Origin of the sequence: Apibacter sp. B3706, from assembly GCF_011082725.1 — a bacterium.
In the GTDB taxonomy this organism is placed as follows: Bacteria; Bacteroidota; Bacteroidia; order Flavobacteriales; family Weeksellaceae; genus Apibacter.
In genome coordinates, this window is sequence record NZ_CP049715.1 from 1672470 (window position 1) to 1730140 (window position 57671).

Consider the following 57671-nt stretch of genomic DNA (forward strand, 5'->3'; position numbering starts at 1 on the left):
CGGATACGGACATGCTAAAAATGAATTATTTAAAGTTCTTCTACGTGAATTTAGTGAAGCCAGAGAAAAATATAATTACTATATGAATCATATTGATGAACTTGAGAATATTCTTAAAGAGGGAGCTGAAAAAACAAAAAGCATAGCATCTGAAACACTCAAAAGAGTTAGAAAGTCTTTACAATTTTAAAATTTTTCAAAAAAAATTGCAGCAAAAAGATCTTTTGCTACAATTTAAACTAAACTAATTAAACTAATATTTAAATTCTTGTGTAAAAGGATACAATTTTAGTTTAATTATTTTTTTCCTGCAATTCTTTATAATAGATTTTATCTATAGCTGTATTTAATATTTTTATATAAGCTATATTTAGTATATATTCACATAACCGCCCTCGATATCTTTTTTAACTACTTCCGCTCCTCCATAGACATTAATATCTCCCCCATCTTTTATTTTGGTTTCAACTAATCCATTAGAATAAACAGATGCTGTTCCTCCGGAAGTAACTGCTACTGCAATTTTATTTGAGCCCACTTCTTTTGCATCGTAGGTGCCCCCGGATGTAATTTTAATATTTTGATGGTTTGCCAATCCAGAAATTTTGATTTCTCCTCCGGATTTTAGCTTGGCATGTATTTTGTTTACTCCAACAAGAACGGTAATCTTCGAACCTTCAGTAGCTCCGATATTTAATAGATTTTCTTCTAATTTATCATGACCGGTTATGGTTGATCCTTCGTAAGCATGTATATTATTTAACTTTTTATAATATACCTTTACGTTTAACTCATCGTCGTTCTCTAATTTCAACGTATCCATTCTAACAATTAATTCTCCGCCTTTTTTAACGATTTTTACGTCATCTTTTTTTACTCCGCTGATCTCTACTTTTTCTTCCAGTGAGGAAAGTAACGTCACAGGAATTTTATCATAAACACGCAAAACGGTAAAACTTCTTAAATTTTTAACTATTGCCTGAGCAGAAACAATCTGTATAAAAATTATCGCAAATAAAACAAATAAAAATTTCTTCATATACTTTTTTGAGATAGAATTCAATAATTAAGCCATAACTTCATTATGATTACTATATTATCAATAAGTATATTCTTATAAGGGGTATTGATGATTAGTTTAGCCTAGTAGTGCTTTTTTCCATTCTTCTTCTTTAAATCCTACTAAAATAAGAGAATAACTTATCACTAAGGGACGTTTTACCAACATTCCGTCGGTAGATAGAAGTGATAAGAGCTCGTCTTCGCTGCTTTTTTTTACTTTTTCTTTAAGATTTAATTCTTTATACAGTTTGCCTGATGTATTAAAAAATTTGTTTATGGGCAATCCTGATCTTTGATACCATTCTTTTAATTCTTCTTTCGTTGGACATTCTTTTGCTATATTTCTTTCTTTAAATTCTATGGTATTATCTTGTAACCATTTGATTGCTTTTTTACATGTGCTGCATGTGGGATAGCATAAGATTGTTATTTTCATTTCTTATATTTTTATGAAGTCAAATTTACTTTTTTTATGTGTCTAAAGTCTATTAATAATAGTTTAAAAATTAGCAAAGGGGTAATTATTTAAATTTAACTGGATCATTAGCTTTCAATTAAACCGGCTTTAAATATTGCTGGATTGATCAAATTAAGTAAACCTTATTAAATGAGAATTACTACAATACATAATCGGTTTTTTGTAATGTGAACATTAATGATCCACGTTATAATTTTAAGGTAAAAAAGTTTATAAAAATTGAATGCAGGAACTTTCTTTTTAATTGAACATTTCAATAATTCACTTTTTTCTTATAACCTTTCTTCTTTTGAAAATGTTACTCAATTTACAATAGATAATTTATCAATATTTCCTTTACTTTGCCCAACTGCTCCTACATTCATTATCGTGGAATTCCAACTTATTTATTAAATTAATCTAATTCAACTACTTTCATTGATTTTACCCTTGTACTTCCTTCGTATAATTCTATTTTATATAAAAGATATTTAGGTTTTTCTAATAAATACAGTTTTTGTACGATTAATATAACAAATTACCTTATTTAAAAGAAATATTCAATAAATTCAGATATGTAGCATAAGTAGTGTTATGAATTTATTCTATATAGCCTTGCTTTAAAAGAATTGGATGGTTAAAGTTTCGTATTTATTTAATTGAGTTTATATTAAATACATTACAGAAAATATTTAGGCATTATTGTTCGTAAAAATGCAACTTTAATGTATAAAAAGAATAAGCAATATTTAAAATCTACTCTATCAATTATTCATCCATTCAGGAAATAGAATTAATCAAAAATAAATATTAAAAGCTAAAGAATATTTATATATCTTCATTATGTATTTTTAAAAAAAACTGAGTTTGCTTGCATAAGTTAAGTAAGAAAATATTAATTTTTAAAAATAAATTTTTTATTCAAACATAAACGAGTTATCTATATAACAAAAAAAGCCTCAACTTTTTATGATGAAGCTTTATATGTTAAAATATATAATTTAAATTTACCTACTAATTTTTTTTATTTCCATAAAGTATAATATCTGAAATTATATATCTAAGTTTATCTTTTAAATCAAATTCCATATCTAATTCTTCAGCTTTATTGCACATTTCTAATAATTTAGCAAAACTTGAAATCTCATTATCAATTTTCCTATCAAATATATCAGATAATTTTTTAATTCTGCTTAATGAACTTTTAGGATTACTAATCTTTGTTAAAATTTTCATTCGCAATTCATCCGGATGCTTAATTGTTTTTATTTCTTCTAATTCTTTAATTAAATTATCACTTGTGTTAAGTATTTTATCCATATCCTTTAGTATCGAAAATACTTTCTCAGGCTTTGTTATATGATTTATTCGCACTCCATTTTCTTGTATATATTTTTTGGGATAAAGAAAGAAACCTTTATTATTTAATTGACCAACACTCAAAATGTTTAAAAAAATCAATGATCCTTGTCCTAAATCATTAGTTGAAATATTAATTGCTGTTGATACTTTTCCAAATGAGCCTGCATCTTTTAAAAGTTTTTCTGAAACTATTATTTCTAATTTTGATTCATTAATATATGCACTTTTAATCATATATTCGATACCTTTATTTAATTTCATATTTGAATGAAGGATTAACATCGAAACAACAAAACTAAAATCCACTCCATACTCATTATATTTAGTTGCAGATGTTATTCCTCGTAAATACAATTGGTTGTCATATTCTACAAGTCTATAACTTCTAAGTTTATTATACTCCTTTTGAAATTTAGATTTAGTTTTAAAATGTTGAACATTATAATTGGCTAAATCCGATTCTCCAATTTTAAAAAGATTATTAGCGTATTTGGTCATATCATATTCATCTAAAAACGTATTTTTAGAATTGTAAATAGCAATTGCGCTCAAGTCATTTTTTACTTCATCACCATCAATATATTCTTCGAATTTAAAAATAATATCTTTTTGAATTTTTCCATCTACAACCTCAATTTTTTGATAAACATCTATATCTTTTGTTTCAGCGCAAATAGAATATCTATTATATTTGGTGTTATAATAGTGAATTTTTTCAAATAAAGTATCAATGAAATCTATACATATTATTTCATCTTTAATTTTTTCTATTTCAAAAGCTTCATAAATAGCATCTTTATGTGGATGTTCCGTTATTAACTTACATAATTTTTCTACTTTTAACATCCCAGAACTCTTTTCAGCGTTAAGTCCTACTTTTTTTTGTATAAAAATATTCTCCATAATTTATTTATTTTTTTATTTCTTTAATAATTGAATTTGACAACCAAGTCTTAAAATCAATAACCTTGTCCGTATTTATGTTTCGTTTAATACACAAACCTGTTTTTTACTTTTTTGAATTAGTGAGCAACTTATTGCAACCTTTAGACTTCCATATTTTGGAGGTTGAATTGCGATAATTTTAATTTTTTAAAATATTGCTAATTAATCAAATAAAGCATTTTAAAAAGAAAAGTTATTTAAATATTGAAAAAATACTTTTGTAAAAAGAAGAATTATTTATACATTTATGATATGAGTTTATTTGAAGTATAAATAATTTTTATTCTTCTTAATTAAAATAAAGCCTAATTCAATGATTTAGGCTTTTCTTTTTAAAGCCAATTTTATGTTAAATAATCATACGGTTAAGATAATTTATATATTCCTGGTCTATATTTATAATCTTTAGAGCCTTGTCTATATCATATACATGAACATTATTTTGTTCGGCAAAATTTTTCACAAATTTGCATTTAGTAACTACTGGTAAATTATTATTCATTGCGTAATATATTGATGAAATATCTGTAATTCCAATTTTTAAATTTTCATTATTATTTTTAAAGAAAAAATCATAAAAATCATTACTTAATTCAAAAATTTTTAATTCTTCTTTATTTTTTAAATCATTTATAAGCAATCTTTCATTGAGTTCAAGATAATTTTCAGATAAATATAAATTTGAAACATAAAAAATTCCATTTTTTATCATATTTAAACTATGCATCGGTCTAATTTGCTCTATATCATTCAATACCATCATCTCAAATCAAATTCTTTACTAAATGAATTTCTTCTTAATACCGATATTGGTATGCCCGACAATTGACTAGCAACACTATCACTAAAAAGTTCTTCTCTTAATCCTTTTGCTAACAAATAATTAAACCTACTTACTTTTTCATTACTATTATAAGAAATATCTTTATTTTTCCAAGTATCGTATAAATTTTTCCATTCATAATACTTTTCCCAATTAATAATTTCGAGGCTCACTATCCTTACTAAAATTGCAAAAACTGAAATTCCATATTTACTCTTAATTCTTTTTAATTCCTCTAAAGTTATACTTCGTTCTTCCCCTATATATTCCATTAGAACATCATAAGGTAATAGCATTGCTCCAGCAAAATGATCGCAAAATCTCTCTAAATCTTCTTTTAATATATTATCATCAAATTTTAAAAGAAGATGGGCTAATTCATGTAAAACAGTAAATCTCCTCCTAGGAATATCTATATTCTTAACATTTATGACTATAATAGGAGTATATCTTTCCCAACATGAGAACCCAGCAAAACTTTCATCTTCTTCTACCTCAAATATCTTCACCCCTAAGTCTTCTAAAAAACTAACAATATCATAAATAGGTGTAATATCAAATTTCCACTTTTTCCTTAAAATCTTTGTAGCTTCTTCTATCTGTTTTTTATTTGAAATAATATCAAAATTTTTTAATGGATTCTGAAATATAATTGATGCTCCAACTAACTTTTCTAATCGGCAATATGAATTATACTTTCTATGTAATTCTCCTAAAATTTTTTTCTCAAAAAATTCTTGATTAAAAACAATTTTAAAACCTTCTCTAAATTCTATATTCCTAAGTGTAAACTCATCTGAATTATAATTTGTTCCATCTAAAATTTCAGAAATACTTATGCCTAAAGCATTTGATATTTGTACTAATTGCGATGATTTAACTTCTCGCTTACCTTCTTCAAATTTCTGAATATATGATTTAGAAAAATTTGAACGAACAGCAAGTTCTTCTTGAGAAAATCCTTTTTTCATCCTAAGTTCTCTTATCTTATCACCAATTTCCATCTTAATATTTTTTACAAATATAACAAAAAACACACATATAATCCAAATTAATTATATTTTTTTATTTTTTGTGTGTTATGTTTTGCTAAAATTTAATTAACTAAGTAACCTTACCTTTTTGTAAAATTAAAGTAATGACCTACAATCAAATATAAATTTAGTTTTATCCAATATTTTAATATCTTATTAATCAACCAAATAGTTAATTTAAAATGTTAAAATTCTTCATTTTATATTAATATCCATGAATTAAAAGTTAAAGATAATTGTTCTAACTTTATATTCTTTATTCTGATAAATTACTCTTATATAAACTTTAGAATTCTTCCGATATAATAATCTATAATTTTTAGTATTTACCATATATAATTTTAGGAAGACTAAATTTTAAAATAGTATTTTGAATATAAATGTATATTGTTAACTACAATCACAAATCTTCTTATAACTTTAATTAAAAGATTATACGACATTTTATTCTCCTTTTGATAAAAATTCATCTATTATTTTAAAGTTGTTTTACTACCTTAAAAACACATCTACAATAAATTTATATCAGATAAGTTTATTAAATATAACCACAAACTCTTAACTAAAGTATATGCAACTTAACAATTATCCTAATTTTATTCATAGAGTAGAAGAACTAAAACAAAATAAATTATTATTTGATTTTACTTTTGTAGAATTAAAATTTAAGTGTATATTATTTACTGAAATTAATACTCTTTTAATATCAAATATCTCAAAAAATAAAGGATGTATAAAATCTATAAGTAACAATGGTTTCTTAAATGGTAGTCTTCCACGTGATTTTTTGAATTCAGTAATAGAAAATATAAAAGATCATACAGGAAAAAATAAAATTACCCCATTTTGGATAGAATTAGATAAATTATTCAATGAAATAGATATTTCTAAAATAGAAAAAATTGAAGATAATGAAATAATATCTTCATTTTCAACTATTAAAACTAGAGATAAAAAATATGATAGAGATGGAGATAAACCATTTTTCAAAACATGGAGGAGAAACAATATTAAAGGAGTATCTGAAGATAACCTTAATAAAACTAAAAACTATTTTGGATATAAGATTTATCAATTGTGTAAACAAAACAAAATTAGCTCTGTATGGCAAGATACTCCTACATTGAATTCTTTATCTATGTTAAAAATAGATGAAGTAGAAAAAGAAATAAATGAAATAATTATTTCAAAGTAAATCACACTTTCCTTTATAGTTAAATAAAGTTTACTTTGTAAAATCTCTTTAATTATAACAGGTTTGTCCTATGGAATAATTACAAAATTTTCTTTTATTTCAGCCTCCAATTACACTTATAACAAGTTTAAAATAATAGATACTTTTACTACTTTTTGTTATAAATTCTTTATTACAAATTACATATTTTCTTTTAATTTCTAAATGACTTATTAACTACATTTTTATTCATTTACCACATTGAAACTAAATAGTTAATGAGTAAATCAAAAATATAAGGTAATTTCACTTTACTCATAAGGTTTTTCTAACTTTGGTCGTATAAATTTCCTAAAAAATATCATTTTAGAAAACATAGTAAGCAAATTAGTAAACAAAAATCAATTAAAAAGAATAAACAAAACAATCTAAGAATGTATTGAAAACTCTTTATTAATCGTACTTTCTACATAGAAATAAGAGTTTTAAATCAGAGATTACTTTCCAATACAAAATTTACCAAAAATGTTTCCTAGCAGTTCATCATTAGAAACTTGTCCCACGATTTCCCCGAGCGCTTCCAACGCACGTCGCAAATCAATGGCAATCAATTCGCTGCTTAATCCGTTTTGTAAACCTTCTTTACATAAAAGTAAAGATTCTCGTGCTCGAATCAAAGCATTCACATGACGTACATTAGTTACAATTGTTTGAGAAGTGGACTTTTGAGATTCTATATACGAATACATGTTTTCTTTAAGTTCTAAAAGATCCGGATTTTGCTTAACAGAAACCATCAGTACTGTATATCTATGTAAAATTTCATCGGGAATTTCAGAAACATTGAATTCGCTATTCTTATCCAGCTTAGTTAAACATACAATGATAGATACATCTTCTCTCTGAAATTTAATAAGATCAGATTTTATCTCCTCCCAATTTAACTCTGTTACATCTGCCAAATATAATATAATGGAGGCTTCCTTAGCCTTTTCCAAAGCCTTGGCTACCCCGATAGCTTCTATTTGATCTTCCGTTTCCCGTAATCCCGCCGTATCTATAAATCGAAATTGAATACCATTAATAACTAACGATTCTTCAATGGTATCGCGAGTAGTTCCCGCAATATCGCTGACGATGGCCCTTTCCTCCTGTAATAAAGCATTTAATAAGGTTGATTTTCCCGCATTTGGCTTTCCTAGAATAGTAACCGGAACCCCGTTTTTAAGAGCATTTCCGTAAGAAAATGATTCTATTAATGGATTTATAACCCCTAAAATCTTATCCATCAATTGTACTAATTGAGAACGATCGGCAAATTCAACATCTTCCTCTGAAAAATCCAATTCCAGCTCTAGAAGTGAGGCTAAATCCAATAATTCAACTCGTAATTCCTTGAGAAGAGAGGAAAATCCCCCCCTCATTTGAGATAAAGCCATGTCGTGACTGGCTTTATTTTCGGCAGAAATTAAATCGGCAACTGCCTCGGCTTGACTTAAATCTATACGTCCATTAAGAAAAGCACGTTGTGTAAATTCACCGGCCAGAGCCAATCGACACCCTTTTTTAAGTAATAAGGAAAGAATTTGCTGTTCAATATATTGGGAACCGTGACATGTGATTTCCACCAAATTTTCTGCCGTAAAAGTTTTAGGAGCTAAAAAAACGGAAACCATCACTTCATCAATCGTTTCATTTTCATCTTTAATAAAACCATAATGAACCGTATGAGAAGGTACCTCATTTAGATTTTTACCCTTAAAAACAGAATTAACTAAAGAGATTGAATTTTTACCGGAAACCCTGATAATTCCTAATGCCCCTGTTCCCGGTGGAGTAGCTAATGCACAAATAGTATCTTCAAACAACATTAATATAGATAATAAAAAAACTAGTTAGGTTTACAAAGTTTATCAATATAAAGCTTTCCTTGCAGGTGATCGAATTCATGTTGGAAAATAGTACCGGTATAATCTTCGGCGCGACTTCCGCCTAAAAATTTATGAGTAACCTTTTTTTCATTTTGGTCCGTATATTCCACCTCAATCCAGGCATAACGTTGCGAAGCTCCATATCGGTTAGGTACGGATAAACATCCGTCATTCTGAAAACATAGTAATTCGGTAGAATGAGAAATAATTCGTGGATTAATAGCAACTTCTACCGTTTTTTCTTCCTTATCCAATCGATAAAATAAAAAAACATTTCGATTTACTCCTATTTGAGGTGCTGCAATTCCTACTCCGTTTTCTTCCAACATAGTTAAGTACAGCTTCTTTATCAGCTGCTCCAAGTCTTTATTATTGTGTATTTTTTTTATTCGTTTAGAAGGTTTTCTAACAATCAGTGAATCCTCCTTGTGATTTATCTTTAAAACTCTTGCCGGAGAGTCGGGAGACTGATAAATAATTGCTTTCTCTGAAGAGGTAAAACAACTTCCGCAAGATGTTAGTATGACAAACAATGTCAGATATGCTATTTTATACATTTTTTTAAGGTTTGAGTTTTTTTGGGTTGTTGATTTTTATCAGTATTTTATTTTTACTATCCAGAAGTGTAGAAAAAAACTCGTTCATTTTTTGGAACTCTTCTGAATCCTGAGAATTTATAAACGAATATTCCTTACCGGAACATAAGACTATCTTGTATTTAGTATCTTTCCCATCATACAAACGTTTACTTTCACCGCTTTTAATTTTTTCAAGTAAATGAATATCTAAAGTAGATTCTAATTTTTTCCAAACGTCTTCAGGCGTTTTTTCCAGTTCTTTTGCGATTGTGTTCGTTCTTCTGATAATTGAATGATACGAACTATTCTCTTGAGTAATCATAAAAGATTCTTCCCAACCATTCATTCCTCCATAATTAGAATACTCAACTTTGCAAAGCTTATCCTTGCTAACCGTTTTAGGTTGCTGAGATTTACAAGCAAAGCAAGTAACCAGCATGATAACTAAATAGATAATTCTTTTCACTTTAGAATGAAATGCTTAAACTTTTAATTTTTTTTGAAAAAGCTGTCTACAAACTCATATTTATTAAAGGGTTGGAGATCTTCCATTTTTTCGCCCACTCCAATATATTTTACCGGAATTTTAAACTGGTCGGATATACCGATCACTACTCCTCCTTTGGCTGTACCGTCTAATTTGGTAACCGCTAAAGCACTAACTTCGGTAGCTGCCGTGAATTGTTTGGCCTGTTCAAATGCATTTTGTCCGGTGGAACCGTCTAATACCAATAATATTTCATGAGGAGCATCGGGAATTACTTTTTGCATAACCCTTTTTATTTTACTAAGCTCATTCATTAAATTAACCTTATTATGCAAACGACCCGCAGTATCAATTAATACCACATCGGCACCTTGCGCTTTGGCAGATTGAACGGTATCAAAAGCCACAGAAGCAGGATCTGATCCCATGCTTTGTTTAATTATTGGAACCCCTACCCTTTCAGACCATATGACTAATTGATCTACGGCTGCCGCTCGGAACGTATCCGCCGCTCCTAATATAACTTTCTTTCCTTGTTGTTTAAATTGATAAGCAAGTTTTCCTATAGTCGTTGTTTTTCCAACTCCATTAACTCCCACTACCATGATAACGTACGGTTTTTTATCCTCCGGAATTTCAAATTCAGAATCAGAACTTTTATTTTCTGCCAATAAATTCATAATTTCTTCTTTTAGAATTTGATCTAATTCTGAAGTATTCATAAATTTATCTCTTGCAACCCGTTCTTCTATTTTTTTTATTATTTTAAGTGTGGTTTCAATTCCTACATCCGAAGAAATCAGCACTTCTTCCAATTCATCAAGAACCTCATCATCGACTTTACTTTTTCCTGCAATAGCTCTCCCAATTTTATCAAAAAAAGATCGGCTAGATTTTTCCAATCCCTTGTCTAATGTTTCTTTTTTCTCTTTTCCGAAAATTTTCTTAAACCAACTCATATAGGATATATAATATAACAAAAATAAAAAAAAAATCATTCACAATGAAGTGAATGATTTTTTTAAAACCTTAAAAACCTATGTTATGAAAACTATTTCTGTTTTAAAAATGTGTCTACGTTATCCGCATTCACAACTTTTTCTTCAAAAACGTAAGCTCCGGATTTAGGAGACTTAACCATTTTGATCACTTTGGTCATTTTTTTAGATTCTGTACGTAATGTTGCTACAACCTTCTTTGCCATGACTAAAATTTATTATTTAATTTCTTTGTGTATAGTATATTTTTTTAACACCGGATTGAATTTTTTCAATTCAATTCGTTCCGGAGTATTCTTTTTGTTCTTAGTTGTTATATAACGAGACACTCCCGGCATTCCACTCTCTTTATGCTCAGTACATTCTAAAATTACTTGTACTCTATTACCTTTCTTTGCCATTTTAATTTTAATTTTTAGTAATTGATAAGACCTTGTTTACGAGCTCTTGCTACAGCTTCTTCAATTCCTATTTTATCTATAATTCTTAAACCATGTGCAGATACTTTTAAAAATACCCAAGCATCTTCTGATGGTAAATAGAATTTTTTCTCCATCAAATTTATTTCAAAACGTCTTTTTGTTTTGTTATTGGCGTGCGACACATTATTTCCTACCATTGCACGCTTTCCTGTTATTTGACAAATTCTAGCCATTATCTTAAATCTAAATAATATTCTTTTTCCTTGAATCGGGTTGCAAATTAACAAATTATTTTTGACTCTACCAACTTTTTTACTTTTTATTTTTTGATATTGTGTTTCCTTTTTAGGGAATTCTTATTTATTTTATTTAAAACGGTTTTGGATATCGCATAAGCCAATAATATTCCCGCCAGCAGCAATGCCAATCTGGCAATTACATCGCCGTATTTTACATAAGTTGTAAGTGAAGTATTTAAATTAATATCCCCCTTTAAAGCCCCCCGTTTTCCATAATCTAATTTTTCCACGATATCTCCCCGTTGGTTTATAAATGCTGAAATTCCACTATTGGCTGAGCGCCCTATATCTCTTCTGGTTTCAATGGCTCGTAATCGCGCATAAGCCAACAACTGCTTATGTCCTTGCGAATCGCTCCACCAAGAGTCATTGGTCATTATAAATAATGCGTTAGCTCCTTTTTTCACAAATTCTCCGACATATTCCCCATATATGCTTTCATAGCATATTATGGGAGCGGCTTTTAATCGATTCTTCGAATTTGTGAATATAGTCGGATGGTCTTGTACTCCTAAACTTTCCATAGATCCGCCAAAATTCATCATATATTCTCCAAGTATAGGCTTTAATACGGATGCATAAGGGAAATGTTCTACTCCTACCACTAATTTTGACTTATTATAATATTCAACCGGATCATTCAAATTTACCTGTACGGCAGAATTATAAAGATCAATCCATTGGTTATACTGTTTGAGATAACGGGCTGTAGGAGTTTGTTGTTGGGTAAAATGTTCAGCTAACGATCCTCCCGACACCAAACTTAATTGAGGATAATTTTTCAGCCATTGCTTTATTTGAGTTATGTAGATATCGTTTTCAAGATTGTTTACCATTACGAATCCATTTCCCGGAAAAGCGGTTTCAGGAGCAACTACAAATTGTGTGGCAGGGGTTATTTCTTTATCTACTGTTTGTAATAATTCTTGAAGAATTACAGTCCCGTCCAAACGATACTTATCGGCATATGGGTCAAGTGCCGGTTGAGCTAAAACCACTTCTATTTTTTCAAAAGCTTTTTCATGATACGATTGATATCTAAGGAGGGAAATAGCCAGGGGAATCCCTATAATGGCCAGGTTATAGCATAGAGATTTCCATATATAGGTTTTATTATGCGTAACTTGATAAGCTCGTAGGTAATAAAAGAATATCAGGTTTGCTGTTAATACCCATAAAGTTCCGCCCAAAGTGCCGGTTACTTCATACCATTGAATGGTTTCAGGATAATTGGCAAAGGCATTTCCTAAATTCAGCCAGGGCCAAGACATTTCCCAAGTTAAATGAAATTTTTCAAAACAGATCCAAAGGGTTGGAAAGAAAATAATCCCGAAGCGAGTACCTGTTTTTCTTTTTACAAAATGAAAAAAAGTAAAAACGAAAGCCATTAACAAGCTGTTTACGAATAGAGGAAACAAAAATGCCATCCAAGAATGGGACCCGTCCGGATTTTGGGCGAAATGCAGCCATTGGGTTGCTCCCCAGTTCCAAAGGAAAAAGGCTAAATAGGAAAATCCAAAAACCTTCCAATCGGAGAATTTTTCTTTTTTTACAGTAATATCATGTTCAACCAATAAAAGGGGAACAAAAGCAATAAACAGCAAAAAGGGAAAGCCATATGCAGGCCAAGACAGAGCAAGAAGCAATCCGCTGACTATTGCCGGAATAAATCTTTTCATATACTTGTAAAAATAGTTATTTTTGAGTTTTTAAACGCTTCAAATCTATGAATAAATTATTTTTTATAGTTCTGTTCTCTTTGATTTTACTTTCGTGTAAAACTCATCACAGGGAATCAGTGAATACCTATACTACCCCACCCGAAGTAGGAATTCTTACTTCCGATTTACCCAGATATAGCAAACCTCCGGCATCCGTAAATCCTGTTAAATTAGATGAGTCTCTTTCTTCTTTAAAAAAAGACAGCATAGTTACTTCTAAGGATACCGTTTCTTCTGCCTACCACACAATTAATAGAGAAAATCCTTTAATTCAAACAGTTCCGGTATCCACCTTTTCATGGGAAATAGGAATACGCCAAACGCAGATTGTTGATGTACGAACACTGGTTGAATACAAAAGTGGCCATATATATGATGCTGTTAATATGAGCGTAGATGATCCCAGCTTTGAAAACCAAATTCAAGAATTAGATAAAAACAGTCCGGTAGCCGTTTATTGTAAATCCGGAATAAGAAGTTTTTATGCGGCTAATGTTTTAAAAGATCATGGGTTTCAAATCATTTATAATTTAGACGGAGGACTTAACAGCTGGTTGAAAAATGGAAAGGAACTTGTAAAGTAAAAAATAATTATAATCATTAATATATGAAGTCTATCTCAAAAATCTTAATTCTATGTTATTCAATTGTTTTACTAATAAGTTGTTCCATACGCGAGGAAATTACGTTCAATCCTGAAGGCAATCTTACGTATTCTTATTTGATCGATGCCGGTGAATTTATGAAAATTATGCCTGATAGTCTGAATAAAGGTATTTATAAAGACACTCTAATTTCATTCAACAACTTACTTACTCAAAAAAAGGATAGCATATCAAAATTATCTCTCGAGAATCAAAAAAAGTTAGAAGCACTTAAGCCTCTATTTATCAAAGTGCACCAAGATGAAAAGAAAGGGGAATTTTATGTATTGATTTACGGGGATTTTACCAATAGTGCGTCTTTAAATTCTGCTCTCGCCGCTTTAAATTCTATTGATAATTCAAAAAACAATCCTTCTAAAAACATGGAATTTCTCACCAACTCAACTTTTCATTGGAAGGGCAACGTATTTAGTAAAAAGTCCGTGAAATCCGAAAGTTTAAAAAATGATTCTGTGGCTCAAAGCATTCTCCCCTTATTTACCGGTGGTACTTTTAAAACCATTTATACGTTTCCGAAAGAAATAAAGAAAGTAAACAACTCTTCGGCCGTAATTTCTCAAGACAAAAAAAGTCTTTCTATGGTATTTGATGCTTCCGAGTATTTGGCTGCTCCTCAAAAAACGGATTTAAAAGTGGAGCTGGTAAAATAATTACATAAAATTAGTACTTAGTACAATTTTTATTTTATACTTCTTGCAATGAAGTAACATGAAGCCGGTTTCAGTTGTAAAATCTAAGACAGCCTCCTAATAACTCATTTACATTTATTTACATATTTTGTACCTTTGCGTTGTTAAATAGTAAATGTGTACTATGAATTCTCAAACTCAGATAAAATGCCCGAATTGTGGAAATGTAATCGATGTAAATGATATTCTTAAACATCAATTAGAGGAATCCATAAAGAAAGAATACCAAGAAAAATTTCTTTCATCTCAGAAAGAACTTCAAGAAAAAAACAATTTATTGGAGCGGCAAAAAGAAGAATTTGAGGCCAAGAAGAAGAAAGAGAATGAAATTTTTCAGGAAAGACTCTCTAAAATAACCAAAGAAAAGACTCTTGAAATTGAAAGTTATTTGAAAAAGAAAATTGAGGAAGAGAATCAAGAACGCATTTTTCTTTATGAAAAAGAATTAGCCGAAAAATCTGAAAAGCTTCAAGAGTTAAATAAGATGCAAGCGGAAATTTTCAAATTAAGTAGAGAAAAAGAAGAGTTGAAAGCCGTTTTTGAAGCAGAAGCTCAAAAAAAATTAAACGATGAACTTTTACGAGAAAGAGAAAAAATTCGCAAACAAGAAAATGAAAAAAATGAGTTAAAGTTTAAGGAATTACTTAAACAACTGGAAGATCAGAAAAGGCTCACCGAAGAAATGAAGCGAAAACAAGAACAAGGATCCATGCAATTGCAGGGAGAAGTTCAGGAATTAGCTATAGAAGAATGGTTAGCTCAAAATTTTCCTTTAGATACTATTAACGAAATAAAAAAAGGGGTCCGTGGTGCCGACTGCCTTCAAATTGTAAATACCCGTGAAATCCAAAATTGCGGTTCAATTTATTATGAAAGTAAAAGAACTAAAGATTTCCAAAACTCATGGATTGAAAAATTCAAAAATGATATCCGTGAGAAAAAAGCAAATACCGGGGTTCTTATTACTGAAGTAATGCCTTCAGACATGGACCGAATGGGAATGAAAGAGGGCATTTGGATTTGTACCTATAATGAATTTAAGGGGTTGAGTGCCGTTTTAAGACATTCCATCATTCAATTCAGTACCATTATCAAATCCCAAGAAAATAAAGGCGATAAGATGGAAATGCTCTATGATTTTCTTACCGGAAATGAATTCCGTTTACGAATAGAAGGTATTGTAGAAGGATTTACTCAAATGCAAGATGAGCTTAGTAAAGAAAAAAGGGCAATGATGAATATATGGTCCAAACGGGAAAAGCAAATCGAAAAGGTAATAGAAAATACAATTTCCATGTACGGCTCCATTAAAGGAATAGCAGGAAATGCAATTCAAAATATACAAGCTTTAGAATTAAATTCTGACGAAACCTTAGGCTTTGATGAATAAATAATATACACAATACTAAAAAATATGCTTCTTTATATATAATTTAGAATTATATTTGCAGTACTCTTCAATAACATAACCTAAAAAAAAAGTCTATGGAAAAAAATATCTTTGAAGGCACTCCTATTGAAGATCTTCACCCAAATGACATCGCAGAACAACTTGAAGAGCTTTCCGAAAAAGATCGGATTTTAAACTTTTTTCTGCTTCCTCGTAATCAAAAAACGGATGTTTTTACGTATTTAGATCCTAAAATTCAACAAGAATTGTTGCATGGTTTAGGTAAAAAAGACATTGCCGATTTGTTAAACGAAATGGCTCCGGATGACCGTACAGAATTTTTTGTGGATCTGCCGGACGATCTTATTAAAAACACCATAAATTTATTAGACGAAAACGAGAGAAAAATTGCTTTACAGCTTTTAGGATATCCGGAAGACAGCGTAGGACGTTTAATGACGCCCAATTATATACAAGCTAAAAAATACTGGACAGTAAAACATACCTTACAACATATTAAAAAATATGGAAGGAAAGCAGAAACTCTAAATTTCATTTACATTGTCGATGAGAATGACAAGTTACTGGATGACATCAAAATAGGAAAGTTATTACTTGCCGATGATGACAGTAAATTGGAAGAATTAGGAGATGACAATTTCATTGCTTTAAAAAGCATGATGAACCAGGAGGATGCCATTCGCGTTTTTGAAGATTATGACCGAAGCACCCTTCCAGTTATTTCCGAAACCGGGGTATTGGTTGGTATAGTTACCGTGGATGATATCTTGGATATTGTTAAGGAACGTGATACGGAAGATATACAAAAATTTGGTGGTGTGGAAGCTTTGGATATTCCTTATCGTGATACTCCACTCTTAACTTTATTTAGAAAACGGGCCGGATGGTTAATCATACTTTTTCTTGGAGAAATGCTTACCGCCAGTGCTATGGTCCATTTTGAAGAGGAAATTGAAAAGGCCGTGGTTTTAGCCCTTTTTGTGCCTCTAATTATATCCAGTGGGGGAAATTCCGGATCTCAAGCGGCTACCCTGATTATACGGGCTATGGCTTTGCATGAAATCAAATTGAAAGACTGGTGGTACGTTATGAAAAAAGAAATTTTTTCGGGTCTATTATTAGGGATCACTTTAGGAGTAATTGGTTTCATCAGAATACTTATATGGCAAAATCTTAATTTTTACGATTATGGTTCTCATTGGTTGCTCATCGGAATTACGGTTGCTACTTCACTTATCGGAATCGTATTGTGGGGAACCCTTTCCGGTTCTATGATTCCTTTTATTTTGCGTTTATTTAAATTGGACCCTGCTACCTCCTCTGCTCCTTTTGTGGCAACGATGGTGGACGTAACCGGATTAATTATTTATTTTACTATTGCTTCTCTAATTTTAAGCGGTGTGTTACTTTAATTTATTCTAATTTCCGTAAATACGTTAATTGGTATTCAGGAACTAGTTCGGGATGTATGATTTTAATAAGATCCGATAATACTTTATCCGCATAAATGCTTCCGTACTCGTAGTAGTCATTAGCGAATGATTGGTTTTCTTTATTATTTAATGCATATACATTTCCTGATTGATACGCTTTAAACCATGCATAGTTTGTATTGGAATTTAACAAATCTCTTTTGGATTTAAAATTACTGGTTCCTATCCATAAATCGGCATTTTTAGCTTTACTTAGGACTTCTTCAAAAGTCATGGGAACCGATCCTGAATTTGTATTATCCTGCCATAAATAATGAGCTCCTGCATCTCTGAAAAGAGTAGCTAGAAAGCTTTTTCCTCCTGCCATATACCAGGAATCTCCATACATAATTCCGGTAAAAACGGTGGGTTTCATACTAATATGAGCCGATTTTTCTTTTAAATTTAAATAGTTTTCTTTTACTATAGAAAAGATGCTGTCGGCCTTTGGGAGCTGTTTAAAAACTGTTCCGAATAATTTCAAATATTCTGTTTTTCCTAATGGATGTAATTCCATAAATTCTTCTACATAAAGAATTTTAATACCCTGCTTAGACAGTTGATTTAAAATTTTTTCATAATTGGGGTTATGTCCGGATATAATTAAATCCGGTTTTAAAGCTAAGATTTTTTCAAAATTTAACGTTCCGTCATTTCCTATATCTTCGATGGTTTTGTTTTTAATTTTTTCTTTGATTTTTGGATTATAGAAATAATGGGGTGAACAAACACCTACAATGGAGTTAATCTCTCCCAATGCATCAATATACGCCGAGGCGGAAGTAGTAGTAATTACACATCGTTTACTTTTGTAATGCTGCGGAAAAACTAAACTACGGCCCGCTGATGTTATAATTAGTTGATTATTTTCATTTTGAATTGAAAAATTAGTGGCGTATTCGTTTTTAGAAGCAACCATGTTTTCTATTGACTTGTTGCATGAAAATAAAACAATCGCAAATACACAAAAAATGAATATTTTCCTCATAAACAATTCATGATTTTCGTTACCAAAACTACATAAAGTAAACATTTTTTTAATTTATAAATACACATATTTTTATTTTAGCAGTATTTCGATTTAAATCTTAAATCTATTATCCCAAAATTAAGACTTCCTATTTTGAACTTTTTTTGAACTTTCTATTATAATCGTTTTTTTATTCATTACTATTTTAAAATTTAAAATCTTTAGTTATATATAATATAAGAATATAGATTTTAGGGATATATAAATATATCAATTATTATAAAATTTATAATTTTATTGTTTAACCTATATTTTTTTTGATATTTTTTTATTATATTTTAAATCTCGGGAAGAATTATCGCTCTCCCCGTGATATTTATTACTCATATTAAATTTAAAATATTTTTTGAACTATTTTTATCTATAAAGAGAAAGATATATAAAATATATAATATGACTTAAAATGGATAGTTAAAATTTATTGAAATAGCTACGTTAATTTTAAAATTAACTATAATAATTATTAAAAAACAAATGCCAAAAAAAGTATTTTTTTGGCATTTGAAATTTATTTACTCTTTTTGATTAAATAAATTATTACAAAATTTTAGTGTTAATAAACCCTGATTACGAATTTATTACATCAAATGTAAGAAATTTAACCTTTGGCTGTTACCGTAATTTAATAATTAAAATAATAATTTCAAAATAGATGAATTATTCACAATATATATCTTGTATTATATTTTATCTCTTAAAAAATAAGATGAAAAAATAATAATTATCAATAAGTATAAAATTGACATTATTTATATTAAATAAAAATTATGTTAAAAATTAATATTTTAAAAACAAACCCATTATTTTATCCATCATTTTATTGAAAATCATTGTTTTATATACCTAAACAAATTAAAATATGAGATATTGAGCTTAGTATTTCTTATATTTTTATGAAATTATATATTCATAAAATTTATAAAAACTAAAATTAATGTTTGATTCATTTTTATTTTTTATCTTAGATTAGCTATTATGTTTATAATTAATTATTTGTTTTCATTAAAAATTAATTTTATTGCTGTTTTAATAGAATGATAAAAGCAACAAAACAAGAAAAAGACATAGCTCTTGAAATATTACATTGTGCTTTCTTTAATGTACTTATTCCAAATTCAATTAACTTCACGATAAAAAAGATCATAAGAGGCATGAAAGATTAATAGCTCCAATGGATTATCAATTTAAAATGTCAATGAAATATGGAGAAGTTTTTATTTGTGATGACAAAAATGGCTATGTATTATATATCGATAAATATATTCCAGTTTACAAAAGATTAGTTGGGAAATTGAACTTCTTTTAAAATGTATAGGCATTGAGAATACTTTTAAAACCCTGAAAAAGAGAAAATATTTAAAAACTCCTACCCTTTTAACTTTTGATAAATTAAAGGAGTTTATTAATTATCATATGGTTAAGTATCTTAATATAATCGGCTCATTACTCAAATCCGTTATTTTCAATGCTATATTTGTCTAATAATCAATAAATCACAAAATAATGAAGAAAAATTTAGATTATTATTCATGACTATATTAAAAGGAGGATAAATATTTAAAATGATTGTGTGAGAGATAATTCCCAAATAAAAAAACCGCTAATCTTTTGAATTTCAAAATGATTAACGGTCTTTGAGTACCCCAGACGGGACTTGAACCCGTACAGCCTAATGGCCACAGGATTTTAAGTCCTGCGTGTCTACCAATTCCACCACCGGGGCATTAGTATTTTTAGTATTTTAATTATCAAACCTGAGCGAAAAACGGGACTCGAACCCGCGACCCCGACCTTGGCAAGGTCGTGCTCTACCAGCTGAGCTATTTTCGCGCTTCAATTAACGTCTTTCTTGTAAATTGGTTTGCAAATATAGAATTGATTTTTCTTATCTGCAAACTTTTTTTTCATTTTTTAAACTATTTTTACTCTTACATGATTTATACCATTAGTATTCAATCTATTAAAAAATTACTAATTTAGTAACGCTTAGGCTAAAAAGGTTTCAAAACTTCTATTTATATCTGATTTATGCATCTTCAACTTAAAAAAAAGAATAGAATTTTTATTAATTGTTTATATTTGTCGAAAAGTTATTCAAAATTTAAAAGTGAAAGCAAGAAAGGAATTTACAGCGGGTATAATAGTAATTGTAACTTTATTAGCCTTTTGGTGGTTGTTTAAATTTTTAAAAGCGCAAAACGTTTTTACAAATCAAAACACCTATTATGTAAAATATAATAAAGTAGAAGGCTTATCTAAATCTAAAAATGTAAATATAAACGGCTTAAAAGTCGGAATGGTGGAATCTATCATTCCTGTACCAACCAAAACTAAAAATATAAGCTTTATTGTAGCAATAAATGTTGATAAAGATTATAAATTTTCTAAAAATTCTGTAGCTCAAATAGTTACCAGTTTTATGAATGGTGCAGAAATTAATTTGGTTTTAGCTGAAGATCAAGCAGAAATAGCAAAAACAGGAGATACTTTGAAAGGAAGTTTATTGCCGGGCCTAATGGATTTAGCCGAAGAAAAGATAAAACCAATTAGTGATAATGCCAATAAAGTTTTATTAAGACTGGATTCTACTCTAGCTTCAACTAATAAACTTCTTAATGAAAAAAATCGACAAAATATAGAATCTTCCTTAGCAAATTTAAATCAAGCTATTGCAGAATTCAATAAGTTAGGTAAAGGAGCGAACCAATTACTGGCTAATAATTCTTCAAAAATTAATTTAGCTATAGATAATGCCAATAAAATGATGGTAACAACCAATACTACGGTTGAAAAATATGGAATGATGGCTGATAAGATCAATAAAGCAGATTTAGATGTTGCCGTTAAAAAATTAGAATCAACGTTAAATAATCTTAACGAAATATCCGGTAAAATAAATTCGGGAGAAGGCTCAATGGGCAAACTAATGAATGATCCCGGTTTATATACTAACTTAACTCAAGCTTCGAAAAATTTAAGTGTTTTATTGGATGATTTAAAAACCAATCCAAAAAGATATGTTCACTTTTCAATTTTCGGAGGTGGCGGAAAAAAGAGTAAACAAGAAGGAACAGCCAAATAATATAGTATGTTATAAGGGTTGAATATCCACTAATACACTATTTATGGATTACATACAGAGCATCATATTCTTACTTCTTGCATTCGCAGGAATTGGATTGTTTGTTCGTAATATCCTTAAAATAAAAAGAAATATATTATTAGGTAAAGCAGAAAACCGTTCGGATAATCCCTCCAAAAGATGGAAATTAGTTTTACGTATTGCCGTTGGGCAAGGGAAAATGTTAGCCCGTCCGGTTGCCGGAATTTTACATCTTGTTGTATATATAGGATTTGTCATCATAAATATAGAATTAATTGAAATATTTGTTGATGGTATATGGGGAACCCATCGGTATTTCGGAAAAATTCTCCCCTCTCCTCTTTATAATTTGACAACTGGAACGGTAGATATTCTATCATTTTCTGTTTTAATTGCGGTAACCCTATTTTTTATACGGAGAAATATAATCAAAGTTCCAAGGCTTAATTCTAAAGATTTGCTGGGTTGGCCGCATATGGACGGAAATCTAATTTTGATTATTGAGTTCTTAATGATGCTTTCTTTGCTCATTATGAATGCTGCCGATTTTACTCTTCAAAAAAAAGGTATTTTATATTCATGCGGATTTTTTCCAGTAAGCAATTGCATTTTTAATAACGTATTTTCGACTTTTTCAGTTGAAAGTTTGTATATAATGCAAAAATCAGCCTGGTGGTTTCATTACCTCGGGGTTCTCTTTTTTTTAAATTACTTATATTTTTCCAAACACTTACATATCCTATTTGCTTTTCCAAATACTTATTTTGCTAACCTTCAAAAACAAGGTCAACTTAATGATTTGGACTCTGTAACTAAAGAAGTAAAATTATTATTAGATCCCAATGCTGATCCTTATCAAGCATCAACGGAAGAATCAGTACCTGAAAAATTCGGAGTCAGTGACGCTACTGATTTATCTTGGATCCAATTATTGAATGCATATACCTGCACTGAGTGTGGAAGATGTACATCAAGTTGTCCGGCAAACTTAACCGGAAAAAAATTATCTCCAAGAAAAATCATGATGGATGTTCGTGATCGTATCGAGGAAATCGGTAGAAATATTGACAAAAACGGGAATTTTTTAGATGACGGCAAACAACTTTTAGGTAACTATATTACTCCTGAAGAGATTTGGGCTTGTACAACTTGTAATGCTTGTGTGGAGGCTTGTCCGTTATTGATAAACCCTCTTTCCATACTAATTGATTTGCGCAGATATTTAGTAATGGAGAAAACTGCTGCTCCTAGCGAATTAAATTCTATGATGAGCAATATTGAAAATAATAATGCCCCTTGGCAATTCAGTCAAAATGATAGAGCCAATTGGACTAAAGAATAATTTTAATTTATTTTTGTAAATAAACGTAAAATATGGAACGACCTATTAAAACTATGGCAGAATTTAAGGCAGAAGGAAAATCCCCTGAAATACTTTTTTGGGTGGGATGTGCCGGAAGTTTTGATGATCGAGCCAAAAAAATAACAAAATCATTTGCTTCTTTACTTCAAAAGGCCAATATTGAATTTGCTATTTTAGGGCAGGAAGAAGGTTGTACCGGAGATCCGGCCAAAAGAGCCGGAAATGAATTTCTATTTCAAATGCAGGCCTTGATGAATATTGAAGTTTTGAATTCATATGAAATAAAAAAAATTGTTACCGCTTGTCCTCATTGTTTTAATACTCTAAAAAATGAATATCCTCAATTAGGAGGCACATATGAAGTTTTACATCATACACAGTTTTTACTTTCTCTTTTAAATGAAGGAAGAATAAAAGTTAAGGGAGGAATTTATAAAGGAAAAAAGATAACTTTCCATGATCCCTGTTATTTGGGAAGAGCTAATGATGTGTATGAAGCTCCTCGTGAATTGTTGGCCCAATTGGAAGTTAATTTGTTAGAGATGAAAAGATGTAAACAAAACGGTTTATGTTGCGGTGCGGGTGGAGCACAAATGTTTAAAGAACCGGAACCCGGTATCAAAGATATCAATGTTGAGCGAACAGAAGAGGCTTTACTACTTAATCCCGATATAATAGCAACGGGATGTCCTTTTTGCAATACAATGCTTACAGACGGTCTTCAATCAAAAAATAATAACTCTCAAATCTATGTTAAAGATTTAGCAGAGTTATTGAATGAAAATTTAAGCTAATCTTATCCACCTCTCCTACTTATAATTCTTTTTTATTATAACTGTATCTTATTCAGTTAAATATATCATAATCTGTCTTAAATATTTATTTTTTATTTTGAAATATTATTAGTTTATTTGCTTTAAAATAAAATATTTATTCCATTAATTACTATTTATATTATATAACAAATTTGAAAAAAACTATTATATTGTATTAAAATTATAGTTCTTGAATAGTAATCTTTAGTTGATCAATTTCTTTAAATTTATCATAAATCATTTAAAAATTAATTACGTACACCAAGCCAATAAAAACCACCTCATGAGAAAAACTAACCGAAAAATATATTTTGTTATCCTATATTTATACACAGCGATAGGTATATATGCTCAACATATTAATGAAAAGAATAACATACACGAAGATTCCCTATTATCCAAAGAAAAAAAAGATTCGCTTAAGATTCAAGAACTTAAAATGCAAGTTCAGGAATTAAAATTAAGCCAAATTGCCCTTCTGAATGAAAAGAAAAATATGGGAAAAACCGATTCCCTAAAAAAAGCATTACAAAAAAAACAAATTGACTCATTACGGGCGATCACCAAAGGGTATCCTGTTGTAATCGATAATGACACTTTATTTAATTTATATGCTCGGAGAGGCGGCGTAATGCCCGCAGACCGGGCAAGTAAGGTAAAGGAAGTGATAATAGCGGAAGGAAAAAAACTAAAGCTTAAGCCCGATTCTATATACATGTATGAAACCGAATACGTTACAGATATTATGTCCGGAGACAAGGTTATAATTACTTTATCGGATCAAGATGGTTTATGGCAAAATACCACTCGTCAAGATCTTGCAAAAAAATATACAGCAATTATTTCCAAAAAAATATCTGAATTACACTCCAAATATGGTCTTCAACAAAAAATTAAGTCATTTTTAATTTTATTTTTAGTCATTATTGCTCAAATAATTGCCATATATTTTACCCAAAAATTATTTATAAAAATTAAGAGTCGCCTAAAAAAAATAATTAATGAGAAATTCAAAGCGAATAAATTTCTTACCAATGATCGACAGGAAGTTTTATTGGTTTCTATAACAAAAGTTACCAAATATTCATTTATCATTGTCCAATTAATTATATCTATATTTATCATATTTTCAATTTTCCCTGAAACAGAAAAATATGTATATCACATGTTTACTTTTATGGGAAATCTTGCTAAAGACATGGGAAATACCATTATTCATTATATTCCCAATTTAGTTAAGATAATTTTTATATACTTAATTTTCAAATACATAATAAAAATATTAAAGTATTTTTCAGGAGAAATAGCTGAAGAAAGAATTAAAATCAAAGGTTTCTATCCGGATTGGGCGCATTCAACGTTCAATATACTTCGATTTTTACTTTATTCTTTTATGTTTATTATGATTTGGCCACTACTTCCTAATTCTAATTCTCCCGCCTTTCAAGGGATTTCCGTATTTATCGGTCTTATTATATCATTAGGATCTACTACCGTAATAGGAAACTTAATGTCCGGATTGGTTATTACTTATATGCGTGCATTTAAAATCGGAGATCAGATTAAGCTGAATGATACGATTGGTAATGTCGTAGAAAAAACACCTTTTGTAACGAGAGTTAGAACTTCAAAAAATGAATTGATTACTATTCCTAATTCTTTTATTCTTTCTTCTCAAACAGTTAATTATAGCGCTTCGGCAAGAAATTACGGGATTATAATATATTCAGATATTACGGTGGGTTATGATATTCCCCGCAAACAAGTAGAAGATTTACTTATTGAAGCGGCTACTAATGCAGAAGGAGTGTTAAAAAATCCTGCTCCATTTGTATTGGTGAAAGAATTGGAAGATTTCTATTGCTGTTATCAGATTAACGCCTATACGGATCGGGATTTGGCTATGCCTAAAGTTTATTCAAATCTTCATAAAAATATTATGGATCGTTTTCATGAAGAAGGAATTGAAATTTTATCGCCTCATTTTTATGCAGAACGCGATGGTAATGAAATTGTAATGCCTTCCCAATACAAACACCAATCCAATGATTGAATTGATACAATATAATAAAAAAGGCCTTAAAAAGGCCTTTTCTTCTTTTATATTTATAGTTTAAATTGGGAATCGTCTAGTTTAGGATTTATTTTATAGCTGGTTATCGTTTGAACCGCTGTTTGACCGGGTACTTTGGTTTTTATTTTGGTGGAGAACTTATATCCTTCAAAATCTTTGTAATCTGAATATTCTTTTGATACAACTTCATTTTCTTTTATAGTTTCTTCTTTTACTTTAAATCCCGTTTCTACATCGAAATAAAGAATAGTTTTAATGGGTCCTTCTGTAACCGTGATTTTATAAACTTCTCTACCGTCTAAATTTTTCTTACCGTCTAACACCGCATTATCTTTGGTAATATACAATTCTGAAAAAATCCCTTTCTTAACTTTCATTTCATTTAATTCATCTTTTTCACCGGTTGCGGGTAAATTTGAAAATAATTTTTTCCCGTCAAAACCTTTAATAATGGTCTGGCCCATGATTGATATTTTAGATACAAATTTATTAGGTGCTTTGTATTTAATTTCTAAATCAGCAGGTTCCGGCAACTGAGCAAATGTTATTTTGCCCTCAGAAATCAAAGTGGTTATTTGTTGTAATTTTTCTTTACTACCGGCCACAGCAACATAATAATGATTTAAAACGGATTCTAATGTTGGTTCTTTTTCAATCTCTTTGGATAAGAGAGTAAAATGAGTACCGGCTACCACATTTGCTTTCGCTATAAGAGAAATAACCAGTAATAAGGTAAGTATTTTTCTTTTCATTTTTTTATTATTTAAAAAATTAATATGTATTATTTAAAATTGATAATTTACAGAGTTATTAATAAAACAACCATTGAATTCAGCCGGTATATTTAACTGTTTTCTTATTCATAAATTTCTTTTCAGAGTTATTCATAAATAATGATCCTATTTTAAAATATTCTGATCATTTAGAGACTTAGGCTTACATGTACTATCTTTCTCTTTGTGCTATTACCTCCTTTAAAATATTTAAAACCCCATCTTCATCATTGGAATCTGTTTTAAATTTGGAAATTTCCTGTAATTTAGGATGTGCATTTTTCATTGCGTAACTAAAATGGCTTTCCTGCATCATTCCTATATCGTTTAAAAAATCTCCAAAAGCCATAGTTTCTGCTTTAGATATGTTTAATATTTCTTGAACTTCTTTTAAAGCAAATCCTTTATCGGCATTTTTAACAGAAATATCCAGCCATAATTTACCTGATACAACTACTTGGTAATTTTCACTAAGGTGTTTCACATAAGGTAAAATATTTTCTTCCGAACCTACACTGTTGTATATCGCCATTTTAACAATCTGATCATCAATAGGCTCCTGAAAGCTCGGAATAATTTTCCTTTTAGGATAATAGGGAGCTATTTGTTTTTCAAATTCCGAAAATCCTTCTTCAATATATGCACTTTTTATACCGCATAAAAGCATTTGAGTATCGGGTAAGGGACGTATCAATTGGGCTACTTCATGGATAACATTTTGATCCAATTCATGGATAAATAACTGCTTTCCTCTGTGTACTACATTTCCTCCATTTTCAGCAATAAAATATATTTCGTTCTTAATTTTTTCAAAAACCCCTAAGAGACTTTCATATTGTCTTCCACTTGCTACGACAAATTTTATATCCAACTTTTTCAGTTTTTCATATATTGTAAAGAACTCTTGATTGAGTGTATAATCTGAATGAAGCAGTGTTCCATCCATATCTGTAACTACCAGTTTTAACTTACTATAGTCCATATATTATTTTAGTTAGCTTTTAAATTATGTTTTATTGTTAATCCGTTTATAAAATCTGAAATTCCCATTCTTTTCTTTCCTTCTAATTGAACTTCAGTTAAAAAATAGAATCCATCGGCGGCTGCAATTTTAAATGTTTTTTTGCCTTCAATACATACAGTTCCAATATCTAGAATATGTTTTTCAATTTTATAATGCCCCTTATAAATTTTTAATATTTTAGACTCTCCATTTATCGACAAATGGGTAAAAGCAGCAGGATAAGGACTTAAACCTCTTATTAAATTGTGTATATTTTCTAAAGGTGCATCCCAATGTATTTGACAATCTTCTTTAAATAATTTAGGAGCATATTTATATTCAACCCCCTCTTTTAAAATTTGTTTTTGAGGTTTTAATGTTCCTTCTGAAAGGCCTTCAAGAGTTTTTACTACTAATTGTTTTCCTAAATTTTTTAGTTTATCATGTAAAATTCCGGCGTCATCGGAATCCTCAATTTCTGTCTTAGCTTGCAACAAAATTTCACCGGTATCAATTTTATCATCAATAAAAAATGTGGTAACCCCCGATTCTTTATCCCCGTTGATAATAGCAAAGTTAATAGGTGAAGCTCCTCTGTACTGAGGCAATAAGGATGCATGTAAATTAAAAGTTCCTAATTTTGGAATAGACCAAACTTCTTTAGGCAATAAACGAAAAGCTACAATAACGATTACATCCGGATTTAATTGTTGAAGCTGATTTATAAATTCGGGATCTTTCATTTTTGCGGGTTGGAACAAGGTCAAATTTTGACTTACTGCATATTTTTTAACGGCTGATTCAGCCATTTTTTGTCCTCTTCCTGCCGGTTTATCAGGAGTAGTTACTACTCCAACTACTTCATATCCGGATTTTATTATTTCTTCTAAAGGAGCTACAGCAAACTCCGGAGTTCCCATGTAGACTATTCTTAGAGCTTTTTTTGTCATGTAAAATACGCGTATAAATTTTGTATAATACAAAGGTAAACATTGTATTTTTTGTATTATACATTTATCTCTTTTTTATATTTATACAATTTACATTTTTGTTCTGAAAAAAATCATTATATTTGCAGTTCAAAAAAAACGAAAATTTTATGTATGCAATTGTAGAGATAGCAGGGCTTCAATACAAAGTTGAGCAAGACCAAAAATTGTTCGTAAACCGTTTAAAAGCAAATATTGACGATGAAGTTACTTTTGACAAAGTATTGCTTATCGATAACGGTTCTGTAACAGTTGGCGCCCCGGTTATTAATGGAGTGACAGTAGTCGCTAAAGTTTTAGATCAAGTAAAAGGAGACAAAGTAATTGTTTTCAAAAAGAAAAGAAGAAAAGGTTACAAAGTAAAAAATGGTCACAGACAACAATTTACTCAAATTCAAATTGTTTCCATAGGTGGTGCAGAAGCTCCTAAAAAGGCAGCAAAAAAAGCAGCTCCTAAAAAAGAAAAAGAAGCGGAAGTTAAAGAAGTAAAAGCAGAAGATTAATTTAATAAAGTAATTAAAGCATGGCACACAAGAAAGGAGTTGGTAGCTCCAAAAACGGTAGAGAATCACATTCCAAAAGATTAGGAGTAAAGATTTTCGGTGGTCAAGACGCCAAAGCAGGTAACATCTTAGTGAGACAAAGAGGAACAACTCATCACCCAGGTGATAATGTTGGAATGGGAAAAGACCATACTTTGTTTGCTCTTACAGATGGTGTAGTAGTTTTTAGAAAAAAACAAAATAATCGTTCTTATGTTTCAATACAACCTAGTACTGAAGCTCAAGCTTAAAATTTAATACGATTATATTAAAAATATGAAAATCCGGTAGTACTACCGGATTTTTTTTATTTGTTAACTTTTAAATAAAAAATCGACTTTATTGGTTTAATTAAATCAACAACAACTAAAAACTATGGCATACCATACCCTTAGGATTGATTTTTTAATTTAGTTATCTATGTACTATGATTTTTTTTAAATAATCTAATGGGGACATTATGAATTTAACAATTTTAAATGTTGCTAGATATAAACAAGTAATGACAATTAGAGCTGTAACACCTAAATTTAAGAGTAAGTTTGGGTTAAAATTCAATAGAGGAAATAAACCAACAAAAAAGAAATTTAAAATAATGTGATGCATCAAGTAAATTTCCAAAGTTTTAGAACCATATTTACCCAGGGTATCCGGTATTACATTTATGATTCCAATTGAAACCGTTATTGCTAAAACATACGCTAAAATCCTATATAAGAACCCTTCATATCGGGTATTATAATTTTTTATGTAAGGATCTTCCCCGAATAAAGAAATCAAAAATTCTTTATTTACAATGAAGTAAATACTAATAAATACTATAACCAAAAAAATTATTGTATATAATTTATTGATATTCCTTATCCTTACAATACTGACTTCCTTACAAAAGGCACCGAGTAAAAAATAAGGGAAAAAGGTAAGTATTCTGAACATGAAAATTTCGGAATCTAAAAATCCTATGACCAAAGGGAATAAAAAAGAGATTGATAAAAAAGAAACATTTGAAACCTTATCTTTTGCGATTAAAAATAAAAAACGCCATACTAATAATCCGATGATATACCATCCTTTGGGTTTAATAAAAAAAATTATCCAATTTTTAAATCCTGTAAAAATTAGAGGAAGTGAATAAATAAATTGGAATATGGTAAAAGTAATTATTAATGATATAAAAGATTTCTTATATTTTTCCCAGGTAATATTTTTTGAAAAATAACCGGAAATAAAAATAAATAATGGCATATGAAAGGTATAAATAAAACCAAAGATTGTATCCCTTATATGCCCGCTATTAAATTGCAAGGTATGTCCATAAACCATTAAGAAAATTAATCCGAATTTTAACGAATCAAAGAGCTTATTTCTTTGCATAAGAACTATATTTCATTTCCGAAGAATGTTATTTATCTTTTAGTAACCAGAGCAGTATTAGCTGTAGTTTTATTTATTATTATAATTTAAAAATTTTTCCGGCATTTTCAGAAGTTACAGCCCCTATTTTTTCAGGCAACATCTCATAGATATCTGAAAGTTTATCGGCAATAATTTTTAAATAGGATGATTCATTTCTTTTGCCACGAAAAGGAGAAGGTGCCAAATATGGAGAATCAGTTTCCAAAACAATCTTTTCAATAGGAATTTCTTTTAAAAATTGATCAATTTTTCCATTTTTAAAAGTAACAACTCCTCCGATTCCCAAATAAAAGCCTAAATCTATGAACTCTTTTGCCTGTTCTAAGTTACCCGTAAAACAATGAATTATGCCATACAAATTCGTATCTTTTTCTTTTCTTACTATTTCCAATACTTCATTAAAAGCTTCTCTAACATGAATAACGATCGGAAGTTTATATTGTTTAGCTAATTGAATTTGTTTTATAAAAGCATACTTTTGAATTTCCAAAGTTGAAGTATCCCAAAATAAATCCAATCCTATTTCTCCAACGGCTGCAAATTTTTCCTCGGAAAGTTTATTTTCAATAAAGGCTAATTCCTTTTCGTATGAATCTAATTTTACATCGCAAGGATGAAGCCCCATCATTAAAAACATGTTTTCAGGATATTTATTTTTAAGTTCTTCCATCTTAGGGTAATAAGATGAATTTATGGAAGGTAAGTAAAAACGTTGTACTCCATGATCCAGGGCTCTTTGAATCACTTCTTCTCTATCGTGATCAAATTGTTCGGAATATAAATGAGTATGACTATCTATTAATAGCATTGTTTAATTTGAGTATTTTTTAACTTATCTTAATAAGAATCATTCATTTTTTTTCTTAATTCCTGATATTCTTCTTTAAAAGCACCCGGTGGTAAAAGTGGCTCTAAATTCTGAATATTTTTTACAATACTATATAAAAATTTTTTATAGGCTATCGTATGGGTATTTTGAATTTTGTGTTGTAAAGAAGCGTTTACTTTTTTCACCATTTGCATGGTTGAAAATTCATCAGGTGAAATATGAGCGTTTTTAAATTTCTCCCATATATATTTTATGGCTACATCATTTGGATGAATTAAATCTTCTTTATAAAAACGATAATCCCGTAAATCATCCATCATAAATTCATACGATGGGAAATATTCACAATTATCGTACGATTCGACCACCGAATGGATGGCACATAAAAGCTTGGATTTACTTATATTATTTTCAACCAAACCATCTTTACTATGTCTTACCGGACTTAATGTAAAAAAAATTTTCATGTTTTTCTTTCCCATATCCGTCAACATTTCAATGATGTTTTTCAAAGAAGTTTTTATTTGATGTTCTGCCAATAATAATTTAGAAAAATGTGTATTCGGAATTTTATGACAATTAGCTACTATTATATCAAATTGATTTAATTTGTATACAAATGAAGTTCCTAAAGTAATTATAACCATATCGGTCTCTTGTAGAAACTTATTAGCTAAATTTATATTCTGATTGATATGAGATAACACCCTATCTTTAGATATATCATTAAAAGAAGAATGATGATCCCAACTTAAATATAATTCTTCATATTTGAAAAGTTCTGATGATTGATATTCTTCCTGGGAATAAATTCTCATGATTGCATTTTCAACAGCTAAAGGATGAAATATAACACCAAAAGGATTATGAAATACTGAAAACTTATACTGAGATAATTTATTGGAAATTTCGGTAGCGAAACAGGAACCTATAGTAAATATTTTACTTTTGTAATCAAGTTTAATTGAATTAGGATTATATGGTAATTCTGTTCTAAATATCATCTTTATTAACTTTCCCTAACTAATAAATAATCGATCAGTTTATAAAAAGACTGTTTTTTGGTAGCATCTGCTGTAACTTTATCTAAATAGTTTCTTGCTTGATCTGAATAGGTTTTAATTAATTCTAAACAAGAATCTCCAACATTCAAATCATTAAAAATAGCTAAAACTTCGTTTACTTTGTCTATATTTTCTCCTGTAATTGTATACCAACGATTTAATTTTTGTCTCTGTTCATCATTTGCTTTTTGTCGAGCTAAGATGTATAAGATCGTTTTCTTATTTTCAACAATATCTCCTGCATGTTTTTTTCCTACGGATTCTTGATTTCCAAATAAATCCAAATAATCATCCATTAATTGAAAAGCAATTCCCAATGATTTGCCAAATTCATACATATTTTTTGAGTCCTCTTCATCTGCTTCTGCTAATAATGCGCCCATTTGAAAAGCACAAGCACACAATACAGCCGTTTTCCCGGTAATCATGTGTATGTATTCTTCATATGACACATTCGATTGTTTTTCAAAATTCATATCATACTGCTGTCCTTCACAAACTTCTAAAGCAGTTTGGGAAAACAAATGAAAACATTTTTTAAATAATTGAGGTTCTAAGTCCTCTAACATTTGAAAAGACTTAACCATCAACGCATCCCCCGATAGAATTGCTACATTTTCATCATACTTAACATGAACGGTTTCTTTGCCTCTACGTAAAGTGGCTTTATCCATAATATCGTCATGCATCAAAGAGAAATTGTGAAAATACTCTATTCCCAAAGCGGGTTTTACAGCTCTTTCAATATTTCCTTTAAACAGATCACATGACATTAATAAAAATATAGGACGTAGTTGTTTTCCTCCTATTGATAAAATATAATTGATGGGGTCATAAAGTTGATGGGGAGGATTTGTTAATTTATGTTTATTTATAGCATCTCTAATGATTGATCTATATTTATCTAAAAAAGGCATTTTTTCGTATTTTCCTATATATATTGTTACAAAGATAAGGTTTTGTAAAATATTCTTCCTACCCTTGTGAATAAATTTACTATCAATATTTTACATTTGATAGGAATAATTATTTTTTTATAGATTATAAATATAAATAAAAAGGTATTTTTAAAATGAACACTATGGTAGAATTGGATAACATAATCCCACAAAAAGAATTTGCTAAATTTTCTACTCCTATAAATTGGAAAATAACACCTGCCCAACATTGGGCTGTCATTGGACCAAATGGAGCGGGAAAATCTTTATTAATTGATATTTTATTAGGCAAATATGCTTTACAAGAAGGTAAAATTAGTTATACTAAAAAATTTAATCATCTCTCTGATTTTATAAAAATAGTTGCTTTTAAGAATATTCATGCCCTTTCCAAGACTCAAAACAGCTATTACCAACAAAGGTGGAACAAAGGATTGGAAGATGAAACGCCCCAAGTTAAGGATCTATTATTCAAGAATACTGATTTACAATGGATGGAATATCTCATTTCCTTAGTAGGAATTGAAGACTTAATGGAGAAAAATATTGATCTCCTTTCGAGCGGAGAACTCAGAAAATTTTTAATTATTCAATCTTTATCCACTAAACCCGAGATTCTAATATTAGACAATCCGTATATTGGCTTAGATACTAAAGCCAGACAAGTTTTAGATCAGGTTTTACTCGACCTTAAAAATTTACAAAACTTACAGGTAATAGTACTCATCTCAAACATTGCTGATATTTCTCCAATCATTACTCAAGTTTTACCCATTATCAACAAAACATTATTCCCAAGTAAAACCTCTCAAGAATTTTTTGAAGATAAAAAACTGCAAAATGAATTGTTTCCTCATTTTGATTATGAATTAAAAAAACTTCCATACCCCTTTAATCAACCAAAGGAAATTAGTTATAACTATGCTTTACAATTAAATAATATAAATATCCGATATGGCAACCGAACCATTTTGAAAAACATATCTTGGAAAGTTAAAAAAGGTGAAAAATGGGCATTATCCGGTCCTAATGGCTCCGGAAAATCAACATTATTGAGTGTAATTGCTGCCGATAATCCTCAAGCGTATGCTAATGACATTCTCCTTTTTGATAAAAAAAGAGGAACAGGAGAAAGTATTTGGGATATTAAAAAGCATATAGGATATATATCACCGGAAATGCATTTATATTATCAAAAAAATGTAACATGCTTGGAAGTAGTTGGATCGGGATTTTTTGATACTATTGGTTTATACAGAAAATGTGATCAAGAGCAAATAAAAGTATCCTTGCAATGGATGGAAATTTTGGGAATTGAAAAACTTAAAAATTCTTCTTTTCTCTCTATATCGACAGGAGAACAACGTTTAGTTTTATTAGCTCGTGTATTTGTAAAAAATCCTTCGCTCGTTATTCTTGATGAACCCCTTCATGGACTGGATATGAATAATAAATTTCGTGTTTTGCAAATTATCGAAAAATTTTGTGATTCAAGCAAAGCTTTGATCTACGTGACCCACTATAAAGAAGAGCTACCTTCTTTAATAAATCATGAACTCTCCCTAACTAAAATACAATAAAATTCTATTTACAAAATCAAAAAGGTGTTTTATAGGCATGGTATGTATAAACTGTGTTGGGGACCAGTTCCCACCTAAGGGCAACCCTATAAATAAGATAATATATTTATTTAATGCGCAAACCTTAGCAGGTATTGATATATTTATAGATTTAAAAAAAACTGTTAGATGAATTTACCTGTACTAAGGTAAACAAAGTTATTATATTAGAAAGCCAAAACCATCTACCATAATCAACAGCAATCAAGCATATCAAAAGAATAGCTATATATTGACATGTTAAAAATAAAAATATATTATTTGATTTTAAACGAAAAATTTTTTTCAAATAAATAAACATGCTAAAAAAATTAAACAAGTATTTAAAAAAAAGCCTAAGAGATAAATTGGATGTTTTTTAAAAATAGGAATTTTCCACATAATTACCTCATCTGTTGAATTAAAGACCCAATAAAGCTCTTTAATACTATTCAAATGATCTGTTCCAAATTTATTCCAACTGTTTATAATTATATTTATATCCCTATTGCTGCCATTAAAACAAATTCCTACTAATAAAAAAACGAAAAAAGAAGGGATTAATAATGAAATTTTCTTAATAGATACACTATTTAAATTAGTAATATTGAGACAATAAAGGATTGGAAAAAAAGTAAAAACAAAATAAGCTTCATGTATAAGAATCATAAATATGCTCATCAAATTACATATTACAATTTTTAAATTAAAAGATTTTATTTTGTTAGTAACATATAATTGGAAAAGAAAATAAACAATCAATAAAACATCTAATGTAAAAAACATTTTATATGCAATAACATTAATAAGCATAAAGCTTCCAAATAATATATAAGGCTCTAACATTCTTTTATTATAAAAAACACCAAAAGAATTATAAGTATAATTTCAAAAATAGGTTGAAATTTAAAAGGTTCAATAGGTGTGTTATTAGCTAAAAAAAATAAAATACTCCCGAATAATCCCCTTATAATAAAACCTGCTTCATAATTTATATAAGCCCCTTTAATAATTAACCATTCATTGGAATAATAACCTATAAACTTTAGTTTAACTTCAATTAAAATAAAAAAATTTACTAATAAAGAGTTTTCTTTATCATATTCATATTTTACATTAATTATATAAGTGGACAAAAAAATAACTGTAGAAATAATTTATTTGAAATAAAATACCAAATATATATATTTTATTGTTCATTAAATTTCAGCAATTAATTAAAAATACTATATGATTATTAAATTAATAGTGTTTTGAATAATAGATAAAACAATAAGATATGAACTCGTTTTTTATTACAATTTGATAAATTTCAAATCTATAATTTCGCAAACCAAAAAAGTAGCGTCTTAAAAAATTATACAAATCAATATAAAGTAAAAATATTTTTTATTAAATTTATTTTGGCAATTAAAAAAATTATCATAATTTAGCGCCCAATTATAATTAATACAAAGAATGTCATTGTTTACTAACATAATTAGCATTATTCTGATTCTGGGTCAAGCTCAGGGTGAGTAATGCTTGTGTTGTAAATTATACAAAATATAAAAAGCCTTTCTCACTCTAAGGAGAAAGGCTTTTTAATGTTTTTTAATCACAAAAAGAAAACGATACCAAGGATGGATAAATTATTCATTTTCGACACTACTTTAAGGGATGGAGAACAGGTCCCGGGGTGTCAATTAAATACAATTGAAAAAATTGAAATTGCTAAAGCATTAGAAGAATTAGGGGTCGATGTTATTGAAGCCGGTTTTCCCATTTCGAGTCCGGGAGATTTCACTTCTGTAGAAGCTATTTCCAAAGCTGTAACAAACCCTACCATCTGCGCTCTAACCCGTGCTGTAGAAAGAGATATAGAAGTAGCTGCCGATGCTCTCAAATATGCCAAGAAAAAAAGAATACATACAGGAATCGGAACTTCTGATTTCCACATAAAATATAAATTTAACTCTACCAGAGAAGAAATCATAAAAAGAGCAGTTGCCGCAACTGCATATGCAAAAAAATTCGTTGAAGATGTTGAGTTCTATGCTGAAGATGCGGGAAGAACTGACAATGAATACTTAGCCCAAGTGGTCCAAGCAGTTGTTAATGCAGGAGCAACAGTTATCAATATCCCTGATACCACCGGATACTGTCTACCTACAGAATATGGCGAAAAAATAAAATACCTAATTGACCATGTAGATATGAAAAATGCCATCTTATCTACTCACTGCCATCAAGATTTAGGAATGGCAACAGCCAACTCACTTATGGGAGTTATCAATGGCGCCAGACAAGTAGAGGTAACCATTAACGGAATTGGTGAGAGAGCAGGAAATACATCACTTGAAGAAGTTGTTATGGCTATAAAAAGTCATAAAGAATTATCTATTGACACAAATATTAATACAAAGAAAATATACCCGGTAAGCAAAATGGTTTCCAGCTTAATGAATATGCCTGTTCAACCTAATAAGGCAATAGTTGGTAGAAATGCTTTTGCCCATTCTTCCGGAATTCATCAAGACGGAGTATTAAAAAATCTTTCAACTTACGAAATCATTGATCCTAAAGAAGTTGGAATAGATGACAATGCTATAGTGCTTACCGCCCGAAGTGGTCGTCATGCCCTTAAAAGCAGACTGAACTTACTAGGAATTAAAGTAGAAGCGAATGAATTAGCCAATATTTACGAACGATTTTTAGAACTTGCTGATAAAAAGAAAGATATTAATGACGATGATCTTTTAATATTAGTAGGAAAAGAACCTAATGAAAGTAACCGTATAAAACTCGATTACTTACAAGTTACTTCCGGAAAAGGAATTAAAAATGCTGCAATTGTTACCCTAAATATAGCCGGCGAAAAATTCACTTCGACTTCTTTCGGAAACGGACCTGTAGATGCAGCAATTAACACCGTAAGAGACATTCTTAAAAAACAAATGACTATTCATGAGTTTTTAATTCAGGCTATTAACAAAGGAAGTGACGACTTAGGAAAAGTTCACATGCAAGTTGAATATAAGGGTAAAAATTATTACGGATTTTCAGCAAATACCGATATTGTGACTGCTTCCGTTGAAGCTTATCTTGATGCAATAAATAAATTTACCGTTTAACACTATATACAAAACCAATTAAAAAAGAGAATATACCATGAAAACACTTTTTGACAAAATTTGGGATGCTCATACGGTTACGTCTATACAAGATGGGCCCACCCAATTATATATAGATAGGCATTTTTGCCATGAAGTTACCAGTCCCCAAGCCTTCAACGGACTAAGAGAAAGAGGATTAAAAGTTTTTAGACCCTCTCAAACAACGTTAACTGCCGACCACAATACACCCACTTGTAATCAAGATCAACCGGTAAAAGATCCTGTATCAAAAAAACAATTAGATACCCTTTCTAAAAATGCGGAAGAATTTGGCCTTACCCTTTATGCTCTTGGAAATGAGAGAAATGGAGTGGTTCACATTATTGGTCCTGAAAATGGCTATACCCAACCGGGGATGACCATCGTTTGCGGAGATAGTCACACTTCTACACACGGTGCCTTCGGAGCTATTGCATTTGGAATCGGAACCAGTGAGGTTGAAATGGTTTTGGCTACTCAATGTATTCTTCAAAGCAGACCCAAAACAATGAGAATTAATTTTAACGGAGCCCTAAGTGAAGGAGTAACGGCTAAAGATTTAGCATTATATATGATATCTACCCTTACCACAGGTGGAGCTACCGGTTATTTTGTTGAATATGCAGGAGAAGCTATTCGAAATCTTAATATGGAACAACGAATGACTCTTTGTAATTTAAGTATTGAAATGGGCGCACGAGGCGGATTAATTGCACCGGATGAAACCACATTTGAATATCTTAAAGGTAAAGACTTTGCTCCTAAAGGAGATAAATGGAAGGAAGCAGTTGAATACTGGAAAACGTTGAAAACCGACGAAGGAGCCCAATTCGATAAAGAATATACTTTTGACGCTACTAAGATTGAACCTATGGTTACCTACGGTACTAACCCGGGTATGGGAGTATCTATAACCGGATCCATACCTACTTTAGACGGATTGGATGAAACCGGTAAAATATCTTTCAAAAAATCATTGGATTACATGGGCTTTAATCCGGGAGAAAAAATGGAAGGAAAACCCATTGACTATGTATTTATTGGAAGTTGTACCAACGGAAGAATTGAAGATTTTAGAACCTTTGCAAATTTTGTAAAAGGCAAGAAAAAAGCAGAAAATGTAACCGCTTGGTTAGTTCCCGGAAGTCATCGTGTAGCTCAACAACTTATCGACGAAGGATTATATAAAATATTAGAAGAAGCAGGATTCGAAATTCGTCAACCCGGTTGTTCTGCTTGTCTTGCTATGAACGATGATAAAGTTCCGGCCGGAAAATATGCCGTTTCCACCACTAACCGAAACTTTGAAGGAAGACAGGGTCCCGGAGCTAGAACAATTTTGGCCAGCCCTTTAGTAGCTGCTGCTGCTGCTGTAACAGGAAAAATAACCGATCCTAGAAAACTAAACTAATCCTCTAAAAAAACAAAATGGAAAAATTTAAAACAATAACATCAACCTATGTTCCACTACCAATTGAAAATGTGGATACAGACCAAATCATACCCGCACGTTTCTTAAAAGCTACTAATAAAGAAGGTTTCGGAGATAATTTATTCGCTGATTGGAGATATGATAAAACCGGAAATCCAAAACCGGATTTTGTATTGAATAATCCAACATACAGCGGGAACATATTAGTTGCAGGAAAGAATTTCGGAAGCGGTTCCAGTAGAGAACATGCTGCTTGGGCAGTTTCCGGATATGGCTTCCGTGCAGTGGTTTCCAGCTATTTTGCTGATATTTTTAAAAATAATTCCCTTAACAACGGATTACTTCCGGTAGTAGTAAGTCCTGAATTTTTATCGGATCTTTTCGAAAATGTACATTCAGATCCTAACAATACTATTACTATTGATCTGGAAAAGCAAACAATCACCAATAATAAAACGGGAAAAACGGAAATTTTTGACATTAACTCTTATAAAAAAGAGTGCCTTCTTCAAGGGCTTGATGATATAGATTACTTATTATCTAAAAAAGATAAAATTGAAGAATATGAAAAAAACCGTGTTTTTCAATACTAAATTAGATACGATTTTATCATCTCATTTTTCTAAGTAAAGGTCCCATTGGGTCTATCACGTATCATTAATAAAAACAACAGTATGATAGAAATTATGGATACCACTCTCCGTGATGGAGAGCAAACTTCCGGTGTTTCATTTTCCATGCAAGAAAAACTAAGCGTTGCCCGTCTACTCATAGATATGGGATTAAATAGATTGGAAATTGCTTCTGCTAAAGTTTCTGAAGGAGAATTTTTAACTGTTCAAAAAATAGCCTCTTGGGCAGAGAACGCCGGACACTTAGATAAGTTAGAAATATTAGGATTTGTTGACAAAGGGGTGTCCTTAGATTGGATAAAAAGAACCGGGTGTAAAACAATCAATTTATTAACCAAAGGGTCTCTTAAACATGTAACAGAACAATTACGCAAAACACCCGAACAACATGTAAAAGATATTAAGCATGATATTTCACTTGCAGAATCCATGGGGATTTCGGTGAATATATATTTGGAAGATTGGTCTAATGGTATGATTCATTCAAAAGACTATGTTTTTTTTATGATTAATCAACTGAAAGACCTTCCTATCCAACGTTTTATGCTTCCTGATACTTTAGGAATTCTTAACCCCCTTAACACAAAACTTTTTTGTACGGAAATAGTTCATCGTTACCCGAATATTCACTTTGATTTTCATGCGCACAATGATTACGATTTGGCTGTTGCCAATGTAATGGCCGCAGTAGATTCCGGAATTCAAGGAATTCATGTTACCATGAACGGATTAGGAGAAAGAGCCGGAAACGCTCCATTACCGAGTGTAATTGCTGTTCTCCATGATCAAATGAAGATAAAAACTTCCGTAAAAGAATACATGTTAAATAAAGTAAGTCGTGTAGTAGAAACCTACTCAGGACTAAATATTTCATCCAATCAACCGGTAATCGGAGAAAATGTTTTTACCCAAACAGCCGGAATACATGCCGATGGTGACAATAAAAACAATTTGTATTACAATGATTTGCATCCGGATCGATTCGGTAGAGTTCGAGAATATGCCCTGGGTAAATTATCCGGAAAAGCTAATATTAAAAAAAATATTGAAGCTTTAGGAATCGAATTGGATGAAAAAGATATGGTTAAAGTAACCAACCGAGTTATTGAATTAGGAGACAGAAAAGAAATTATTACACAAGAAGACCTCCCATTCATCATTTCGGATGTTTTAAATACTAATGAAAATGAAAAGAAAGTAAAAATACTTTCTTATGCTTTAGTTTTAAGTAAAGGTTTGCATCCAACAGCATCCATTCGTATGGAAATTGACGGAAAAATGTATGAACAAACAGCTTCAGGTGATGGACAATATGATGCATTCTCTGAAGCTATCAGTCTCATTTATGAAAAATTGAACAAGGCTAAACCTATCCTTACTAACTATAAAGTAATTATTCCACCCGGGGGACAAACGGATGCGCTTGTACAAACGGTTATATCTTGGAAGTTAAATGATTACGAATTTAAAACCAGAGGACTGGATGCTGACCAAACAGAAGCTGCTATAAAAGCGACTGAAAAAATGCTGAATATAATTGAAAACCTTCATTAAAATTGGTAATTATTTGAGGAAATTAGGTTTTCAACTTATTTAATTTAAAAAATTTTAATCGTTTATATAATTTTGATGCGGAAATTATTTCCAAACTAAAATGTATTAACGCTTTAAATTTAGGTATGATGAAAATTTTTTAAACCTAAACCGGTATAAGGTTTAAAAATGCATAACAAATAAAGAATATAAATATAAAGAATATATAAAATGAAATTAAATATAGCCGTATTACCCGGAGACGGGATAGGCCCTGAAATCATAGCTCAAGCCTTAGAAGTAACTAAAGCTATATGCGCAAAATTTAATCATGAGCTTACTTATAAAGAAGCCTTAGTTGGAGCAATAGCTATAGACAAAACCGGAAATCCATACCCTCAGGAAACCCATGATTTATGTATGGATTCTGATGCCGTCTTATTTGGAGCTATCGGAGATCCTAAATATGACAACAATCCATCTGCTAAAGTTCGTCCGGAACAAGGTCTATTAAAAATGAGAAAAGAGCTTGGGTTATACGCAAACCTTCGTCCGATAAATACCTTTCCATCCTTACTACATAAATCTCCGCTTCGTCCTGATCTTGTGGATGGTGCAGATTTTATGTGCGTAAGAGAATTAACCGGAGGTTTATATTTTGGTCGTCCTCAAGGAAGAAGTGAAGATGGTAATACCGCTTACGACACTTGTGTATATACCAGAGAAGAAATTGAAAGAATTGTTAGGTTAGCTTATAAACTAGCAGGACAAAGAAATAAAAAACTGACTATAGTTGATAAAGCAAATGTACTTTGCTCTTCTCGTTTATGGAGACAGGTATCTCAAGAAATAGAAAAAGAATTTCCAGATATCGAAACTGAATATATGTTTGTAGATAATGCTGCGATGCAGATTATTCAATGGCCTAAGCGTTTTGATGTTTTAGTTACAGAAAATCTTTTCGGAGATATCCTTACCGATGAAGCTTCCGTTATAACCGGATCTTTAGGAATGTTACCTTCTGCCTCAATCGGTATTCATACTTCCGTTTTTGAACCTATACATGGTTCCTACCCGCAAGCTGCCGGAAAAAATATAGCAAATCCACTAGCTACCATACTTTCTGCGGCATTAATGTTTGAATATGCTTTTGATTTAAAAGAAGAAGGAGCACTAATCAGAAAAGCGGTGGATGCTTCAATGGAACAAAAAATAGTTACCGAGGATATCGCATTCGATGGTAAAGCTTATTCAACTTCTGAAGTTGGTAATTGGATTGTAGAATATATTAAAAATTCATAGTTTAGTTAATAAAAGGGCTTTCATATAATGAGGTCCTTTTATTTCTTATTTGATTTATAAAACTTTAAAATCTAATTATAAGCAAAAGAAATTCTACTTTAAAGAATAACTGGCTTTTTCAATTAATAAATTACCTGTTTAAATTGCTAATTAGATAAATAAAATTATTTAGGTTACTTGTTTTTTAATTAATTATTATAAAAAGATTCATAAATTTCAGAGTATATCCAAAATACAAAAAAAATCACCATTGAATAAATCAATACAATATAAATAGCAAACTTTAATTTATATTTTTAACATTAAATTATAATTTAATTTCATCAAATATTATTTTATTTACAAATAATATTTGGACATAACAAAAAACAATCTTAATTTTGTCCCATTATTATAAAATTTATACTTAAAACCAATGTATCAACATAACTACATACTATTACTTCTTCTCGTTCTGGTCAATATATATTAATCAGAGAAAGGGATATACGTAAAATCAATTGTAGTTATTAAAAATATTCATAAGCCCTTTCTCTTATTAAGGAAAGGGCTTAAATTTTATAAAAAATAAAATAAACTAAAAAAATGAAATACCAGTTAAGAAGTCACACCAGTACACATGGTCGAAGAATGGCTGGAGCCCGAGCTCTATGGAGAGCTAACGGTATGCGCGAGGAACAAATGGGGAAGCCTTTAATCGCAATTGTAAATTCTTTTACCCAATTTGTACCCGGACACGTGCACTTGCATCAAATAGGTCAATTTGTAAAATCAGAAATAGAAGCTTTAGGTTGTTTTGCTGCCGAATTCAATACCATTGCCATAGACGACGGAATAGCCATGGGACACGATGGAATGTTATATTCTCTTCCTTCCAGAGACTTAATTGCCGATAGTGTTGAATATATGGTAAATGCGCATAAAGCAGATGCCATGATTTGCATAAGTAACTGTGATAAAATTACTCCGGGTATGCTTATGGCCTCCATGCGCCTCAACATACCGACTATATTTGTTTCGGGCGGTCCTATGGAAGCCGGTGAATTAAATAATCAACATTTAGATTTAATCGATGCTATGATTAAATCTGCAGACTTAACGGTTTCAGATAAAGAGGTGAATGCCATTGAACGATCTGCCTGTCCAACTTGCGGATCATGTTCCGGCATGTTTACGGCAAATTCCATGAATTGTTTAAACGAAGCAATTGGATTAGCACTTCCCGGAAATGGAACTATAGTAGCTACTCATGCTAACAGAAAAAAATTATTTAAGGATGCAGCTGCCCTAATTGTTAAAAACGCTTATAAATATTATCAAGAGGGAGACGAATCGGTTTTACCTAGAAATATTGCAACTAAACAAGCTTTTTTAAATTCAATGGCGCTAGATATAGCAATGGGTGGTTCAACAAACACTATTCTTCATTTATTAGCTATCGCCAATGAAGCTGAAGTAGATTTCACTATGGATGATATTGATGCATTATCAAGAAAAACACCATGTCTTTGTAAAGTTGCTCCTAATACAACTAAATATCATATACAAGATGTAAATAGAGCGGGAGGAATTATGGGTATTTTAGGAGAATTGGCTAAAGCTGATTTAATAGATACATCTACCCACCGTATCGATGGTTATACTTTAAAAGAAGCAATAGATGTATACGATATTACTAAATCAAACCCTACTAAAGAAGCATTAGATTTATACCAATCGGCACCGGGTAATAAATTTAATTTAGTAATGGGATCGCAAAATTCAACCTATTCTACATTGGATACCGATCGTTCCGAAGGATGTATTCGAGATTGGAATCATGCCTATACTAAAGATGGTGGTTTAGCTATATTAAAAGGAAACATAGCTCTAAACGGTTGTGTAGTTAAAACAGCAGGTGTGGACGAAAGTATATTTAAGTTTACAGGAACTGCCAAAGTATTTCAATCTCAAGATGCCGCTTGTGAGGGGATTTTATCGGGAAAAGTTCAATCAGGTGATGTAGTAATTATTACTTATGAAGGACCTAAAGGGGGACCCGGCATGCAAGAAATGCTCTATCCTACTTCATACATAAAATCTAAGCACTTAGGAAAAGAATGCGCCTTAATTACAGATGGTAGATTTTCTGGAGGAACTTCCGGTTTATCTATAGGGCACGTTTCGCCCGAAGCTGCAGCAGGAGGAGCCATTGGTTTGGTTGAAGACGGAGATATCATAGAAATCGATATTCCTAATCGAACCATTAATGTTAAAATATCCGATGAAGAATTGAAATTCCGAAGAGAACAAGAAATTTCCAAAGGATCAAATGCATTTAAACCGCAAAGAGATCGAAAAATTTCGAAAGCTTTAAAGGCTTATGCCAGTATGGTTAGCTCTGCTGATTTAGGAGCTGTAAGAATAATAAAATAAATGACTAAACAATAAGAGAATAAAGACTATGAATACTAATATTTCAGGAAGTGAGGCTTTAATACAATCCTTGCTTAAAGAAGGGGTAGATACCATATTCGGATATCCGGGAGGCGCTATTATGCCGGTATTCGATGCTTTATACGATTATAAAGATAAAATCAATCATATTCTTGTACGTCATGAACAGGCTGCGGCTCATGCTGCACAAGGCTATGCCCGTGCTAAAGGCAAACCCGGAATCGTTTTGGTAACTTCCGGTCCGGGTGCCACTAACACTGTAACCGGGATAGCAGATGCCATGATTGACAGTACTCCCCTGGTAGTAATTTCGGGACAAGTATTTTCCGGTTTACTGGGAAGTGATGCTTTTCAAGAAGCTGATGTAGTAGGAATAACTAAGCCGATCAGCAAATGGACGTATCAGATACGAAATGCAGAAGATATTCCCTGGGCTGTAGCCAGAGCTTTTTATATAGCCAGTAATGGTCGTAAAGGTCCGGTAGTTTTAGATATAACCAAAGATGCTTTGCAAGGACAAATCGAATATGCCCCTGCAAAAATCAATTTTATAAGAAGTTATCAACCCATTCCGGATTTAAAACCGGAAGAAATCCGTGAAGCTGCCAAACTTATCAATGAAGCTAAAAAACCGTTGGCATTAATCGGTCAAGGAGTTATCTTAAGCGGAGCGGAAGAAGAACTTAAAAAGTTTTTGGAAAAAGCTGATATTCCCGCCGCATCCACGATGTTAGGTTTATCGGCCATTCCTACTGACCACCCTTTAAATGTGGGACTTTTAGGTATGCATGGTAATGTTGCCCCAAATGTGAAAACTAATGAATGTGATGTTTTAATAGCTATAGGTATGCGATTTGATGATCGGGTAACCGGTGATTTAAAAACGTATGCTAAACAGGCAAAAATTATTCATTTTGATATTGATCCTTCTGAAATTGATAAAAACGTAAAAACTCATGTAAAAGTTTTAGGTGATGCTAAAGCAACTTTAGCTGAGGTAACCCAATTAGTAAACGAAAATAAACACACCGAATGGTTAGACAGTTTTAAAGAATATTACGAAAAAGAATACGATGCTGTAATTGAAAAAGAATTGTATCCTGAATCCGGAAGCTTAAAAATGGGAGAAGTCGTAAGAAAAGTATCGGAAGCTACCCATCATGAAGGTATTTTAGTTACCGATGTTGGACAAAACCAAATGATGGGCGTTCGGTATTTTAAATATAAACAAAGCCGAAGTGTTATTACTTCCGGAGGACTTGGTACTATGGGATTTGGTTTACCGGCTGCCATTGGTGCAAAAATTGGTGCTCCTGATCGAACCGTTTGTTTATTTGTGGGCGATGGCGGAATTCAAATGACGATTCAAGAATTGGGAACGATCATGCAATATGACATTGATGTAAAAATTATCATATTAAACAACCATTTTCTAGGTATGGTGCGTCAATGGCAAGAATTGTTTTTTGACAAAAGATATTCTGAAACTCTTATGAAAAATCCAAATTTTGAAGCTATTGCTAAGGCCTACAATATTAAATCTAAAACCATAAGCAAAAGAGAAGAGTTGGATCAGGCAATTGAAGAAATGATTAATCATAAGGGATCTTACTTATTAGATGTTCAGGTTGAAATTCAGGGTATGGTATATCCGATGATTCCGGCCGGTTCGTGTGTTACTAACATTTTATTAGGAGAAACTAACCAAATATAAATCTATGTTATGGAAACTATTGAAACTCAATTTAACTCTGTCGCCCAACAATACGATAAACAGCGAAGAAAATTAATTCCCTGTTTTCAAGATTTTTATAAAATAGCGGTTGAAAATATAAACCTTTCATCATCTTCTCCTAAAATTTTAGATTTAGGGGCCGGTACCGGATTATTATCCGAATTTGTTCTTCAAAAATATCCAAATGCTCAAATTACTTTGGTTGATCTGTCAGAAAAAATGTTAGAAGTTGCTAAAAATAGGTTTGAAACTAATACCTCTATCCATATTATTCGACAAGATTTTACCACATATACATCGACACAACCATTTGATGCCGTTGTGTCCTCATTGGCTATTCATCACTTGGAAGACTCGGATAAAATTAAACTATATAATTCCATTTTTTCTTATCTTAAAGAGGAGGGCACATTTATAAATGCAGAGCAAGTTAGCGGTGAAGATGATTATTTTTCAAAATTTTATGATACCCGTTGGAGATATCAAATTGAAAACAGCGGACTTACCGCTGATGAAATTAAGGCTTCATATGAAAGAATTAAATTAGACAAAAGAAGTCCCATACTTGCCCAATTAAAATGGCTGAAAGATGCGGGTTTTAAACATGTTGATTGTCTTTATAAATATTATGACTTTGCTGTTTTATATGCTAAAAAGTAGAAATAATCATGAAAAACAAAACGTTATATACTGTAACTATATTTTCTGAAAACACTGTAGGACTTTTAGGTCAAGTAACCAGTGTTTTTACCAGAAGATTTTTAAATATTGAAACTTTATCGGTATCGCCGTCAGCTATTGAAGGCATACATAAATTTACCATTACGGTACTTTGTGATAAAGAAATGATTGAAAAAGTAGTAAAACAAATCGACAAATGCGTGGATGTGTTGAAATCTTACTATAATACCGACGATGAATTAATTCATCAGGAAATTGCTTTGTATAAATTACCCACTCCTGAATTTTTAAAAATTGGTTCGGTGGAAAATTTAATTAGAAAATATAATGCTCAGATACTTGAAATTAACGAGATTTGTGTTGTCATTCAAAAAACAGGGCATTACACCGATACGCAAGCTTTGTTTCAAGAATTGAGTGAAAATATTAAAGTATTGCAATTTATTCGTTCTGGAAGAATAGCTGTAAATACTTCAAAAATAGAACGCTTAAGTGATATGTTAAGTGAATTAAAAATAAAAGAATCTTTAATAAAAAATTAAAAATACTAACAAGATGGCACAAATGAATTTTGGTGGAGTAATTGAAAATGTAATTACTCGTGATGAGTTTCCTTTAGAAAAAGCTAGGGAAACATTAAAAGATGAAACCATTGCTGTTATTGGATATGGAGTACAAGGTCCCGGACAAGCATTAAATTTAAGAGATAACGGCTTCAATGTAATCGTTGGACAACGTAAAGGAGGTAAAACCTGGGATAAGGCTATTGCAGACGGTTGGGTTCCGGGTGAAACTTTATTTGATATAGAAGAAGCAGCATCAAAAGGAACTATTATTCAATATTTATTGTCAGATGCCGCACAAATTGAGGTTTGGCCTAAATTAAAACCTCATTTAACTGCCGGTAAAGCTTTATATTTTTCTCATGGTTTCGGTATTACTTTTAATGACCGTACCGGAATTATACCTCCTAAAGATATTGATGTAATTTTAGTTGCCCCTAAAGGATCAGGAACCAGCCTTAGACGTATGTTCTTGGAAGGAAGAGGGTTAAACTCCAGTTATGCAATTTTCCAGGATGCAACCGGTAAAGCTAAAGACAGAACTATCGCTTTAGGTATTGGTGTTGGCTCAGGGTATTTATTTGAAACTGACTTTAAACGTGAAGTTTATTCTGATCTAACAGGAGAAAGAGGTACTTTAATGGGTGCTATTCAAGGAATTTTATTAGCTCAATATGAAGTGTTACGTGAAAACGGACATACTCCATCTGAAGCTTTCAATGAAACAGTAGAAGAACTTACACAATCTTTAATGCCTCTTTTTGCTGAAAAAGGTATGGACTGGATGTATGCAAACTGTTCTACTACTGCGCAAAGAGGTGCATTAGATTGGATGACTCCTTTTCATGATGCCACTAAACCTGTATTTGCTAAGTTATATGCAGAAGTAGCTTCAGGAAATGAAGCACAAAGATCAATCGACACCAACTCTAAGCCTGACTATCGCGAAAAATTAGAAGAAGAACTTAAGGCTCTTCGTGAAAGCGAAATGTGGAAGGCCGGAGCTGTTGTTAGAGAATTACGACCGGAAAATAATTAATTAGTATTATATAAAAAAAGGAATATGCAAAATACATATTCCTTTTTTTATATTTACAAATTAAAATTACATTTAAATGTTTATAATTACTAAAAAATCTACTCTTCTAAATTCATCCGCATTAATTTTTCTTTTACTATCTCCCCTTTTCATAACATTATTTTTATCAAATCTATTATTTATATGTAAAATCAGCCTCTCCGGATTTACAATACTTTTTTCGTTTATATTATCTTATTTAGTTCTTTTTTTCTTAACAAGAAAAACTCATTGGTACGAATGGATTTTAACTCTTTTATTTTACCTTATATCATATTCACTTAGTATATTTTTCTATGATCTATCTTCCGATGGTCAATGGTATCATTTAGAAAGTATTATAAATCTAAAGAATGGATGGAATCCAATCTATGAAATATCAAAAACTAATGTTGCACAAATATATGTTCAATCCTATCCAAAAGGATATGAAATTATAGCCGCTTCTATTTACTCTTTTACTCAAAAAGTAGAATCAGGAAAGCTTATCAATATAATTGTTCTGATAGCTTCTCTAATATATGTTTTTAAATTGCTTAAACAAACTCAGTTAAGCAAGTTGAAGAGATATCTATATACGTTTCTTATCTGTATAAATCCAATAGTAGTTACTGAACTATTTACCCATTATTTAGACGGTTTCATGTATTCTTGCTTAATCATACTAATTTGTTCTTTTAGTTGCCTATTGAAAAGATATAACAAAATTGATTTAACGACTTTTATATTTACATTATCAATTTTCTCATCATTGAAATTTACTTCTATTTTATTAGTTTTTATATTTGTATTATTTTCTTTTATATACTTATGGAAAAATCATAAATTTAAATTTAAGTACCTATTTCCATTTTTAATATCCGGAATAATCATCTTTCCAATAACCAATATAAATCCCTATTTCACCAATTTAAAAAATAATCATCACGTTTTTCATCCCGCATTTGGTAAAGAAAAAATAGAAAACTTACTATCCTCTCATGTAAATTATGATTTTTACAAAAAAAACAGAATTGAAAAAGCCTTTATATCATATTTTTCTTATACCGGTGGCAGCAAAAAAACAACAAATTTAAAAATACCTTTTTCATTAAAACTATCCGAAATTAAAGTTCTTAGTGATGTAACCATTACTTATGGGGGATTTGGACCTTTCTTTGGAGGAATTGTTATTCTATCGACCCTTCTTTTCATTATTTCTTTTTTTATTCCTTCTAAAGCTCCTTCAGGATTGTACTACTTAATTTTAGGGGTTATTGCAAGTATTTTATCATTTCCAGATTTTTGGTTTGCAAGAATGGTTCCGCAACTTTATTTATGCCCTGTTTTAATTCTTTTACTAATGGAATATAAATCAATAAATTCTAAATATCTAAAATTCGGAACTCTTATAACTCTATTATTTATTAGCATTAATACGTTAATGTTCATCATAATTTCGCTTACCTTAAATTTTTATCTTAGTTTAAATACCCATTATCAGATTTCTCAAATGAAAAAGCTTGGGAAAAAATCCCCTATTCTTATCGATTATTTTTTTAAATCAAACGTAACTAGATTGGAAGAAAATGACATTACTTATAAAGTGACCGAGATTCCTTATTCAGAAGATGATAAAAATCTTCAATTCTTTGGTGCTAAAGGAAAAAATACGACCCGATTTATAGCTGAATTTAATGAAAAAGATAAAAGTAATTTATTACGATATTTAGATAATCAATATAATAAGATTTTCAATTACTATCAATCTTATAAAAAAATTAAGTGAAATTTAAGTTTCAATTCTCTATAATATATATTTTTTCTTTGTTACTTTTGCGTAGAAAAATATAGAAAATGTCAGAAATCAGAGTTCGATTTGCACCCAGTCCTACCGGATATTTACATATTGGAGGAGTAAGAACCGCTTTATATAATTATCTCTTTGCAAAAAAAAATAAGGGAAAATTTATCTTGCGCATTGAAGATACCGATCAAAACCGCTATGTTGAAGATGCCGAAAAATACATAAGTGAATCGTTGAAATGGTGTGGCTTAGAATTGGATGAAAGTCCGGAAAAAGGAGGACCCTATGCTCCATATAAACAATCTGAAAGAAAAGACATCTATAAAAAATATATCGAAGAAATACTTAAAACAGATTTCGCATATCTGGCTTTTGACACGCCGGAAGAATTAGAAAAGTTACGAAAAGAGTATGAGGAACAAGGCAAAGTATTTTCTTACAACCATGAAGTCAGAAATCAACTCAATAATAGCCTCTCTCTATCGCCCGATGAAGTCCAAAAAAAATTAAATGAGGGAGTTCCTTATGTGATCCGATTTAAAATCCCGCCACACAGAACTTTGGTTTTAAAAGATATTATTCGAGGCAACTTTTCTATCGATACATCTATTTTAGATGATAAAGTTTTAGTTAAGACTGACGGAATGCCTACCTATCATTTTGCCAATATAGTAGATGACCATACCATGGAAATTACCCATGTGATAAGAGGAGAAGAATGGCTTCCTTCCCTCGCCTTACATGTATTGCTCTATGAAGCACTGGGATGGAAATCACCGGAATTTGCCCATTTGCCTTTGATTTTAAAACCGGAAGGTAAGGGTAAATTGAGCAAACGAGATGGGGATAAATACGGATTTCCTGTATTTCCTCTTGCTTGGAAAAACGAAAAAGAAGGTACATCTTCCATAGGATACAGAGAAGAAGGTTACCTGCCTGAAGCCTTTATAAATATGTTGGCATTATTAGGATGGTCACCTTCCAATGACAAGGAAATACTATCTCTAAACGAAATGATTCAAGAGTTTGAATTGGAGAAAGTCCACAAAGCAGGAGCTCGTTTCAATCCTGATAAAGCAAAATGGTTTAATCATGAATATATTATTAAATCCAAAGCCTCTGACTTACTCCCTGAATTTCAAAAAATTTTGAAAGAAAAAGGTATTAAGACAGAAGACACTAAAGATATTCGAATCATCGAACTATTAAAAGAAAGAGTTAATTTTGTAAAAGAAATATGGGAAGTAGGTTCTTTTTTCTGGATTGCGCCTTCATCTTACCAAGAAAAAAGTTATAAAAAGGTTATTAAAGACGATACAAAAGCAATACTTACTCAATTAATTTCTAATCTGGAGTCTGTTTCATTCACCGAAAAAGAATTACATGACAAGATTCATGAATTTGTGGAAAACTCAGGATTGGGATTTGGAAAAGTAATGCAACCCTTACGTTTAGCTCTAGTTGGTGATCTTAAAGGACCGGATATTCCGGTTATTATGGAAATAATAGGAAAAACAGAAAGCTTACAACGTTTAAAAAATTTAGAATCAAAAATTTAAAAATAATAGGTCATGAAAATCGCATTAGCTTCAGATCATGCAGGATTTGAATATAAAAATTATATATTTAAATATCTCACTGAAAAAGGAAATCAGGTACATGACTTTGGAACCTATTCGGGAGAAAGTGTAGACTATCCGGATTTTGTACATCCTTTAGCTATTGCTGTTGAGAAAAATGAATTTGATTTCGGCATACTTTTCTGCGGCAGTGGTGAAGGGGTATCCATAACCGCAAATAAACATTCCGGAATACGTTGTGCCCTTTGTTGGCAAACAGATATTGCCCGTTTAGCCAGACAACATAACAATGCGAATGTGCTTTCCATTCCTGCGCGTTTTATTGCCAAAGAATTAGCTCAGGATATAATTGATACTTTTTTATCCACTCAATTTGAAGGGGGAAGACATCAAATGCGTGTAGATAAGATATCCAAATGGTAAAGCGAATTTTATAAATATGACAAAATTTCATAAATAATTTTTGGAATAGATATTGACTTTTTATGTAATACAAAATATTGTATATTTGAAATAATAAATAACTAAGCAAATGGATTATAAAGATTACGGAAACACTCTTGAACCATCGTTTCAAAAAAATGCCATAGCTAAACAGCAAGCTACATTTATATCTAAAGTATATATGTGGATGAGCTTGGCTTTATTTATAAGTGGTTCAACTGCTTATTTCACTGCAAATTCTCCGGGATTATTAAGCTTAATGTTTGGTACTACTGGCCCTACTTTCTTATATTATGCTTTAATTTTAGGTGAATTAGGATTAGTATTTGCTTTAAGCGGAGCAATCCATAAAATGACTTTAGGATTAGCATCGGCAGTCTTTTTGTTTTATTCTTTTTTAAACGGAATGACTTTGGCTATGATTTTCTTGGCTTATACCTTTTCATCTATAGCTACCACATTTTTTATTACTGCCGGTACATTTGCTATAATGAGTTTATATGGTTATTTTACCAAAACAGATCTTACAAAATTTGGAAGAATTCTATCTATGGCTTTACTAGGTGTACTATTAGCCATAGTTGTCAATATTTTCTTAAATAACTCCATGTTGGATTTAATTATTTCAGTAGTTGGAGTTTTAATATTTGTGGGATTAATTGCTTATGATACTCAAACTCTGAAAAATATAGGATCACAAATAAACTCTGAAGATGGAGAAAGTTATTCTAAAATTGCGATTCAAGGTGCCTTGTCTCTCTATTTAGATTTTATTAACCTTTTCTTATTTTTACTTAGATTTCTTGGTTCAAGAAGATAAATTTACTTTTTGAAAACGTTAAAATAGTTTATAGGTGAATAAAGTTTTTATTCACCTATTTATATATAATAAAATACCATTATTAAAACAAAATATAAATCTAACAGAAACTATAAAATTTGTAATTTTAAATTTATTTATAAATAAATATGGAGAACAATCCACAAGATAATAAAAATAATAAAAAAAAGCCCTTATTAAAAACAATCCTTGGTTTAGTTTTATTTAGCTTTTCCATCATCTTATTTATTTCATTCCTCTCATTTTACTTTAATTGGAAAGAAGATCAAAGCCAATTAACTTCTTATCTAAATAAAAATGTTACAGCGCAAAATATAATCGGTAAAACAGGCGCTTACTTAGGGGAAATATTTATTTTTGATGGTGTAGGAGTTATTGCATTTTTTATTCCGTTCTTCTTATTTATTTTATCTTTTAAAGTATTATTTAATAAAGAAATTCTAAAAATATGGAAACTTCTCTCTCATGGAATTTTCTTTATTATTTGGACCCCTATATTTCTAGCTATGATTTTCGGATCTAAATGGTTGCTTTCCGGTTTGATAGGCTATGAAGTATATGACTATTTAAAATCATTATTGGGCAGTGTGGGTACAGGTATTATATTGTTGCTGACCCTGTCGATATATTTTATCCTTGAATTTAATTTGAGCGTGGATCATGTAAAATCTAAATTGCATTCAACACCTTCTTTCAAACCGTCTAAAAAAGAAAAAGAAGAGGATGTTTTAAAAGAACCTTTTGAAGAAGACCAAATTTATGAGAAAATAAAAGACCCTAAAACCGTTCAATCTGAGACTGTTATCGCAAAAGTTCCAACAAAAAATGAAATTCAAGAAGAAAATTTAACAGGTATACAACAAGTCGAGTCACTAATAGAAGAGGAAAGTAATCCTATAAATTTATCCAATACCAATATTCTGATAGAAGAATCTTCCCATCCTGACGCAACCACTCATTCTAAAGAATTAGAAATTGATATTCCTACTACAGAAGAAACGGTTGAAGATGATATTTCACTGACTATTGAAGAAACTAAAAAAGAAGAAATTTTGTCTGAAAATGAGCCTAATAAAAATATTTATGACCAATTCGGACCTTATGATCCTAAATTAGATTTACCTAAATATAAATACCCTACTCTTGATCTTTTAACTCATTATAATACGAATAATAATATTACGATAAACAGTGAAGAGTTAGAAGAAAATAAAAATAAAATTGTAACAACACTTGCAAATTATGGCATTGGAATTTCAAGTATCAAAGCAACGGTCGGTCCAACAGTAACTTTATATGAAATTATTCCTGAAGCAGGTATCCGTATTTCCAAAATTAAAAATTTGGAAGATGATATAGCCCTTAGTCTCGCAGCTTTAGGAATTCGTATTATTGCTCCGATACCCGGAAAAGGAACTATTGGTATTGAAGTACCCAATAGTGCCGCAACGATGGTTTCCATGCGCTCGGTGATCGCTTCTCAAAAATTTCAAAAAATCGATATGGAACTACCTATTGTTTTTGGAAAAACCATATCTAATGAAACTTTCGTTACAGATTTAGCTAAAATGCCTCACATGCTCATGGCCGGGGCTACAGGACAGGGAAAATCGGTGGGATTAAACGCCATTATAACTTCTCTGTTATACAAAAAACATCCTAGTGAACTAAAATTCGTGTTTGTAGATCCTAAAAAGGTGGAACTTACTTTATACAACAAAATTGAACGTCATTTTCTTGCAAAATTACCGGATACGGATGAAGCCATTATTACCGATACGACTAAAGTGATTAATACTTTGAACTCACTTTGTGTGGAAATGGATAATCGTTACAAGCTTCTCCAATCAGCTTATGTAAGAACCATCAAAGAATATAACCAAAAATTTAAGGAACGTAAATTAAATCCTGAAAAAGGTCATCGATTCTTACCGTATATTGTTTTGGTTATTGATGAATTCGCTGATTTAATTATGACCGCCGGAAAAGAAGTAGAGCTCCCTATCGCCAGACTAGCTCAGTTGGCCAGAGCCATAGGAATTCATCTTATTATAGCTACACAAAGGCCTTCCGTAAATGTTATTACCGGAATGATTAAAGCCAACTTCCCCGCTCGTGTTGCATTCCGCGTAACTTCAAAAATAGATTCAAGAACTATTTTAGACGGAAATGGAGCCGATCAATTAATCGGGAAAGGAGATATGTTGTTCACCACCGGTAATGAGCTGATACGTATGCAATGTGCCTTTGTTGATACACCCGAAGTTGATAAAATAACAGAATATATTGGTTCTCAACAAGGATATCCGGATGCTTATTTATTGCCGGAATTTTATGAAGAAAATTCAAGTGTAAGCTCAAACGATGCGGTTGAAGCAAAAAGAGATGAGCTTTTTAATGATGCTGCTCGAGTAATTGTAACCGCTCAACAAGGATCCACCTCTTTAATTCAACGTAAATTATCATTGGGTTATAATAGAGCCGGAAGAATTATGGACCAACTTGAAGCCTTCGGCATTGTCGGGGCTTTCGAAGGAAGTAAGGCACGTAAAGTTCTGGTTACCGACCTGGTTAGTTTGGAACAATTATTGGAAAATTTAAACCCCTAAAAAACATTACCTAATAATATGAAAAAGATATTTGCATTCTTATTTATTTGTTCTTCATTTTTAATATGGGCTCAAAAAATTGATCCGGAAGCAAAAAGACTTTTAGATACAGCTAGTGCGAAACTCAGCCAAAATTCAACATTTTACATAAAATTCAATTATTTATATTCTATACCCGGACAAAAAAGTATATCTGAAATTGGACAGGTTTATGCCGCTAAAGAAAAGTATCATTTAATTTTGCCCAGTATTACCCAAATTTATGACGGAAATAAGATTTACACTATTTCTAAGGAAGATAAAGAAATTACTTCTTCTGACAAAGAAGACGGTGAAAGCCTATCTCCTACCAATATTTTAAGTCTTTATAAAAGCGGTTTTAATATTACTTTTGAAGGAAATACAACTATTAATAATGTTAAATGTTCCGTTATTAAATTGGTTCCTATTGATACCAAAAAATCAAAATCTATACTTCTTGCTCTTTCTAATAATAAGATCATAAGAGTATCTGAAAATTATAACGACGGAAGTTCTTTAATTTTAATGATCATTGATTTTAAAGAAAATTTAATTGTAAATAAATCTTTACTTACATTTGATAAAAATAACTATAAAGATTACACACTAACAGAGTTATAAAAGATGATTAAAAAGTTAGACTGGTATATTATCCGCACTTTTTTTGGTCCTTTTTTATTTATATTTAGCGTTTTAATGTTCATCTTTGTAGTTCAGTTTGCCTTTAACCAAATGGATAAATTTTTAGGTAAAGGACTGAACTTATGGGACATATCTAAATTATTATATTATCTGGG

The 57671-nt window shown here is 30.7% G+C and carries 51 protein-coding genes and 2 tRNA genes (2 of these 53 cut by a window edge); 30 read left to right on the forward strand and 23 right to left on the reverse strand.

The window, feature by feature from the left end:
• A protein-coding gene (trpS, locus tag G8C41_RS07385) for a tryptophan--tRNA ligase (protein WP_166007004.1) crosses the window boundary here: on the forward strand, positions 1-190 show its end. Its footprint begins 776 nt before the window's first position; 190 of the gene's 966 nt are visible here — the last part of the coding sequence; its start codon lies beyond the left edge, outside the window; the stop codon is at positions 188-190.
• 180 nt (positions 191-370) lie between these two features.
• Here the strand turns inward: trpS and G8C41_RS07390 are convergent, their stop codons facing one another.
• The 5 genes from G8C41_RS07390 to G8C41_RS07410 form a co-directional block, all read right to left on the reverse strand.
• Positions 371-1039, reverse strand: a complete 669-nt coding sequence (locus G8C41_RS07390; protein ID WP_166007006.1) for a GIN domain-containing protein — start codon at positions 1037-1039, stop codon at positions 371-373.
• Positions 1040-1138: 99 nt separating this feature from the next.
• Positions 1139-1498 (reverse strand): arsenate reductase family protein, encoded by a 360-nt coding sequence (locus tag G8C41_RS07395; protein ID WP_160568429.1) that lies wholly within the window; start codon positions 1496-1498, stop codon positions 1139-1141.
• A 1035-nt stretch (positions 1499-2533) separates the two neighbouring features.
• A complete protein-coding gene (locus tag G8C41_RS07400) occupies positions 2534-3784 on the reverse strand; it encodes a hypothetical protein (protein ID WP_166007008.1) in 1251 nt (416 codons plus the stop codon).
• A gap of 391 nt (positions 3785-4175) precedes the next feature.
• Positions 4176-4589: a hypothetical protein gene (locus G8C41_RS07405; RefSeq protein ID WP_166007010.1), complete on the reverse strand. Its 414-nt coding sequence runs from the start codon at positions 4587-4589 to the stop codon at positions 4176-4178.
• Positions 4586-5653, reverse strand: a complete 1068-nt coding sequence (locus G8C41_RS07410; protein ID WP_166007012.1) for a helix-turn-helix domain-containing protein — start codon at positions 5651-5653, stop codon at positions 4586-4588. Before G8C41_RS07410 ends, G8C41_RS07405 begins: the two co-directional genes overlap by 4 nt.
• Positions 5654-6254: 601 nt before the next feature.
• On the opposite strand from G8C41_RS07410, the gene G8C41_RS07415 reads away from it, so the two are divergent.
• A complete protein-coding gene (locus tag G8C41_RS07415; protein WP_166007014.1) occupies positions 6255-6878 on the forward strand; it encodes a DUF6037 family protein in 624 nt (207 codons plus the stop codon).
• A 476-nt stretch (positions 6879-7354) separates the two neighbouring features.
• Here the strand turns inward: G8C41_RS07415 and mnmE are convergent, their stop codons facing one another.
• From mnmE to lnt, 8 genes are all read right to left on the reverse strand, one after another.
• On the reverse strand, positions 7355-8728 hold the full coding sequence (gene mnmE / locus G8C41_RS07420; RefSeq protein ID WP_166007016.1) for a tRNA uridine-5-carboxymethylaminomethyl(34) synthesis GTPase MnmE: 1374 nt from the start codon (positions 8726-8728) through the stop codon (positions 7355-7357).
• A gap of 20 nt (positions 8729-8748) precedes the next feature.
• On the reverse strand, positions 8749-9345 hold the full coding sequence (gene def, locus G8C41_RS07425; RefSeq protein WP_166007018.1) for a peptide deformylase: 597 nt from the start codon (positions 9343-9345) through the stop codon (positions 8749-8751).
• A gap of 4 nt (positions 9346-9349) precedes the next feature.
• Positions 9350-9832 (reverse strand): hypothetical protein, encoded by a 483-nt coding sequence (locus tag G8C41_RS07430; RefSeq protein WP_166007020.1) that lies wholly within the window; start codon positions 9830-9832, stop codon positions 9350-9352.
• Positions 9833-9855: 23 nt separating this feature from the next.
• On the reverse strand, positions 9856-10812 hold the full coding sequence (ftsY, locus tag G8C41_RS07435) for a signal recognition particle-docking protein FtsY (protein ID WP_105297294.1): 957 nt from the start codon (positions 10810-10812) through the stop codon (positions 9856-9858).
• 92 nt (positions 10813-10904) lie between these two features.
• A complete protein-coding gene (locus tag G8C41_RS07440) occupies positions 10905-11057 on the reverse strand; it encodes a DUF4295 domain-containing protein (protein WP_105297293.1) in 153 nt (50 codons plus the stop codon).
• A 12-nt stretch (positions 11058-11069) separates the two neighbouring features.
• Complete coding sequence (rpmG, locus tag G8C41_RS07445) at positions 11070-11252, reverse strand: 50S ribosomal protein L33 (RefSeq protein ID WP_055425117.1); 183 nt, start codon at positions 11250-11252, stop codon at positions 11070-11072.
• 14 nt (positions 11253-11266) lie between these two features.
• Positions 11267-11506, reverse strand: a complete 240-nt coding sequence (rpmB, locus tag G8C41_RS07450) for a 50S ribosomal protein L28 (protein ID WP_055425116.1) — start codon at positions 11504-11506, stop codon at positions 11267-11269.
• Positions 11507-11592: 86 nt separating this feature from the next.
• A complete protein-coding gene (lnt, locus tag G8C41_RS07455) occupies positions 11593-13251 on the reverse strand; it encodes an apolipoprotein N-acyltransferase (protein ID WP_166007021.1) in 1659 nt (552 codons plus the stop codon).
• 47 nt (positions 13252-13298) lie between these two features.
• On the opposite strand from lnt, the gene G8C41_RS07460 reads away from it, so the two are divergent.
• From G8C41_RS07460 to mgtE, 4 genes are all read left to right on the forward strand, one after another.
• Positions 13299-13877, forward strand: coding sequence for a rhodanese-like domain-containing protein (locus tag G8C41_RS07460; protein ID WP_166007023.1), 579 nt, complete (start codon positions 13299-13301; stop codon positions 13875-13877).
• A gap of 23 nt (positions 13878-13900) precedes the next feature.
• Positions 13901-14608 carry a hypothetical protein gene (locus G8C41_RS07465; protein ID WP_166007025.1) on the forward strand — a complete coding sequence of 236 codons (708 nt, stop codon included), beginning with the start codon at positions 13901-13903 and terminating at the stop codon, positions 14606-14608.
• Positions 14609-14771: 163 nt separating this feature from the next.
• Entirely contained in the window at positions 14772-16037 is a 1266-nt protein-coding gene (locus tag G8C41_RS07470; RefSeq protein WP_105297289.1) for a DUF2130 domain-containing protein, read from the forward strand.
• Positions 16038-16132: 95 nt separating this feature from the next.
• Positions 16133-17470: a magnesium transporter gene (gene mgtE / locus G8C41_RS07475; RefSeq protein ID WP_166007027.1), complete on the forward strand. Its 1338-nt coding sequence runs from the start codon at positions 16133-16135 to the stop codon at positions 17468-17470.
• A gap of 1 nt (position 17471) precedes the next feature.
• On the opposite strand, the gene G8C41_RS07480 is transcribed toward mgtE, so the two are convergent.
• From G8C41_RS07480 to G8C41_RS07490, 3 genes are all read right to left on the reverse strand, one after another.
• Positions 17472-18563, reverse strand: coding sequence for an ABC transporter substrate-binding protein (locus tag G8C41_RS07480; RefSeq protein WP_166007029.1), 1092 nt, complete (start codon positions 18561-18563; stop codon positions 17472-17474).
• Positions 18564-20199: 1636 nt separating this feature from the next.
• Positions 20200-20283: transfer RNA gene (locus G8C41_RS07485), tRNA-Leu, on the reverse strand.
• A gap of 34 nt (positions 20284-20317) precedes the next feature.
• Positions 20318-20390 (reverse strand) — tRNA-Gly (locus G8C41_RS07490).
• Positions 20391-20667: 277 nt separating this feature from the next.
• Between G8C41_RS07490 and G8C41_RS07495 the strand changes: the two genes are divergently transcribed.
• The 4 genes from G8C41_RS07495 to G8C41_RS07510 all read left to right on the forward strand — a co-directional run bounded on the left by G8C41_RS07495 (position 20668) and on the right by G8C41_RS07510 (position 25894).
• The gene (locus G8C41_RS07495) at positions 20668-21642 is read left to right on the forward strand and encodes an MlaD family protein (protein WP_166007031.1); all 975 of its coding nucleotides are present in this window, start codon (positions 20668-20670) and stop codon (positions 21640-21642) included.
• Positions 21643-21685: 43 nt separating this feature from the next.
• Positions 21686-23005: a (Fe-S)-binding protein gene (locus G8C41_RS07500; RefSeq protein WP_166007033.1), complete on the forward strand. Its 1320-nt coding sequence runs from the start codon at positions 21686-21688 to the stop codon at positions 23003-23005.
• A gap of 32 nt (positions 23006-23037) precedes the next feature.
• The gene (locus G8C41_RS07505) at positions 23038-23820 is read left to right on the forward strand and encodes a (Fe-S)-binding protein (protein ID WP_166007035.1); all 783 of its coding nucleotides are present in this window, start codon (positions 23038-23040) and stop codon (positions 23818-23820) included.
• Between the two features lie 304 nt (positions 23821-24124).
• Positions 24125-25894, forward strand: a complete 1770-nt coding sequence (locus G8C41_RS07510; RefSeq protein ID WP_166007037.1) for a mechanosensitive ion channel family protein — start codon at positions 24125-24127, stop codon at positions 25892-25894.
• A 53-nt stretch (positions 25895-25947) separates the two neighbouring features.
• Here the strand turns inward: G8C41_RS07510 and G8C41_RS07515 are convergent, their stop codons facing one another.
• The 3 genes from G8C41_RS07515 to fmt all read right to left on the reverse strand — a co-directional run bounded on the left by G8C41_RS07515 (position 25948) and on the right by fmt (position 28641).
• Positions 25948-26667 carry a hypothetical protein gene (locus tag G8C41_RS07515; protein WP_166007039.1) on the reverse strand — a complete coding sequence of 240 codons (720 nt, stop codon included), beginning with the start codon at positions 26665-26667 and terminating at the stop codon, positions 25948-25950.
• 193 nt (positions 26668-26860) lie between these two features.
• On the reverse strand, positions 26861-27670 hold the full coding sequence (locus tag G8C41_RS07520; RefSeq protein WP_166007041.1) for an HAD family hydrolase: 810 nt from the start codon (positions 27668-27670) through the stop codon (positions 26861-26863).
• 8 nt (positions 27671-27678) lie between these two features.
• Positions 27679-28641 (reverse strand): methionyl-tRNA formyltransferase, encoded by a 963-nt coding sequence (gene fmt / locus G8C41_RS07525; RefSeq protein WP_166007043.1) that lies wholly within the window; start codon positions 28639-28641, stop codon positions 27679-27681.
• A 149-nt stretch (positions 28642-28790) separates the two neighbouring features.
• Between fmt and rplU the strand changes: the two genes are divergently transcribed.
• Entirely contained in the window at positions 28791-29183 is a 393-nt protein-coding gene (gene rplU, locus G8C41_RS07530; RefSeq protein ID WP_166007045.1) for a 50S ribosomal protein L21, read from the forward strand.
• Positions 29184-29203: 20 nt separating this feature from the next.
• Positions 29204-29473 (forward strand): 50S ribosomal protein L27, encoded by a 270-nt coding sequence (gene rpmA / locus G8C41_RS07535; RefSeq protein WP_160542760.1) that lies wholly within the window; start codon positions 29204-29206, stop codon positions 29471-29473.
• A 163-nt stretch (positions 29474-29636) separates the two neighbouring features.
• Here rpmA and G8C41_RS07540 read toward each other — a convergent pair whose 3' ends face one another.
• The 4 genes from G8C41_RS07540 to G8C41_RS07555 form a co-directional block, all read right to left on the reverse strand.
• A complete protein-coding gene (locus tag G8C41_RS07540) occupies positions 29637-30596 on the reverse strand; it encodes an acyltransferase family protein (RefSeq protein WP_166007047.1) in 960 nt (319 codons plus the stop codon).
• A gap of 79 nt (positions 30597-30675) precedes the next feature.
• Complete coding sequence (locus tag G8C41_RS07545; protein ID WP_166007049.1) at positions 30676-31446, reverse strand: TatD family hydrolase; 771 nt, start codon at positions 31444-31446, stop codon at positions 30676-30678.
• Between the two features lie 29 nt (positions 31447-31475).
• Positions 31476-32471, reverse strand: a complete 996-nt coding sequence (locus tag G8C41_RS07550; RefSeq protein WP_160568479.1) for a GSCFA domain-containing protein — start codon at positions 32469-32471, stop codon at positions 31476-31478.
• A 5-nt stretch (positions 32472-32476) separates the two neighbouring features.
• Entirely contained in the window at positions 32477-33448 is a 972-nt protein-coding gene (locus tag G8C41_RS07555; RefSeq protein ID WP_166007051.1) for a polyprenyl synthetase family protein, read from the reverse strand.
• A gap of 155 nt (positions 33449-33603) precedes the next feature.
• Here G8C41_RS07555 and G8C41_RS07560 point away from each other — a divergent pair, with 155 nt between their 5' ends.
• The 18 genes from G8C41_RS07560 to G8C41_RS07645 all read left to right on the forward strand — a co-directional run.
• Positions 33604-35049 carry an ATP-binding cassette domain-containing protein gene (locus tag G8C41_RS07560; RefSeq protein WP_166007053.1) on the forward strand — a complete coding sequence of 482 codons (1446 nt, stop codon included), beginning with the start codon at positions 33604-33606 and terminating at the stop codon, positions 35047-35049.
• 1640 nt (positions 35050-36689) lie between these two features.
• A complete protein-coding gene (locus tag G8C41_RS07565) occupies positions 36690-38180 on the forward strand; it encodes a 2-isopropylmalate synthase (protein ID WP_166007055.1) in 1491 nt (496 codons plus the stop codon).
• Positions 38181-38217: 37 nt separating this feature from the next.
• Positions 38218-39612: a 3-isopropylmalate dehydratase large subunit gene (gene leuC / locus G8C41_RS07570; protein WP_105297170.1), complete on the forward strand. Its 1395-nt coding sequence runs from the start codon at positions 38218-38220 to the stop codon at positions 39610-39612.
• A gap of 17 nt (positions 39613-39629) precedes the next feature.
• Positions 39630-40226, forward strand: a complete 597-nt coding sequence (gene leuD / locus G8C41_RS07575; protein WP_160542771.1) for a 3-isopropylmalate dehydratase small subunit — start codon at positions 39630-39632, stop codon at positions 40224-40226.
• Positions 40227-40307: 81 nt separating this feature from the next.
• Positions 40308-41819: an alpha-isopropylmalate synthase regulatory domain-containing protein gene (locus G8C41_RS07580; RefSeq protein WP_166007057.1), complete on the forward strand. Its 1512-nt coding sequence runs from the start codon at positions 40308-40310 to the stop codon at positions 41817-41819.
• A gap of 210 nt (positions 41820-42029) precedes the next feature.
• Positions 42030-43100, forward strand: a complete 1071-nt coding sequence (gene leuB / locus G8C41_RS07585; RefSeq protein ID WP_166007059.1) for a 3-isopropylmalate dehydrogenase — start codon at positions 42030-42032, stop codon at positions 43098-43100.
• A 585-nt stretch (positions 43101-43685) separates the two neighbouring features.
• Positions 43686-45515 carry a dihydroxy-acid dehydratase gene (gene ilvD, locus G8C41_RS07590; RefSeq protein WP_166007061.1) on the forward strand — a complete coding sequence of 610 codons (1830 nt, stop codon included), beginning with the start codon at positions 43686-43688 and terminating at the stop codon, positions 45513-45515.
• A gap of 28 nt (positions 45516-45543) precedes the next feature.
• Positions 45544-47250: a biosynthetic-type acetolactate synthase large subunit gene (ilvB, locus tag G8C41_RS07595; RefSeq protein WP_160542778.1), complete on the forward strand. Its 1707-nt coding sequence runs from the start codon at positions 45544-45546 to the stop codon at positions 47248-47250.
• Positions 47251-47259: 9 nt separating this feature from the next.
• Entirely contained in the window at positions 47260-47931 is a 672-nt protein-coding gene (locus G8C41_RS07600; protein ID WP_160568494.1) for a class I SAM-dependent methyltransferase, read from the forward strand.
• An 8-nt stretch (positions 47932-47939) separates the two neighbouring features.
• Complete coding sequence (gene ilvN, locus G8C41_RS07605; protein ID WP_105297163.1) at positions 47940-48494, forward strand: acetolactate synthase small subunit; 555 nt, start codon at positions 47940-47942, stop codon at positions 48492-48494.
• A 13-nt stretch (positions 48495-48507) separates the two neighbouring features.
• Positions 48508-49554 carry a ketol-acid reductoisomerase gene (ilvC, locus tag G8C41_RS07610; RefSeq protein WP_105297162.1) on the forward strand — a complete coding sequence of 349 codons (1047 nt, stop codon included), beginning with the start codon at positions 48508-48510 and terminating at the stop codon, positions 49552-49554.
• A 76-nt stretch (positions 49555-49630) separates the two neighbouring features.
• A complete protein-coding gene (locus tag G8C41_RS07615) occupies positions 49631-51361 on the forward strand; it encodes a hypothetical protein (RefSeq protein ID WP_166007063.1) in 1731 nt (576 codons plus the stop codon).
• Positions 51362-51429: 68 nt separating this feature from the next.
• Positions 51430-52938 (forward strand): glutamate--tRNA ligase, encoded by a 1509-nt coding sequence (gene gltX, locus G8C41_RS07620; RefSeq protein ID WP_166007065.1) that lies wholly within the window; start codon positions 51430-51432, stop codon positions 52936-52938.
• 12 nt (positions 52939-52950) lie between these two features.
• The gene (gene rpiB, locus G8C41_RS07625; protein ID WP_105297159.1) at positions 52951-53382 is read left to right on the forward strand and encodes a ribose 5-phosphate isomerase B; all 432 of its coding nucleotides are present in this window, start codon (positions 52951-52953) and stop codon (positions 53380-53382) included.
• Positions 53383-53491: 109 nt separating this feature from the next.
• On the forward strand, positions 53492-54223 hold the full coding sequence (locus G8C41_RS07630; RefSeq protein ID WP_166007067.1) for a Bax inhibitor-1/YccA family protein: 732 nt from the start codon (positions 53492-53494) through the stop codon (positions 54221-54223).
• Positions 54224-54372: 149 nt separating this feature from the next.
• The gene (locus G8C41_RS07635; RefSeq protein ID WP_166007069.1) at positions 54373-56853 is read left to right on the forward strand and encodes an FtsK/SpoIIIE family DNA translocase; all 2481 of its coding nucleotides are present in this window, start codon (positions 54373-54375) and stop codon (positions 56851-56853) included.
• An 18-nt stretch (positions 56854-56871) separates the two neighbouring features.
• Positions 56872-57495, forward strand: a complete 624-nt coding sequence (locus tag G8C41_RS07640; RefSeq protein ID WP_105297156.1) for a LolA family protein — start codon at positions 56872-56874, stop codon at positions 57493-57495.
• A gap of 3 nt (positions 57496-57498) precedes the next feature.
• Positions 57499-57671: the start of an LptF/LptG family permease gene (locus G8C41_RS07645; protein WP_160565977.1), read on the forward strand. It continues 1291 nt past the right edge of the window; only the first 173 of its 1464 coding nucleotides appear in the window; it begins with the start codon at positions 57499-57501; the stop codon falls past the right edge of the window.

Coding starts and splice junctions, on each gene's coding strand:
- gltX (WP_166007065.1), top strand. CDS start 51,430: ATGTCAGAAATCAGAGTTCGATTTGCACCCAGTCCTACCGGATATTTA.
- ilvB (WP_160542778.1), top strand. CDS start 45,544: ATGAATACTAATATTTCAGGAAGTGAGGCTTTAATACAATCCTTGCTT.
- G8C41_RS07600 (WP_160568494.1), top strand. CDS start 47,260: ATGGAAACTATTGAAACTCAATTTAACTCTGTCGCCCAACAATACGAT.
- G8C41_RS07560 (WP_166007053.1), top strand. CDS start 33,604: ATGAACACTATGGTAGAATTGGATAACATAATCCCACAAAAAGAATTT.
- G8C41_RS07510 (WP_166007037.1), top strand. CDS start 24,125: ATGAGAAAAACTAACCGAAAAATATATTTTGTTATCCTATATTTATAC.
- G8C41_RS07580 (WP_166007057.1), top strand. CDS start 40,308: ATGATAGAAATTATGGATACCACTCTCCGTGATGGAGAGCAAACTTCC.
- G8C41_RS07500 (WP_166007033.1), top strand. CDS start 21,686: ATGGATTACATACAGAGCATCATATTCTTACTTCTTGCATTCGCAGGA.
- G8C41_RS07630 (WP_166007067.1), top strand. CDS start 53,492: ATGGATTATAAAGATTACGGAAACACTCTTGAACCATCGTTTCAAAAA.
- ilvC (WP_105297162.1), top strand. CDS start 48,508: ATGGCACAAATGAATTTTGGTGGAGTAATTGAAAATGTAATTACTCGT.
- leuD (WP_160542771.1), top strand. CDS start 39,630: ATGGAAAAATTTAAAACAATAACATCAACCTATGTTCCACTACCAATT.
- G8C41_RS07410 (WP_166007012.1), bottom strand. CDS start 5,653: ATGGAAATTGGTGATAAGATAAGAGAACTTAGGATGAAAAAAGGATTT.
- G8C41_RS07465 (WP_166007025.1), top strand. CDS start 13,901: ATGAAGTCTATCTCAAAAATCTTAATTCTATGTTATTCAATTGTTTTA.
- G8C41_RS07615 (WP_166007063.1), top strand. CDS start 49,631: ATGTTTATAATTACTAAAAAATCTACTCTTCTAAATTCATCCGCATTA.
- def (WP_166007018.1), bottom strand. CDS start 9,345: ATGTATAAAATAGCATATCTGACATTGTTTGTCATACTAACATCTTGC.
- G8C41_RS07390 (WP_166007006.1), bottom strand. CDS start 1,039: ATGAAGAAATTTTTATTTGTTTTATTTGCGATAATTTTTATACAGATT.
- leuC (WP_105297170.1), top strand. CDS start 38,218: ATGAAAACACTTTTTGACAAAATTTGGGATGCTCATACGGTTACGTCT.
- G8C41_RS07565 (WP_166007055.1), top strand. CDS start 36,690: ATGGATAAATTATTCATTTTCGACACTACTTTAAGGGATGGAGAACAG.
- leuB (WP_166007059.1), top strand. CDS start 42,030: ATGAAATTAAATATAGCCGTATTACCCGGAGACGGGATAGGCCCTGAA.
- rpmB (WP_055425116.1), bottom strand. CDS start 11,506: ATGGCTAGAATTTGTCAAATAACAGGAAAGCGTGCAATGGTAGGAAAT.
- G8C41_RS07520 (WP_166007041.1), bottom strand. CDS start 27,670: ATGGACTATAGTAAGTTAAAACTGGTAGTTACAGATATGGATGGAACA.
- G8C41_RS07440 (WP_105297293.1), bottom strand. CDS start 11,057: ATGGCAAAGAAGGTTGTAGCAACATTACGTACAGAATCTAAAAAAATG.
- G8C41_RS07405 (WP_166007010.1), bottom strand. CDS start 4,589: ATGATGGTATTGAATGATATAGAGCAAATTAGACCGATGCATAGTTTA.
- G8C41_RS07555 (WP_166007051.1), bottom strand. CDS start 33,448: ATGCCTTTTTTAGATAAATATAGATCAATCATTAGAGATGCTATAAAT.
- G8C41_RS07635 (WP_166007069.1), top strand. CDS start 54,373: ATGGAGAACAATCCACAAGATAATAAAAATAATAAAAAAAAGCCCTTA.
- G8C41_RS07505 (WP_166007035.1), top strand. CDS start 23,038: ATGGAACGACCTATTAAAACTATGGCAGAATTTAAGGCAGAAGGAAAA.
- ftsY (WP_105297294.1), bottom strand. CDS start 10,812: ATGAGTTGGTTTAAGAAAATTTTCGGAAAAGAGAAAAAAGAAACATTA.
- G8C41_RS07460 (WP_166007023.1), top strand. CDS start 13,299: ATGAATAAATTATTTTTTATAGTTCTGTTCTCTTTGATTTTACTTTCG.
- G8C41_RS07550 (WP_160568479.1), bottom strand. CDS start 32,471: ATGATATTTAGAACAGAATTACCATATAATCCTAATTCAATTAAACTT.
- G8C41_RS07515 (WP_166007039.1), bottom strand. CDS start 26,667: ATGAAAAGAAAAATACTTACCTTATTACTGGTTATTTCTCTTATAGCG.
- mnmE (WP_166007016.1), bottom strand. CDS start 8,728: ATGTTGTTTGAAGATACTATTTGTGCATTAGCTACTCCACCGGGAACA.
- rpmA (WP_160542760.1), top strand. CDS start 29,204: ATGGCACACAAGAAAGGAGTTGGTAGCTCCAAAAACGGTAGAGAATCA.
- lnt (WP_166007021.1), bottom strand. CDS start 13,251: ATGAAAAGATTTATTCCGGCAATAGTCAGCGGATTGCTTCTTGCTCTG.
- ilvD (WP_166007061.1), top strand. CDS start 43,686: ATGAAATACCAGTTAAGAAGTCACACCAGTACACATGGTCGAAGAATG.
- fmt (WP_166007043.1), bottom strand. CDS start 28,641: ATGACAAAAAAAGCTCTAAGAATAGTCTACATGGGAACTCCGGAGTTT.
- ilvN (WP_105297163.1), top strand. CDS start 47,940: ATGAAAAACAAAACGTTATATACTGTAACTATATTTTCTGAAAACACT.
- G8C41_RS07640 (WP_105297156.1), top strand. CDS start 56,872: ATGAAAAAGATATTTGCATTCTTATTTATTTGTTCTTCATTTTTAATA.
- G8C41_RS07545 (WP_166007049.1), bottom strand. CDS start 31,446: ATGCTATTAATAGATAGTCATACTCATTTATATTCCGAACAATTTGAT.
- mgtE (WP_166007027.1), top strand. CDS start 16,133: ATGGAAAAAAATATCTTTGAAGGCACTCCTATTGAAGATCTTCACCCA.
- G8C41_RS07540 (WP_166007047.1), bottom strand. CDS start 30,596: ATGCAAAGAAATAAGCTCTTTGATTCGTTAAAATTCGGATTAATTTTC.
- rpiB (WP_105297159.1), top strand. CDS start 52,951: ATGAAAATCGCATTAGCTTCAGATCATGCAGGATTTGAATATAAAAAT.
- G8C41_RS07395 (WP_160568429.1), bottom strand. CDS start 1,498: ATGAAAATAACAATCTTATGCTATCCCACATGCAGCACATGTAAAAAA.
- G8C41_RS07470 (WP_105297289.1), top strand. CDS start 14,772: ATGAATTCTCAAACTCAGATAAAATGCCCGAATTGTGGAAATGTAATC.
- G8C41_RS07415 (WP_166007014.1), top strand. CDS start 6,255: ATGCAACTTAACAATTATCCTAATTTTATTCATAGAGTAGAAGAACTA.
- rplU (WP_166007045.1), top strand. CDS start 28,791: ATGTATGCAATTGTAGAGATAGCAGGGCTTCAATACAAAGTTGAGCAA.
- G8C41_RS07480 (WP_166007029.1), bottom strand. CDS start 18,563: ATGTTTACTTTATGTAGTTTTGGTAACGAAAATCATGAATTGTTTATG.
- rpmG (WP_055425117.1), bottom strand. CDS start 11,252: ATGGCAAAGAAAGGTAATAGAGTACAAGTAATTTTAGAATGTACTGAG.
- G8C41_RS07400 (WP_166007008.1), bottom strand. CDS start 3,784: ATGGAGAATATTTTTATACAAAAAAAAGTAGGACTTAACGCTGAAAAG.